At 69.9% G+C, this 57,671-nt stretch carries 46 protein-coding genes and 2 pseudogenes (2 of these 48 cut by a window edge); 32 read left to right on the plus strand and 16 right to left on the minus strand.

Annotated elements, in window-relative coordinates; all coding sequences use genetic code 11:
* Nucleotides 1-1,447, plus strand: partial view of a SpoIIE family protein phosphatase gene (locus tag PXH83_RS29675; RefSeq protein WP_420803263.1) — the 3' portion only. The gene continues 986 nt to the left of window position 1, outside the view; the window shows 1,447 of its 2,433 coding nt (coding positions 987-2,433); its start codon lies beyond the left edge, outside the window; the stop codon is at nt 1,445-1,447.
* Nucleotides 1,448-1,492: 45 nt separating this feature from the next.
* Here PXH83_RS29675 and PXH83_RS29680 read toward each other — a convergent pair whose 3' ends face one another.
* Nucleotides 1,493-1,885, minus strand: a complete 393-nt coding sequence (locus PXH83_RS29680) for a DUF2267 domain-containing protein (protein ID WP_274564512.1) — start codon at nt 1,883-1,885, stop codon at nt 1,493-1,495.
* Nucleotides 1,886-2,022: 137 nt separating this feature from the next.
* Between PXH83_RS29680 and PXH83_RS29685 the strand changes: the two genes are divergently transcribed.
* On the plus strand, nt 2,023-2,163 hold the full coding sequence (locus PXH83_RS29685) for a hypothetical protein (RefSeq protein ID WP_274564515.1): 141 nt from the start codon (nt 2,023-2,025) through the stop codon (nt 2,161-2,163).
* A gap of 51 nt (nt 2,164-2,214) precedes the next feature.
* On the opposite strand, the gene PXH83_RS29690 is transcribed toward PXH83_RS29685, so the two are convergent.
* Nucleotides 2,215-2,688 (minus strand): Hsp20/alpha crystallin family protein, encoded by a 474-nt coding sequence (locus PXH83_RS29690; protein ID WP_274564516.1) that lies wholly within the window; start codon nt 2,686-2,688, stop codon nt 2,215-2,217.
* 199 nt (nt 2,689-2,887) lie between these two features.
* On the opposite strand from PXH83_RS29690, the gene PXH83_RS29695 reads away from it, so the two are divergent.
* Nucleotides 2,888-4,945, plus strand: a complete 2,058-nt coding sequence (locus PXH83_RS29695; protein ID WP_274564517.1) for a SpoIIE family protein phosphatase — start codon at nt 2,888-2,890, stop codon at nt 4,943-4,945.
* Nucleotides 4,946-4,954: 9 nt separating this feature from the next.
* On the opposite strand, the gene PXH83_RS29700 is transcribed toward PXH83_RS29695, so the two are convergent.
* Nucleotides 4,955-7,651: a SpoIIE family protein phosphatase gene (locus PXH83_RS29700; protein ID WP_274564518.1), complete on the minus strand. Its 2,697-nt coding sequence runs from the start codon at nt 7,649-7,651 to the stop codon at nt 4,955-4,957.
* A 142-nt stretch (nt 7,652-7,793) separates the two neighbouring features.
* Entirely contained in the window at nt 7,794-8,369 is a 576-nt protein-coding gene (locus tag PXH83_RS29705) for a TetR/AcrR family transcriptional regulator (protein WP_274564519.1), read from the minus strand.
* Nucleotides 8,370-8,509: 140 nt separating this feature from the next.
* On the opposite strand from PXH83_RS29705, the pseudogene PXH83_RS29710 reads away from it, so the two are divergent.
* The 4 genes and pseudogenes from PXH83_RS29710 (at nt 8,510) to PXH83_RS29725 (ending at nt 11,244) form a co-directional block, all read left to right on the plus strand.
* A pseudogene (locus PXH83_RS29710) lies at nt 8,510-8,880 on the plus strand (hypothetical protein).
* Nucleotides 8,877-9,623, plus strand: a complete 747-nt coding sequence (locus PXH83_RS29715; protein WP_274564521.1) for an ABC transporter permease — start codon at nt 8,877-8,879, stop codon at nt 9,621-9,623. Before PXH83_RS29710 ends, PXH83_RS29715 begins: the two are co-directional and overlap by 4 nt.
* Nucleotides 9,595-10,353, plus strand: coding sequence for a PIG-L deacetylase family protein (locus tag PXH83_RS29720; RefSeq protein ID WP_274564522.1), 759 nt, complete (start codon nt 9,595-9,597; stop codon nt 10,351-10,353). Before PXH83_RS29715 ends, PXH83_RS29720 begins: the two co-directional genes overlap by 29 nt.
* Nucleotides 10,354-10,410: 57 nt before the next feature.
* On the plus strand, nt 10,411-11,244 hold the full coding sequence (locus PXH83_RS29725; protein WP_274564523.1) for an enoyl-CoA hydratase/isomerase family protein: 834 nt from the start codon (nt 10,411-10,413) through the stop codon (nt 11,242-11,244).
* 220 nt (nt 11,245-11,464) lie between these two features.
* On the opposite strand, the gene PXH83_RS29730 is transcribed toward PXH83_RS29725, so the two are convergent.
* Entirely contained in the window at nt 11,465-12,379 is a 915-nt protein-coding gene (locus tag PXH83_RS29730) for an SDR family oxidoreductase (RefSeq protein WP_274564524.1), read from the minus strand.
* A 168-nt stretch (nt 12,380-12,547) separates the two neighbouring features.
* Between PXH83_RS29730 and PXH83_RS29735 the strand changes: the two genes are divergently transcribed.
* The 13 genes and pseudogenes from PXH83_RS29735 to PXH83_RS29795 all read left to right on the plus strand — a co-directional run bounded on the left by PXH83_RS29735 (nt 12,548) and on the right by PXH83_RS29795 (nt 28,632).
* Nucleotides 12,548-15,217 carry a glycoside hydrolase family 84 protein gene (locus tag PXH83_RS29735; RefSeq protein ID WP_420803264.1) on the plus strand — a complete coding sequence of 890 codons (2,670 nt, stop codon included), beginning with the start codon at nt 12,548-12,550 and terminating at the stop codon, nt 15,215-15,217.
* A 308-nt stretch (nt 15,218-15,525) separates the two neighbouring features.
* Nucleotides 15,526-16,494 carry an NADPH:quinone oxidoreductase family protein gene (locus tag PXH83_RS29740; RefSeq protein WP_274564525.1) on the plus strand — a complete coding sequence of 323 codons (969 nt, stop codon included), beginning with the start codon at nt 15,526-15,528 and terminating at the stop codon, nt 16,492-16,494.
* The gene (locus tag PXH83_RS29745) at nt 16,491-17,720 is read left to right on the plus strand and encodes an acyl-CoA dehydrogenase family protein (RefSeq protein WP_274564526.1); all 1,230 of its coding nucleotides are present in this window, start codon (nt 16,491-16,493) and stop codon (nt 17,718-17,720) included. Before PXH83_RS29740 ends, PXH83_RS29745 begins: the two co-directional genes overlap by 4 nt.
* Nucleotides 17,717-18,823 (plus strand): acyl-CoA dehydrogenase family protein, encoded by a 1,107-nt coding sequence (locus PXH83_RS29750; RefSeq protein ID WP_274564528.1) that lies wholly within the window; start codon nt 17,717-17,719, stop codon nt 18,821-18,823. Before PXH83_RS29745 ends, PXH83_RS29750 begins: the two co-directional genes overlap by 4 nt.
* 89 nt (nt 18,824-18,912) lie before the next feature.
* Complete coding sequence (locus PXH83_RS29755; protein ID WP_274564530.1) at nt 18,913-20,508, plus strand: ABC transporter substrate-binding protein; 1,596 nt, start codon at nt 18,913-18,915, stop codon at nt 20,506-20,508.
* A 32-nt stretch (nt 20,509-20,540) separates the two neighbouring features.
* Nucleotides 20,541-21,506 carry an ABC transporter permease gene (locus PXH83_RS29760; protein WP_274564531.1) on the plus strand — a complete coding sequence of 322 codons (966 nt, stop codon included), beginning with the start codon at nt 20,541-20,543 and terminating at the stop codon, nt 21,504-21,506.
* Nucleotides 21,499-22,368 carry an ABC transporter permease gene (locus PXH83_RS29765; protein ID WP_274564533.1) on the plus strand — a complete coding sequence of 290 codons (870 nt, stop codon included), beginning with the start codon at nt 21,499-21,501 and terminating at the stop codon, nt 22,366-22,368. The genes PXH83_RS29760 and PXH83_RS29765 overlap by 8 nt, the downstream gene beginning before the upstream one ends.
* A gap of 206 nt (nt 22,369-22,574) precedes the next feature.
* A complete protein-coding gene (locus tag PXH83_RS29770) occupies nt 22,575-23,534 on the plus strand; it encodes an ABC transporter ATP-binding protein (RefSeq protein WP_274565210.1) in 960 nt (319 codons plus the stop codon).
* Entirely contained in the window at nt 23,527-24,186 is a 660-nt protein-coding gene (locus PXH83_RS29775; protein WP_274564534.1) for an ABC transporter ATP-binding protein, read from the plus strand. The genes PXH83_RS29770 and PXH83_RS29775 overlap by 8 nt, the downstream gene beginning before the upstream one ends.
* A gap of 136 nt (nt 24,187-24,322) precedes the next feature.
* On the plus strand, nt 24,323-25,186 hold the full coding sequence (locus tag PXH83_RS29780; protein ID WP_274564535.1) for a phosphatidylinositol-specific phospholipase C/glycerophosphodiester phosphodiesterase family protein: 864 nt from the start codon (nt 24,323-24,325) through the stop codon (nt 25,184-25,186).
* 119 nt (nt 25,187-25,305) lie between these two features.
* Nucleotides 25,306-25,500 (plus strand): hypothetical protein, encoded by a 195-nt coding sequence (locus tag PXH83_RS29785; protein WP_274564536.1) that lies wholly within the window; start codon nt 25,306-25,308, stop codon nt 25,498-25,500.
* 92 nt (nt 25,501-25,592) lie between these two features.
* A complete protein-coding gene (locus tag PXH83_RS29790) occupies nt 25,593-26,915 on the plus strand; it encodes a protein kinase domain-containing protein (protein ID WP_274564538.1) in 1,323 nt (440 codons plus the stop codon).
* A gap of 147 nt (nt 26,916-27,062) precedes the next feature.
* Nucleotides 27,063-28,632, plus strand: a pseudogene (locus PXH83_RS29795) (hypothetical protein).
* Between the two features lie 38 nt (nt 28,633-28,670).
* On the opposite strand, the gene PXH83_RS29800 reads toward PXH83_RS29795, so the two are convergent.
* The 3 genes from PXH83_RS29800 to PXH83_RS29810 form a co-directional block, all read right to left on the minus strand.
* The gene (locus PXH83_RS29800) at nt 28,671-29,180 is read right to left on the minus strand and encodes a mycothiol transferase (RefSeq protein ID WP_274564539.1); all 510 of its coding nucleotides are present in this window, start codon (nt 29,178-29,180) and stop codon (nt 28,671-28,673) included.
* A gap of 151 nt (nt 29,181-29,331) precedes the next feature.
* Nucleotides 29,332-30,237, minus strand: coding sequence for a 5'/3'-nucleotidase SurE (gene surE / locus PXH83_RS29805; RefSeq protein ID WP_274564540.1), 906 nt, complete (start codon nt 30,235-30,237; stop codon nt 29,332-29,334).
* A gap of 86 nt (nt 30,238-30,323) precedes the next feature.
* Nucleotides 30,324-31,571, minus strand: coding sequence for an MFS transporter (locus PXH83_RS29810; protein ID WP_274564541.1), 1,248 nt, complete (start codon nt 31,569-31,571; stop codon nt 30,324-30,326).
* A 336-nt stretch (nt 31,572-31,907) separates the two neighbouring features.
* On the opposite strand from PXH83_RS29810, the gene PXH83_RS29815 reads away from it, so the two are divergent.
* Nucleotides 31,908-33,461, plus strand: coding sequence for a carboxylesterase/lipase family protein (locus tag PXH83_RS29815; RefSeq protein WP_274564543.1), 1,554 nt, complete (start codon nt 31,908-31,910; stop codon nt 33,459-33,461).
* 90 nt (nt 33,462-33,551) lie between these two features.
* Nucleotides 33,552-34,559, plus strand: coding sequence for a LacI family DNA-binding transcriptional regulator (locus PXH83_RS29820; RefSeq protein WP_274564545.1), 1,008 nt, complete (start codon nt 33,552-33,554; stop codon nt 34,557-34,559).
* A gap of 114 nt (nt 34,560-34,673) precedes the next feature.
* Here PXH83_RS29820 and PXH83_RS29825 read toward each other — a convergent pair whose 3' ends face one another.
* On the minus strand, nt 34,674-35,615 hold the full coding sequence (locus PXH83_RS29825) for an alpha/beta hydrolase (RefSeq protein ID WP_274564554.1): 942 nt from the start codon (nt 35,613-35,615) through the stop codon (nt 34,674-34,676).
* Between the two features lie 203 nt (nt 35,616-35,818).
* On the opposite strand from PXH83_RS29825, the gene PXH83_RS29830 reads away from it, so the two are divergent.
* From PXH83_RS29830 to PXH83_RS29875, 10 genes are all read left to right on the plus strand, one after another.
* The gene (locus PXH83_RS29830; RefSeq protein ID WP_274564557.1) at nt 35,819-36,337 is read left to right on the plus strand and encodes an ATP-binding protein; all 519 of its coding nucleotides are present in this window, start codon (nt 35,819-35,821) and stop codon (nt 36,335-36,337) included.
* 151 nt (nt 36,338-36,488) lie between these two features.
* Nucleotides 36,489-38,117, plus strand: a complete 1,629-nt coding sequence (locus PXH83_RS29835) for an AMP-binding protein (protein ID WP_274564559.1) — start codon at nt 36,489-36,491, stop codon at nt 38,115-38,117.
* Nucleotides 38,118-38,193: 76 nt separating this feature from the next.
* The gene (locus PXH83_RS29840) at nt 38,194-38,700 is read left to right on the plus strand and encodes an acyl-CoA thioesterase (RefSeq protein WP_274564561.1); all 507 of its coding nucleotides are present in this window, start codon (nt 38,194-38,196) and stop codon (nt 38,698-38,700) included.
* An 80-nt stretch (nt 38,701-38,780) separates the two neighbouring features.
* Nucleotides 38,781-41,228, plus strand: coding sequence for a bifunctional salicylyl-CoA 5-hydroxylase/oxidoreductase (locus tag PXH83_RS29845; protein WP_274564563.1), 2,448 nt, complete (start codon nt 38,781-38,783; stop codon nt 41,226-41,228).
* A gap of 21 nt (nt 41,229-41,249) precedes the next feature.
* Nucleotides 41,250-42,239 carry a carbon-nitrogen hydrolase family protein gene (locus PXH83_RS29850; RefSeq protein ID WP_274564564.1) on the plus strand — a complete coding sequence of 330 codons (990 nt, stop codon included), beginning with the start codon at nt 41,250-41,252 and terminating at the stop codon, nt 42,237-42,239.
* The gene (locus tag PXH83_RS29855; protein ID WP_274564565.1) at nt 42,236-43,348 is read left to right on the plus strand and encodes a cupin domain-containing protein; all 1,113 of its coding nucleotides are present in this window, start codon (nt 42,236-42,238) and stop codon (nt 43,346-43,348) included. The genes PXH83_RS29850 and PXH83_RS29855 overlap by 4 nt, the downstream gene beginning before the upstream one ends.
* Before the next feature lie 112 nt (nt 43,349-43,460).
* A complete protein-coding gene (locus tag PXH83_RS29860; RefSeq protein ID WP_274564567.1) occupies nt 43,461-44,366 on the plus strand; it encodes a fumarylacetoacetate hydrolase family protein in 906 nt (301 codons plus the stop codon).
* Between the two features lie 122 nt (nt 44,367-44,488).
* Nucleotides 44,489-45,229, plus strand: a complete 741-nt coding sequence (locus tag PXH83_RS29865) for a maleate cis-trans isomerase family protein (RefSeq protein ID WP_338054760.1) — start codon at nt 44,489-44,491, stop codon at nt 45,227-45,229.
* 70 nt (nt 45,230-45,299) lie between these two features.
* Nucleotides 45,300-46,133: a PaaX family transcriptional regulator gene (locus PXH83_RS29870; protein WP_274564569.1), complete on the plus strand. Its 834-nt coding sequence runs from the start codon at nt 45,300-45,302 to the stop codon at nt 46,131-46,133.
* 176 nt (nt 46,134-46,309) lie between these two features.
* Nucleotides 46,310-46,888, plus strand: coding sequence for a YdeI/OmpD-associated family protein (locus PXH83_RS29875; RefSeq protein WP_274564570.1), 579 nt, complete (start codon nt 46,310-46,312; stop codon nt 46,886-46,888).
* A 100-nt stretch (nt 46,889-46,988) separates the two neighbouring features.
* Here PXH83_RS29875 and exaC read toward each other — a convergent pair whose 3' ends face one another.
* The 7 genes from exaC to PXH83_RS29910 all read right to left on the minus strand — a co-directional run.
* Nucleotides 46,989-48,512: an acetaldehyde dehydrogenase ExaC gene (gene exaC, locus PXH83_RS29880; RefSeq protein WP_274564571.1), complete on the minus strand. Its 1,524-nt coding sequence runs from the start codon at nt 48,510-48,512 to the stop codon at nt 46,989-46,991.
* 85 nt (nt 48,513-48,597) lie between these two features.
* Complete coding sequence (locus PXH83_RS29885) at nt 48,598-50,163, minus strand: GMC family oxidoreductase (RefSeq protein ID WP_274564572.1); 1,566 nt, start codon at nt 50,161-50,163, stop codon at nt 48,598-48,600.
* A 23-nt stretch (nt 50,164-50,186) separates the two neighbouring features.
* Nucleotides 50,187-51,773, minus strand: coding sequence for an APC family permease (locus PXH83_RS29890; protein ID WP_420803265.1), 1,587 nt, complete (start codon nt 51,771-51,773; stop codon nt 50,187-50,189).
* A gap of 16 nt (nt 51,774-51,789) precedes the next feature.
* Complete coding sequence (locus tag PXH83_RS29895; RefSeq protein WP_274564573.1) at nt 51,790-53,259, minus strand: aldehyde dehydrogenase family protein; 1,470 nt, start codon at nt 53,257-53,259, stop codon at nt 51,790-51,792.
* Between the two features lie 141 nt (nt 53,260-53,400).
* The gene (locus PXH83_RS29900) at nt 53,401-54,669 is read right to left on the minus strand and encodes a GAF domain-containing protein (protein ID WP_274564574.1); all 1,269 of its coding nucleotides are present in this window, start codon (nt 54,667-54,669) and stop codon (nt 53,401-53,403) included.
* A gap of 210 nt (nt 54,670-54,879) precedes the next feature.
* Nucleotides 54,880-56,817 (minus strand): ABC transporter ATP-binding protein, encoded by a 1,938-nt coding sequence (locus PXH83_RS29905; RefSeq protein ID WP_274565212.1) that lies wholly within the window; start codon nt 56,815-56,817, stop codon nt 54,880-54,882.
* 312 nt (nt 56,818-57,129) lie between these two features.
* On the minus strand, nt 57,130-57,671 hold the end of the coding sequence (locus PXH83_RS29910) for an SWIM zinc finger family protein (protein ID WP_274564575.1). The gene runs 805 nt beyond the window's last position; only the last 542 of its 1,347 coding nucleotides appear in the window; its start codon lies beyond the right edge, outside the window; the stop codon is at nt 57,130-57,132.

A 57,671-nucleotide genomic window follows, 5' to 3' on the forward strand; every position in this document is an offset into this window, starting at 1 on the left:
GGTCCTCGACCCGCCGGAGGCCGATGCCTGGCCGGAGCTCTGGCGGTCCGAATGGCGTTCCGAGTGGCCCGATGCGCCCGTCGGCGCCCTGCCCACGCTGAAGGCCGCGGTACGCGAGGGCCGCGCGAGCCTGTGGACGGCGGGCTCCGCCCTCGAACCGGGCCTCGCGGGCGTAGGCCCCGGCGGTCTCGCCGTGCTGCCGCTCCCCGCCGAAGGGCGAGTGGTCGGCGTGTGCCTGGTCGGGTGGGACGAGCCGCACGAGTTCGGCCCCGAGGAACGGTCCCTGCTCACCGCGACCGCCGGCCTGGTGGGGCAGGCCCTGGTGCGCGCCCGTTCGTTCGACGCCGAGCACGAGCTCGCCACGATGCTCCAGCGCAGCCTGCTTCCGCGCAAGCTTCCGCGGCTGCCCGGGGGAGTGGCCGTCGCCCGCTATCTGCCGGCGACGGTGGGCCTCGATGTGGGCGGCGACTGGTACGACGTGATCCCGCTCTCCGAAAACCATGTGGCGCTGGTCGTGGGGGACGTACAGGGGCACAGCGCCGGCGCCGCCACGATCATGGGCCAGATGCGTACGGCGATCAGGGCGTACGCCGTCGAGGGCCACCCGCCGGACGTGGTCGTCTCCCGCGCCAATCGCCTGCTCGTCGGCATGGAGACCGACCTCTTCGCCACCTGCTGCTACGTCGCCATCGACATGGAGGAGGGCAACGCCTGGTGCGTCCGGGCGGGGCACCTGCCGCCGTTGCTGCGCACCCCCGAAGGCGGCACCGAGGAGCTGGTGCTGGAAGGCGGGCCTCCGCTGGGTGTGCTCGCGGAGGCCGAGTTCCCGATGACCGCGGTCGCCCTGGCCCCCGGTGCGGTGCTGACCCTGCTGACGGACGGCCTGGTCGAGTCCTCCAGCCTCCACCTGGAGGAGGGCATGCGCCGCGTCTGCGACGTACTCTCCACCGCCGACCCGTCCGATGCCGGGCGGATGGCCGATGAACTGCTCGGCGGCGCCAACCGGCGCGACGACGACGTGGCTCTGCTGCTCCTGCGCTACGACGGAATTGGAGACCGGCCGCTCCGGGCCGCCTGGACGGTGTGGCGGCTCCCCGACGCCGTCGCGCACGCCCGCCGTTTCACTTCCCGCACCCTGCGCACCTGGAACGTGGCGGAGCAGCGCGACGCGGCCCTGCTCATCGTCTCCGAGCTGGTCACCAATGCCCTGGTACACACGAAGGGCCAGGTGCGCCTCGACCTCACACTCGCCGGCGGCCGCCTCCGGGTGGCAGTGAGCGACTCGTCGCCGCGTACGCCCGTCAAACCCGCGATAGTCGACTGGGACGCCACCGGCGGCCGCGGCATCCTGCTCGTCGAGGCGGTCTCGGCGTCCTACGGCTCGGTACCGCTGAGCGGCGGCAAACAGGTCTGGGCCGAAACCCCGCTGCCCCCGTCCGCCCCCTGACACCTGGATTGGCGGGTGGCGGCCGTGCGTCCAGTCTCAGCCGCTCTAGTCGCTGAGGTCGGGCTTTCCGAACAGGACGGCGTACCCCGAGGGAAGCTGGCTGATGACCTGGTTCAGCTCTCCCGGGGAGACGGCGTCGGCGAGGGTGCTCAGGACGGCGCTGGCATCCCACTGGGCGGTGCGGGTGTGTGCTCCAGTGCGCTCGCCGATCCGCCGGCAGAACTCCTCGACGCCGTAGGACTCGGCCCGCCGGTCGCCATTGATCTCCAGTGCCTCCTTCAGAGGCCCGGACAGCTGCGACGCGAGGTCCTTGACCTCACCAGGTGTGATGCGGTGGGCGAGAACCTGCAGTACGGCCGCGGTGACCTGCGCGGCCTCGTCCTGGTTGGCGTACTCGCCGCGCTCCCGTACGCGTGCCAGGAATTCGTCATACCTCATGGCTCTCCTCCTCACTCGTGTTCCTCCGCCCTGGGGGCGAGGGGATTGTGACCTGCGTCATTGGTGTACGGGGCGACATATGCACACCATGAGGGACGATCCCGTCAGGGATCCGCCCACAGCGAAGAGTGATCCCTATGACCAAGCAGCATGTGCACGTCCGCCTCAATCAAGGCATGGCAGTTTCGGACGAGGGCGAACTCGTGGAGCAGTTCGGCTGCCGGTGCGGAGAGTCCTGGACCAGGACGTACCAGGTCGAAGACCCGGAGACGGACTGAGGTCGGCGGCCCCCGGGCCCCGAACCCTGCGGCTCACCGGCCGGGCCCCGACTACGCCGTCTCGCCGCCTTCCTCGCGGTGTCCACCGATCGCGATCTTGCGGCGCTTTCCTTCCTCGGCCTTCGGGATGCGCACGGTGAGGATGCCGTCGGTGAGGTCGGCGTCGATGTTCTCGCTGTCGGCACCGCCCGGCAGGCTGGTGCGGTACGAGAACTTCCCGGTCCGGCGGCTCAGCACCTTGCCACGGTGTTCCTCGCCGAGTTCGCCGGTGATGGACAGCTCGTTGCCCTCAAGCTCGATGTCCACGTTCTCCGCGGGAATGCCCGGCAGTTCCGCCCGGACGATGTAAGCGTCCTCCGATTCCTCCTCCTCGGCCATCGGCAGCCACGCCGCCGTGCCGACAGGCGCCGCGGCCTGCTCCAGAAGCCTGCCCATCTCGCTCCACATGTTCTCGAATTCGCCGAAGGGGTCCATCGCTCCCCAGACGGGCCGACGCCGCTCCGGGGCGCTGCTTCCACGTCGCATCGGCAATGCCATGGCTGTCTCCCAACACTGCTGTCTCACGCCCATGTCTGTGTCAGGCGGGTAACCGGCCGCAGGGCAGCCAAAACAGAAATGCCGCTCTCATCCCGTCCGGCCCGGGATCCGGCGAAGCGCCCCGTACTGACGCCTCGGATAAGGTGTTTCTGTAGGAAATGCGCCCTCCCGGGGTTAGGTCGATGCGTTGGACACACACCAGTCGGCGGGCGAGGCGCCGGGGCAGCCCCCGGCGGTTGTCGGGTACGCGGGTGTGCTCCGCGAACTGCTTCCCATCGCGCTGTGGCGAGAAGACGCGGAAGGGCGCATCACGGAGTGGTCGCTTGCCGCCCGCGACCTGCTCGGCCATCAGCCCGAGGACGTCATCGGCCGCCGTGCCACACCCCTGCTGGTCCCCGACGCCAACCGGGAACTGGCCGATCAGCTGACCCGGCGGGTCCAGGCGGGCGAGACCGTGGTCGGGACCCTGCCCGTGCGGCATCGCGACGGCCACTACGTGACGATGGAGATGTGGATCGTCCCCGCCGCCGACCCGCAGGGACGGGCGGGCACGCTGCTGATCGCCGTCGAGACCTCCGAGGTCCTGCACATGCGGGACTCGCTGGCCGCCCTTGAGAGCCTCTTCACCCAGTCACCCATCGGCCTGGCCACGCTCGGCCCGGACCTGCGGTTCCTGCGGGTCAATGATGCCCTCGCCCGGATGAACGGTGTCTCCGCCGCCGAACACCTGGGCAAGCGCCTGACCGATGTGGTGCCCGGCGTCAACGCCACGGCGCTGGAGGCGATGATGCGGCAGGTCCTGGACCGCGGCACGCCCGTCGTCGACGCCCGCCGGACGGGCCGGACCGCCGCCGACCCCGATCGCGACCGGACCTGGTCCTGCTCCTACGCCCCGCTGCTCGACAGCGCCGGCCGCAGACTGGGACTGATCGCCTCCCTCATCGACATCACCGAAGGCCAGCAGGCGCAGATCGAGGCCGAAAGGGCCCGGCACCGCTTCGCCCTGCTCGCCGAGGCCGGCACCCGGATCGGTACCACCCTGGACCTGCGGCAGACCGCCGAGGAGGTGGTGCAGCTGCTCGTGCCGCAGCTCGCCGACTCGGCCGACGTACAACTGCTGGAAGAGGTCCTGGAACCGGACGAGGCCGCCGCGTCCACCCATGGCATCGTCCGCAGGATTGCGGCAGTCTTCCCCGATCCGTCCGCCCCCACGGCGAAACTGGCGCCGGGAATGACGATGCAGATCCCGCCCGCCTCGGTGTACGAGCGGGTCATCGCCGACGGTCTGCCCATGAACCTGTACCAGTCGGACGTCCCGGCGCTGATCACCGACCCCGGCGCCGGCAGACTGCGTGACTACCTCACGACCCTCGGCTCCGCGCGGCTGATCCCCCTGGTCGCGCGGGGGACGGTGCTCGGCGCGGTCGTGGTGACGCGGCTCCGTACCCGGGAGCCGTTCGACGAGCAGGACTGCGTACTCGTCGACGAGCTGGTCGCCCGTGCGGCGCTGAACATCGACAACGCGCGGATGTACACCAGGCAGCGTGAGGCGGCCCTCACCCTGCAGCGCAGCCTGACGAGCAGCCTTCTGCCCGATGTCACCGGACTCGAACTCACCGGGCGTTACCTCCCCGCGAGCGACCACGAAGTCGGGGGCGACTGGTTCGACGTCATCCCACTGCCGGAAGGCAGAACCGGCCTGGTCATCGGGGATGTGATGGGCCACGGAATCCATGCGGCGGCCGTCATGGGACAACTGCGCACCGCGGTACGTACGCTCGCCCGGCACGACATCCCCCCTGCCCGGATGCTGTGCTCCCTCGACGCCGTCGTCGCCGACTTGGGGGAGGACGAAATGGCGACCTGCGTCTACGCCGTCCACGACCCGGCAACCGCCCAGTGCGTCGTCGCCAGGGCCGGACACCCTCCGCCGGCCGTGGCCACGGCCGGCGGAGGGGTCACGTTCCTCGACGGCCCGCCGGGCGTGCCGCTGGGCACGGGAGGTCAGGACTTCCGGACCCAGCGGGTGCCGCTGCCCCCCGGCAGCCTGCTCGTCCTGTACACCGACGGCCTCATCGAATCCCGTGACAGCGACCTCGACGAAGGCATGGACCGGCTCGCGCAGGCACTCAGACACCGCGAACAGCCGCTGGAAGCTCTCTGTGACGGCATCCTCGAACACCTGCTGCCCAGCTCCGCGCAGGACGACGTGGCGGTGCTGCTGGCCCGCACCCTGCGGACGTGAACCCTCGCATCAGAGAGGTTCGATGTCGAAGAAGTCCAGGAGCTCGGTCTCCGAGGCTCCCGGGGAGCCCGGCAACGGCTGCTCGGCCCAGATGACCTTGCCCGCCGGTGTGTACCGCGTACCCCACCGCTGGCTGAGCTGCGCCACCAGGAAGAGCCCGCGTCCGCCCTCGTCCGTGGTGGCGGCGTAACGCAGATGCGGCGAGGTGCTGCTCCCGTCGGACACCTCACAGGTCAGTGTGCGGTCGCGCAGCAGCCGCATCCGGACCGGCGCGGAGCCGTAGCGGATGGCGTTGGTGATCAGCTCGCTGAGGATCAGCTCGGTGCCGAAGGCGAGAGCCGACAGGCCCCATTCATCCAGCTTCTCCACGACGACGGCCCGCATGGCACCGACCGCGCTCGGCTCGAACGGCACATCCCACTCGGTGACGCGGTCAGCGCCCAGTGCCCTCGTCCGCGCGATGAGCAGGGCCACGTCGTCCCGCGGGCGAGTCGGCAGCAGTACGTCGAGAACCGCCCGGCAGCTTTCCTGCGGAGGCCGGTCGGGATGGCTCAGAGCGGTGCGCAGCAACTCCAGTCCCTTGTCGATGTCACGGGTGCGGTCCTCGATCAGCCCGTCGGTGTAGAGCACCAGCTGGCTGCCCTCGCTCAGGTGCAGCTCCGCGGCCTCGAACGGCATACCGCCGAGCCCCAGCGGCGGTCCGGTCGGCAGCTGCAGGACCTCCACCGTCCCGTCGGGACTGACCACCAGGGGCGGCGGGTGTCCCGCCCGTGCCATGACGCAGCGCTGGGACACCGGGTCGTAGACGGCGTACAGACAGGTGGCGCCCAGCATGCCGTTGTCGGTGTCGCCGTTCTCGTCCTCGCTGTGATCGATGCGCTGCACAAGGTCGTCGAGACGGGCGAGCAGCTCGTCGGGCGGCAGGTCGAGGGACGAGAAGTTGTGCACGGCCGTGCGCAGCCGGCCCATGGTGGCCGCGGCATGCAGTCCGTGGCCGACCACATCACCGACGACGAGAGCGACCCGGCTGCCCGACAGCGGGATCACGTCGAACCAGTCGCCGCCCACCCCGGACTGCGCGGGCAGGTAGTGGTGCGCCACCTCGACGGCGCTCTCCTCGGGCAGGCCGCGCGGCAGCAGGCTGCGCTGGAGCGTCACGGCCACGGCGTGCTCGCGGGTGTAGCGGCGGGCGTTGTCGATGCTTACAGCGGCCCGCGCGACCAGTTCCTCGGCCAGGGACAGATCGTCGTCGTCGAAGGGTTCCTGCTTCTGCGAGCGCCAGAAGTTGACCACTCCCAGCACGACGCCGCGTGCCTTGAGAGGGGCCGTGATGAGGGAGTGGATGCCGTACTCGACAATGCGCTGCGCCCGTGGCGGGTCCTGGGCGAACCAGCCCGGCGCGTCCGCCAGGTCGGGTACCAGTTCGGCCTGGCCGCTGCCGAGGCCGCGGGCCTGCGGGGTGGAGGGGACGAAGTCGATCAGTTTGCCGCGCGGGTAGAGAGGGTGGTCGTCGCGGATCCCGCTGACTGCCGTACGGCGGATGTCGGCGCCGGTGACGGTGCCGGCCGGCTCGTCGCCGTGGAGCACCGGGTCCGCCAGATCGACGGTCACGAAGTCCGCGAACCGGGGTACGGCGACATCCGCCAGTTCCTCGGCCGTCCGCACCACGTCGAGCGTGGTTCCGATGCCGACACCGGCGTCGTACAGCAGCTTCAGCCGTCTGCGCGCCGCATCGGCCCGGCTGGTGAGGACGCGCATCTCGGTGGAGTCGCGGATGGTGACCGCGGCCCCCTCTGCGTGGCCGTGGGGCTTCGTCGGCCGCTGGTTCACCACCAGCAGCCGGTCCCCGGCCGCGAGGACCTCGTCCGTGGCCACCCGGCCGGACAGCAGGAGGCCGGCCATGTGCTGATCGAGCCCGGGCAGTTCCCGGATGTGCCGTCCCTCCGCGTCGGCCGGAAGGTCGAGCAGCCGCCTGGCCTCGTCGTTGGCGAGCATCAGCCTGCCCTCGCCGTCGGTGATCAGAACGCCCTCTCGTACGGCGTGCAGGACCGCGTCGTGGTGTTCGTACATACGGGTCATCTCAAGGGCTCCGAGCCCGTGGGTCTGGCGCCGCAACCGCCTGGTGACCAGTGCTGTGCCGATGGTGGCCACGGCCAGGCCGGCCGCGCTGACCCCGAGGATGACCGGGAGCTGCCGGTCGACCACACCGGTGACGTTCTTCACCGTGAGACCGGCCGACACCAGTGCCACGACCCGGCCGTCGGAGGTCACCGGGACGATGGCCTGTATCTCGCGGCCGAGTGGCCCTCGTACGCTCTCGGTGTGCACCCGGCCCGCCAGGGAGGGCTCGATCGTGCCGACGAACCGCTTGCCGATGCGGTCGGGCTGGGGGTGCGTGTAGCGGATTCCGCGGGTGTCCATCACCACGATGAAGTCGACGCCCGCGCGTTTGCGCGTCTCTTCCGTGAGCGGCTGGAGGAGCTTGGACGGATCGGGGGCCCTGAGCGCCTCGCGGAGCCCGAGCGAGTGGGCGAACGTCTCCGCGACTGCCACCGACCGGGTACGGGCCTCACGATCGCTGTCGTAGCGCGACTGGAGCACCAGGGCCAGCACGGCACCGGCGGCGAGCAGCACCACGACCGCCACCTGGAGGACGAAGACCTGTCCGGCGACGCTTCGGCGGCGCTTCCTGGCTAGTGAACGCACCAACGCGCCCGGCACGGGTTGAAACGATCGACCACGTTGTCATTTGTAGCACCGGTCGGCCGTCGGGGGGTGGGTGAGAACAGGACGGCCGCCTCGGCAGGGCGGTTCAGCAGCCGAGTCGGCGGGCGGATCGGCGGCCGGGCTACGGCGTCACGATGCGCTCGACCGCGGCCGCGACGAGTTGATCGCGCTCGGCCTCGGAGAACACCCCCGGCAGGGTGAGCTGTTCGACGATGAGCCAGTTGAACGCCAGGTACAGCAGCCGGACCGCGGTCGCGTCGCCGGGCAGGCCGGAAGCCTCGTGATAGGCCACGTTGGCGTCGACGTCGGCACGCACGCGCTCGGTCAGCACCGCGCGCAGCTCGGGGCGCCGGGTGGCCTCCAGGCGCAGTTCGAGCAGCGCCAGATAGCCGGTCCGGAAGGCACTGACCCGGCCCACCACCTCGCGCATGAGCAGCGCGTACGTCTCCCGGTCCGGTGCGCTTGCCCGCTGGCGCGCGATGGTCGCTTCGTCGGGCTGGAGCCGTTCGTAGACGCGGGCGCCCGCCTGGGTGAGCAGGTCGTCGCGGTTGGCGAAGTAGTTGGAGGCGGTTCCGGTGGGCACGGCGGCCTCGATGTCCACCGCCCGGAAGGTCAGACCTCGGGCACCCTCCTTGGCCAGTACTTCGATGGCGGCGTCGACGAGGGCCGCCCTTCGCTCGTCGTTCCTGCGCACCATGGGGGAGTACTCCGCTCGTTGCACTACGCATAGACCACTGCAAGCATAGTGCTTCAACGCCGGCGGGTGAGCACCCCGAACAGTGGAGTGCGAGCACCCCGAACAGTCCACCAATACGCGCGGCAGCCCCCGCCCCCGGGCTGCAATGGACGGGTGACCGCGCCCCGGACGACTGCCTCGCGCGCAATGAGTGGATCTGCGGCGAATACCTCTCGACGCGCAGCGAGATCCGCCTGGACGCGGTCGCGCAGCACCTCCAGCTGACCGTCGTCTCCGTCCTCCTGGGCCTTGTGCTCGCCGTGCCCCTCGCCATCGCCGCCCGCCGCAAGCGATGGGCGCGATCGTCGGCCACGGCGGCCTCGGAAACCTCATCTGCACCGGCATGAACACGTACTTCAAGGCCCAGGTCCTCACCGCGTCCGTCCTGTGCGTCGTCATCGCCGTCGCCGACATCCTGCTGCTCGGCGTGCAGCGGCTGCTCACCCCCTGGTTGCGGCAGGCGCGGGCGTGAACACCCTCTCCGAGGCCTGGGACTGGCTCACCAGCTCCGTCAACTGGTCGGGCGAGAGCGGCGTCTGGGCCCGGCTCGGCGAGCATCTCTTCCTCACCGTCGTCTGCCTGCTGATCAGCTGCCTGATCGCACTGCCCGTCGCACTCGTGCTCGGCCACCTGGGCAAGGGCGGCGCGCTCGCCGTCAACATCTCCAACGTCGGCCGCGCCGTGCCGACCTTCGCCGTCCTCGTGCTCCTGCTGCTCACTCCCATCGGCGAGTACGGCGACTGGCCGACGATCATCGCGCTGGTCCTCTTCGCCGTACCGCCGCTCCTTACCAACGCATACGTCGGCATGCGCGGCGTCGACCGCGACATCGTCCGGGCGGCCCGGGGGATAAGCATGACGGGCGGCCAGCTGCTGTGGCGCGTCGAGCTTCCGCTCGCGCTGCCGCTGATCCTCACCGGGGTGCGGATCGCCGCCGTGCAGCTGGTGGCGACCGCGACCATCGCGGCGCTGGTCGGCGGCGGCGCCGACCAGGGTGACCAGCTCGCCCTCCGCCACCTCGAAGGACAGGTCGTGGACGGCCGTGGTGCCGTCCGGGTAGACCTTGCTGACCTGCTCGAACCGGATCATGTACGCCACGCTGGAAGCGGCGGGGCCGGGCGCACACGGGCCGCGACTGTACGAGTCACCACACATGGGCCGTTTCGCTGCCTACTATCCTGCGCGCATGACGACCGAGCCGGCACAGCCGATTGAGCAGCTTCAACTTCAACCGATGCCCTCCGACTGGCAGCGCGCCCTGGCCGTGGTGGCGCACCCGGACGACCTCGAATACGGGTGCGCCGGAGCTATCGCGGGATGGACCGACGGCGGCCGCGAAGTGACGTATCTGCTCGCCACTCGCGGTGAGGCCGGGATCGACGGCCTGGAGCCCGCCAAGTGCGGGCCGCTGCGCGAGCAGGAGCAGCGGGCCAGTGCGGCGGTCGTCGGCGTGAGCGCGGTCGAGTTCCTCGACCACAAGGACGGCGTGATCGAGTACGGGATCGGGCTGCGCCGCGACATCGCCGCCGCCATCCGCAAGCACCGCCCCGAGCTCGTCATCACCCTCAACCACCGCGACACGTGGGGCGGCATCGCGTGGAACACCCCCGACCACCGGGCCGTCGGCCGCGCCGTTCTCGACGCGGCCGGGGACGCCGGGAACCGGTGGATCTTCCCCGAGCTCACCGAGCAGGGCCTCGCACCGTGGGACGGGGTGCGCTGGGTCGCGGTCGCGGGCTCCGCCACGCCCACGCACGCGGTGGACGCGACGCCGGGGCTTGAGCGAGGCGTGCAGTCCCTGCTCGAACACCGGGCCTACATCGAGGCGTTGACGGACGAGGACCCCGAGGCGTACTGCCGCGCTTTCCTGAGTCGCCATGCGCAGGCGGCGGCGCCGCGTTTCGGCGGAACGCCTGCTGTCACGTTCGAGGTCTTCAACCGCTGAGCCCCGGCCCGTACTCTTCCTGACGCATAGTCAGGAGTGGGGGAGGGGTGCGGTGCTGTGATCGACACCATTGGCACGGAGGTGGCCGAGGGTGAGGAGCGGATGCGCCTCGATGTCGAGCACGGCATCGGCGTCCTCACCCTCTGCCGGCCGGACAGGCTCAACGCCTGGAGCTGGGAGTCAACGCGTCAGCTCGGCCTCATGGCGGACCGTATCCGCTTCGACGACACGGTGAGAGTGGTGCTGCTGCGGGCGGAGGGGCGGGCCTTCTGCGCGGGTATCGACGTCACGGCGCCCGGTGGCGGGATCACGGGCCGCTCCGGGGCCGAGCGGACGCGTAACTACTACGAAGGCATCCGCTGGGCACACGAAAGATTCGCCGCCTTCGCCCGTCTCCCGCAGCCCGTCGTGGCGGCCGTGCAGGGGTACTGCCTGGGCTTCGGCTTCGAGCTGGCCCTCATGGCGGACTTGCGGATCGCCGCGGACGACGCGGTCTTCGCACTGCCCGAGGCGCAGCTCGGGGTCGCGGTCGACGCGGGCGGCGATCTGCGCATCGCGCGGGACGCGGGGGCGGGCTGGGCGAAGTACCTTGCGCTGACCGGGCGGCGTATTGACGCGGCGAAGGCGGAACGCCTGGGGCTCGTGCAGGAGGTCGTACCGGTGGGCGAACTGGCCGCCGCTGCGCGGGCGACGGCGGCGAGTATCGCGGCGAACGCGCCGCTCGCGGTCCAGGGCATCAAGCGTGCTGTCGACGCCTATGCGGACGCGGCGATGGCGGGGGCGCTGGAGCGGGCGGCGATGACGGCGGCGCTCACGCTGACCTCGGAGGATGCGCGGGAGGGGTACGCGGCGAAGGCGGCTCGCCGCAGCGCGGATTTCGGGGGGAGGTAGGGGTGGGTGGGCGGCCGGCCCTGCGGGGCGTTTCCCCTACCCGCCCTTTCCCGAAGCTGGGACTCCGCCCCAGACCCCGGTCCTCAAACGCCGGACGGCTGAACAGCCCGTCCGGCGTTTGAGGACACGACGCCCGAAGGGCGTCCCGGGGGTCTGGGGGCTTGCCCCCAGTTTCGGGAAAGGTGGCGGGTAGGGGAAACGCCCCGCAGGGCCACCCCCGCTACCCCCCACCCCCGAACGCACCCCTCCCCAACTGCTCCCGCACCGGCACCACCGGCGCGCTCACCACACTCCGCCGCTGCCAGTTCGCGCCGTCGACCACCAGCGTGTGGCCGGTGATGAACCTGGCGTACGGCGACGCGAGGAACGTTGCCGCCCAGCCCACCTCTCGCGGCTGCCCGACCCTCAGGGCCGGCTGCCGCGCATCCTTCTCCCGTACCCCGTCGAGCGGGCCGCGTATGGCCTCCGTCATGTCGTCGTGCGGGACGAGGCCCGGCACCAGGCCGTTGACCTGGATGCCGTACGGGCCCCACTCGACGGCCAGCGTCTCGACGAGGCTCTGTACGCCCGCCTTGGCAGCCGCGCTGTGCGCGAAGCCCGGGCCGCCCGTCCACGCGTACGAGGCACCCACACTGACGATCGAACCCGGCGTCCGGGCCGCGAGATGGCGGCGGGCGAACTCGCGCGTCATGAACCAGGTTCCGGTGAGCGTGATGTCCACGACCGAGCGCCACGCGTTCGGCGACATGTCCTCCGCGGGCACGGGGAAGTTGGCCGCCGCGTTGTTGACCAGGACGTCCGGCAGGCCGTACGCCGCCTCGGCCGCTTCGAAGACCTCGGTGATCCGCTCAGGGTCCCGGATGTCGCACACCGCGGCCAAGACCCGGCCGCCGCAGCCGATCGCGGCCAGTTCCTCCCGGGCAGGCAGCAGATGCTCCGCGCTGCGGCTCGCGATCACCAGATCCGCGCCGAGTCGCGCGAACTCCGCCGCGATCGCCTTGCCGAGCCCCGTCCCGCCGCCCGTCACCAGCACAGTGCTGCCCTCGTAGGTGCCGGGCGGCAGCGCGCTCGCGCCGGTCGGCGGAGGGCCGGGAAGACCGGAGGCCGCTCCGGCCGTCTTCTTCGGCTCTGTCATGGCCGCATCGATACAGCCATCCACCGCAAAGCTGAATGGCCAAGCGGAACTTATTGAAATGACGCATTGGCGTAGCGCGCCATTGACAGTCAGTCAGGTCCCTGGTGGATTCTGTGCGTTGTGATGCGCGAATGCCCACGGTGTTCAACGGGGACTCCTGGAGGAAGTGTGACGCTCCGCCTGCGCCGCCTCGCCATGCTCGCTACCGCTCTCTCGCTCGTACTCGGTGTTCCTGCCGTCGGGGCCGCCGCCGACCCGGCGGAAGACAGCGTCCGAAGATCCGACCCCGTGATAACCCCCACCCCGCAGGACCTCACGCAACGCGCGGACCAGGCCGTTCTCACGCGCGCCGTGACGCTCATCGCCGGCGCCGGGGCCGACACCGCGGCCCTCGCCGTCACCCGGCAGGCGCTGCTCGACGCCGGCGTGGACAGGGTCGTACACGGCGAACGTCCCGTCGAAGGCAGGCTCAGCGTGTACGTCGGCGGAGCGGCGGAGACCCCGCAGACCGCGGGCGCACTGGCCGCCCTCGGCATCGAAGGTCCCGGGGAACTTCCCGCCGAGGGCTACGTCCTGGGCATCGGCGAGCGCCGCATCGCACTCGCGGGCAAGGACGCCGTCGGTACGTACTACGCGGCGCAGTCGCTGCGCCAGGTACTGCCTCGACGCGACCGTCCCGGCGGAAAGGCCGAGGGCATCGAGGTCCGCGACTGGCCTGGCACCGCGACCCGCGGTGTCATCGAGGGCTTCTACGGCATCCCGTGGACCCACGCCGCACGCCTGGACCAGCTCGACTTCTACGGCGAGCAGAAGATGAACATCTACGTCTACTCGCCGAAGGACGACCCGTATCTCCGCGAGAGGTGGCGGGAGCCGTATCCCGCCGCCCAGCTCGCGAAGATGAAGGAGCTCGTCGACCGGGCCCGCGCCCGCCACGTCGAGTTCACCTACGCGCTGTCGCCCGGACTCTCCGTCTGCTACAGCTCCGAGGCCGACATCAAGGCGCTGACCGACAAGTTCCGGACAGTCTGGGACCTCGGCATCCGCACGTACGCCGTCCCGCTCGACGACATCAGCTACACCAAGTGGAACTGCCAGGCCGACCAGGACAGGTGGGGTACGGGAGCGGCCGCCGCGGGAGCCGCCCAGGCGTACCTCCTGAACCGGGTCAACCGGGACTTCATCGCCACCCACCCGGGCGCCGCGCCCCTCCAGATGGTGCCGACGGAGTACTACAACGTCACCCCGTCCCCGTACAAGAACGTCCTCGCGGAGCACCTCGACGAGGACGTGGTGGTCGAATGGACCGGTGTCGGCGTCATTGCGCCGGTGATCACGGTGTCGCAGGCGATGGCGGCGCGTGATGTGTTCGCGCACCCGATACTGCTCTGGGACAACTACCCGGTGAACGACTACGTCACCAACCGGCTGCTGCTCGGCCCGTACAACGGCCGGGAAACAGGGATGCCCGCGCAGCTCGGAGCAGGCATCACCGCGAACCCGATGAACCAGGCGTACGCCTCCAAGATCCCGCTGATGACGGTCGCCGACTACACGTGGAACGACGACGCCTACGACCCGCTCAGGTCCTGGCAGACGGCCATCTCCCAGTACGCGGACGGAGACGGGCGGACCGGGAAAGCCCTGCGGATCTTCTCCGACGTCAACTACAGCTCCCGCATCAATGCGCAACAGGCGCCTGACCTGGAGGCCCACATCGCCCGGTTCTGGCAGTCGGGAGACGAAGAGGAGCTGGACGAAGCGCTGGAGGACCTCCAGATGTCCCCCGACGTGCTGCGCGAGCGCATCTCCGAGCGGGAGTTCATCACCGACAGCGAGCCCTGGCTCGACGCTGCCGAGGCCTGGGGCGTCGCGACCCGCGCCGCGCTGCGGCTGGTCGGCGAGGCGCGCGACGGCGAGGGCGCCGACGCGTGGAAGCTGAGGCAGCGGCTGCCCGGGCTCGTCGCCACGGCGAAGTCCTTCACCTACACCGATCTGGACGGGCGCAGGATTCCGGTGGTCGTGGGTGACGGCGTGCTCGACAAGTTCATCGAGGACGCGGCCGCCGAGCACGACCGGCTGCTCGGCGTGACCGGCAGCATCAAGGGCCTCACCAGCCTGGGTACGTACCAGGGCAACGCGATCTCGCGGATGCTCGACGGCGACAACACGACGTACTTCTGGAGCAGCCGCGCGGTGAGGGCGGGTGACCATGTGACGGTCGACCTGCGCAAGGAGCGCGAGATCGGCAGGATCAGTCTCGCCATGGCCAAGCCGGGCAGCGTCAACGACTACCTGCGCCAAGGAGTGCTGGAGTACTCGTCCGACGGGACCAGCTGGGAGCAGCTCGGCGCCTTCTCCGGTACGCCGACCGTGGAGGCGACGGCTCCGGCCGGGACGAAGGCGCGCTATGTACGGGCGCGGGCGACGGCCGGCCAGACGAACTGGCTGGTGGTGCGGGAATTCGGCGTCGAGACGCTGGACGCGGCGGTGTCCGGTGGCCCGCCCGCTGCGACCGGCAGCAGCCTGCGGGCTGCGGCCGACGGGGACGTCGGGACCGCCTACCGGGCGGCGCGCGCACCCGAGCCCGGCGAGGCGCTCCAGGTGGCGCTGGGCGGGGTTCGGGCGGTGAAGTCCGTGACGGTGCTCCAGTCGGAGGGCGGGACGGCGCGGGCGGCGGTGCAGGTGCGGGGGGAGGATGGTGCGTGGCGTACGGTCGGCCAACTCCGCAGGTCATATGGGGAGTTCAGGGTTGGGGGAGCGCCGGTCTCTGATGTGCGGCTGCTCTGGGCGGCGGGTACGGGTGCGCCGGTGATCGCGGAGGTGGTTGTGCGGTAGGGGTGGCCTGCGGCGCTGTTCCCCTCCCCGCCTCTTTCCCGCTGTGACATTTTGCGGCTGCCGCCGCGTGGTGTGGGCAGGCCCCCAGGCCCCCGGACGCCCTTCTGGGGGTCCCCCCACGCCCGCAGGGCGTAGGGCGATTGAGGACCGGGGTCTGGGGCGGAGCCCCCCGCGGCGGCAGCCGCACATGTCACAGCCGGGAAGGGGCGGGGTGGGGAAAGACTCCCCGCCGGGTGTTCCCTTCGCGGCAAGCGACCGCTTAGTATGCGCCGAGCGGGTACGGCCTACGGTGTTGCGGAGGACCTCAGATGCAGGCATGGCGTGTGCACGAGAACGGTGAGCCGAGCGAGGTGATGCGGCTCGACGAGGTCGAGAAACCCACGCCTGGCGAAGGGCAGCTCCTCCTCAAGGTGCTGGCCGCCAACATCAACTTCCCCGACGCCCTGCTCTGCCGCGGCCAGTACCAGATCCGGCCGCCCCTCCCCTTCACCCCGGGCGTCGAGATCTGCGGCGAGACCGAGGACGGCCGCCGCGTGATCGCCAACCCGGCGCTGCCGCACGGCGGTTTCGCCGAGTACGTCGCCGTGGACGCGGCCACCGTGCTGCCCGCCCCGGATTCGCTGGACGACGCCGAGGCGGCCGCCCTGCACATCGGCTACCAGACGGGCTGGTTCGGGCTGCACCGCAGGGCGCACCTCAAGGCGGGCGAGACCCTGCTTGTGCACGCCGCCGCCGGCGGTGTCGGCAGCGCCGCCGTACAGCTCGGCAAGGCGGCGGGCGCCACCGTCATCGGTGTCGTCGGCGGCCCCGACAAGGCGCGCATCGCCCGCGAACTCGGCTGCGACCTGGTCATCGACCGCCGCAGCGAGGACATCGTCGCCAAGGTCAAGGAGGCCACCGGCGGGCGCGGCGCCGATGTCGTCTACGACCCCGTGGGCGGCGACGCGTACGCCAAGTCGGTGAAGTGCATCGCCTTCGAGGGCCGGATCGTGATCGTCGGCTTCGCGAGCGGAGCGATCCCCTCGCCCGGGCTCAACCACGCCCTGGTCAAGAACTACTCGATCGTCGGCCTGCACTGGGGCCTCTACAACACCAAGGATCCGGCCGCGATCCTCGCCTGCCACCAGGAGCTGACCAGGCTGGCCGCCGAAGGCGCCATCAAGCCGCTGGTCAGCGAGCGGGTGGCCATGAAGGACGCGGCGGACGCCGTCCAGCGCGTCGCCGACGGCACGACCACCGGACGCGTGGTCGTCGTACCGGAAGGGTTGGCCCGATGACGGACAAGCTCACCGACGCCGCCGAAGTGCGCCGCCTCACCAGGGAGTTGCTGGCCGCACACCCGCCGGCCACCACGGACCGTACGGACTTCCTCAAGGCCCGCTTCGACGCCGGACTCGCCTGGGTGCACTACCCCGAAGGACTCGGCGGACTCGGAGTGTCCCGCTCCCTCCAGGCCGTAGTGGACGCGGAGCTGGAAGCGGCGGGTGCTCCTGACAACGACCCGCGGCGCATCGGCATCGGCCTCGGCATGGCCGCGCCGACCATCCTGCGCTTCGGTACGGACGAGCAGAAGCAGAGCCTGCTGCGGCCGCTGTGGGTCGGCGAGGAGGTGTGGTGCCAGCTGTTCAGCGAGCCGGGAGCGGGCTCCGACCTCGCGGCGCTGGGAACACGGGCCGTACGGGACGGTGGGGGCACCTCCCGCTCGAGCGAAGCCGAGAGTGGGGGAAGCTGGGTCGTGAACGGGCAGAAAGTCTGGACGTCCAGCGCCCATGTGGCCCGCTGGGCCATCCTCATCGCCCGCACCGATCCCGACCTGCCCAAACACCAGGGCATCACGTACTTCCTGTGCGACATGACCGACCCCGGCGTCGAGGTCAGGCCGCTGCGCCAGATCACCGGCGAGGCCGAATTCAACGAGGTCTTCCTCACCGACGTACGCATCCCCGACAGCCGCCGCCTCGGCGCTGTCGGCGAGGGCTGGAAGGTCGCGCAGACCACCCTCATGAACGAGCGCGTCTCGATCGGCGGCTCCCGCATCCCGCGCGAGGGCGGCATGATCGGCCCCGTCGCGAAGACCTGGCGCGAACGCCCCGAACTGCGCACCCACGACCTGCACCAGCGCCTGCTCGACCTCTGGATCGAGGCGGAGGTCGCACGCCTCGCCGGTGAGCGGCTGCGCCAGCAGCTCGTGGCCGGACAGCCGGGCCCCGAGGGCTCCGGCATGAAGCTGGCCTTCGCCCGCCTCAACCAGGAGATCAGCGGCCTGGAGGTGGAACTGCGCGGCGAGGAAGGGCTGTTGTACGACGACTGGACCATGCGCCGCCCCGAACTCGTCGACTTCACCGGACGCGACGCCGGCTACCGATACCTGCGGTCGAAGGGCAACAGCATCGAGGGCGGTACGAGCGAGGTGCTGCTGAACATCGTCGCCGAACGCGTGCTCGGCCTCCCGACGGAGCCGCGCAGCGACAAGGACATCGCCTGGAAGGACCTGGCTCGATGAGCGATCTGCTGTACTCCGAGGCCGAGAACGACCTGCGCGCAGCCGTACGGTCCCTGCTCGCCGACCGCTGCGACGCTCCCGTCGTCCTCGCCCGCATCGAGTCGGACACCCCGTACGACCAGCGGTTGTGGGCCTCCCTCGCCACCGAAATGGGCCTGGCAGGGCTGCTTGTGCCCGAGAAGCTGGGCGGCCAGGGCGCCACGCACCGCGAGGCCGCGGTGGTGCTGGAGGAGCTGGGCCGCAGCGTCGCCCCGGCGCCGTACCTCACGAGCGCCGTCATCGCCGCCGAGACGCTGCTGGCCTGCGATACGCAGGACGCAGCCGTCGCGGAGCTGTTGGGCGCGCTGGCCGGCGGCCGTACGGTCGCGGTGCTCGCCGTCCCGCTGTCCGCCGCACCGGGCGCCGCGCCCTCCGGCGTGGTACAGGCGGACGGCAACGGCCTGCTCGTGGGACGTATCACCGGCGTCGCCGACGCGGGCGCCGCCACGGTGCTGCTCGTACCGGCGCAGGACGGTCTCTACGCGGTGGAGACGGGAGCGGACGGCGTGAGCGTGGACGCCCTCACTCCGCTGGACCTGACCCGGCCGCTCGCCGCCGTCACCCTCGAAGGGGCACGCGGCCGCCGGATCGCCGCCTCGGCCGAAGCTCCGGTACGCTGCGGGCTGCTCGCCGGGGCCGGACTGCTCGCGTCCGAGCAGCTGGGGATCGCGGAGTGGTGCCTGGAGGAGATCGTCCGTTACACGCGCGACCGCAAGCAGTTCAACCGCCCGGTCGGCTCGTTCCAGGCGCTCAAGCACCGTATGGCACAGCTGTGGCTGCAGGTTGTCTCGGCGCGGGCCGCCGCCCGTAACGCCGCCGACGCCCTGGCCACCGGCAGCACGGACGCGCCGCTCGCGGTCGCGCTCGCGCAGGCGTACTGCTCGCGGGTCGCGGTGCGCGCGGCCGAGGAGTGCGTACAGCTGCACGGCGGCATCGGGATGACGTGGGAGCACCCGGCGCACCTGTACCTCAAGCGGGCCAAGTCCGATGAGATCGTGCTGGGTTCGCCCGGGCGGCACAAAGAGGTCCTCGCCGACCTCGTTGACCTGCGAGGGCCTCGGTAAGGGGCACGTCCTGGAGCACCCCTCTACATGCTGTTTAATTGCGACCGATTCGCAATAACAGTTGATCTTTATTAGGGGTGTGGGGAGCCATGCTGTCCCGATCGATACGTGGGGCGGCCGCCGCGACGCTGGCCGGAACGCTGGCCATCACCGCGGCGGCCTGCTCGAAGCCGGGCGAGAGCGCCGGCGGACACGGGGCCGGGGATTCGGCGGTCGTCGGCATCGCGTACGAACCCGAGACGCTCAGCCCTCTCCTCGGCTACGGCAAGGACGGCAACTCCAAGATCTTCGACGGGCTGCTCACCTTCGACGAGGAGATGACGCTCAAGCCCGCGCTCGCCGCCGAACTGCCCGAAGTCGGCGACGACGGCCGGACATACACGTACACCCTGCGCGAGGGCGTGAAGTTCAGCGACGGCAAGCCCTTCACGTCCAAGGACGTGGTCTTCACCTACAAGACCATCCTCGACAAGAAGACCAACAACGCCTCGAAGACCGAGCTCGACGCGGTCAAGGACGTCCGGGCCGAGGGCGACCACAAGGTCGTCTTCACACTCAAGTACCCGTACGCGCCGTTCGCCGAGCGCACCGTTCTGCCGATCGCCCCCGAGCACGTCGCGGGCCGCCAGGACGTCAACAGCGGCGCGTTCACCACCGAGCCGGTCGGCACCGGACCGTACATCCTCACCGGCTGGTCCAAGGGCGAGAAGCTCAGCTTCAAGGCCAACCCCCGCTACTGGGGCGGCGAGCCGAAGGTGAAGAAGTTCACCATGGCGATCATCAAGGACGACGACGTGCGCGCCACGCGGCTGCGCGCCGGCGACCTCGACGGGGCCATCCTGCCGCCCAACCTGGCCAAGACCTTCAAGGACGACGGCGGCAGGACCACGTACGCCGCCAGGTCCTTCGACTACCGCACCGTGACGCTGCCGACGCACAACAAGGTCGCGGGCGACACGGACGTACGGCGGGCCCTCGACGTCGCCGTCGACCGTCAGGCCATGGTCGACCGGATCCTCGAAGGGGCGGGCAAGCCGGCGTACGGTCCCGTCCCGACCGACAGCCCCTGGTTCGCCAAGGGCACCGAGCGCACGCACGACCTCGCCAGGGCGAAGAAGATCCTCGACGAGGCGGGCTGGAAGGCGGGCGCCGACGGCATCCGCGTCAAGGACGGCGTACGCGCCGAGTTCCCGCTCTGGTACCTGTCCGGCGACAAGCTCCGCCAGGACCACGCCCTCGCCTACGCGTCCGACGCGAAGAAGGCCGGCATCGACATCAAGACCCAGGCCGGCACCTGGGAGGTCATCATGCCGCGCATGAAGCACGACGCGGTCCTCGCGGGCGGCGGAGCGCCCGGCGACCCGGACTTCGACCAGTACGCACTGCTCCAGTCGTCCCTCGCGGGCGACGCCTTCAACAACATGGCCCGGTACGACAACCCGGCCGTCGACAAGGCGCTCGACGACGGCCGCAGAAGCGGTGAGAAGGCCGACCGCAAGGCCGCGTACGACACCGTCCAGCGCGAGCTCGTGAAGAACCCGGGCTATACCTTCCTCACCCACATCGACCACCTGTACGTCGTCGACGACAAGTGGTCCGGGCTGACGACGCAGACCGAGCCGCACGACCACGGCCTGGCCTCCGGCCCGTGGTGGAACGTCGAGGACTGGACGCCGAAGAAGTGACACACCCGAGCCGGAAGCTCCCCTGGGGGCCGATGGCGAGGATGACGGGGCGGCGGATCCTGTTCGCCGCCCCCGTCCTGCTGGTGGTGACCTTCGGCGTCTTCGCCGTCGCCGCCGCCTCGCCCTTCGACCCCGTCAAGGCATACGCGGGCACCGCGGGCCTCACCGCCTCGCAGGAGAACCTCGACCAGCTCCGCGCCAACCTCGGCGTGGACCAGCCGCTCGTCGGACGCTGGTGGCACTGGCTGACCTCGGCGGTCACCGGAGACCTCGGCGACTCGGTTGTGATGCGCCGGCCGGTCGCCGACGTCATCGCCGAACGCCTCGGCTGGTCCGTCCTCCTGGCCGTCACCGCGTTCGTCGTCGCGATCCTGCTCGGTACGGCGCTGGGCGTGCCGGCAGCGCGCAGGCAGGGCGGCCGGCTGGACCGGGCGGCGAGCTCGGCGGCGTACACCCTGGAAGCGGCGCCCGCGTTCTGGCTGGGCCTGCTGGCCATGTGGCTGTTCGCCCTGAAGCTGGGCGTACTGCCGGCCGGCGGACTCACCGACACCGCCAGCGACGTCATCACCTTCGGCCAGGTCGCCTCGCACCTGGTGCTGCCCGCGGCCGTCCTCGGGGTCTCCCAACTGCCCTGGTTCTTCCTGTACGTCCGCCAGGGCGTTGCCGACGCGCTGGAAGAGGACCCGGTGCGCGGGGCGCGTGCACGCGGCCTCAGCGAACGCACGGTCCTGCTCGGCCACGCCCTGCGCTCCGGAATGCTGCCGATGCTCACACTCGTCGGCTCGCGTGTGCCCGAACTCATCACGGGCGCGCTGCTCGTCGAGACGGTCTTCAGCTGGCCGGGCATAGCAGCCGCGACGGTGCAGGCGGCCACCGCCGTCGACTTCCCCCTGCTGGCAGCGCTGACCGTGCTGGCCACGGTGGCGGTGCTCGCCGGAAACCTCCTCTCCGACGTGCTGTACGGACTGGCGGACCCGCGGGTGGGCTTCGATGGCTGAGCTCACCGCATGGCGCTCCCACGGCCGCACCCGCCGCTCGACCCGCACGATCCGCGTCCGTACGTCTGCGCTGATCATGGCGGCGGTGGTCCTCGCGGTCCTTGTCGTACCGCCACTGGCCGACCTCGACCAGCAGGCCATCGACTTGTCGATGAAGCTCCAGCCGCCGTCTCCGGCCCACCCGTTCGGTACGGACGACGTCGGCCGCGACCTGCTGCTGCGCTGCGTCTACGGACTGCGCGTCTCACTCCTCGTCGGCCTGGTCGCGGCGCTGGCCGCCACCTTCATCGGAACGGCCGTCGGCGCGGCGGCAGCGGTGTTCGGCGGCTGGACGGACCGGGTGGTGATGCGGCTGGTCGACACCTTCTCGTCCGTCCCGCACCTGCTGCTCGGCATCTTCATCGTCGCGATGTTCCGACCGGGGGTGTGGCCGGTGATCGTGTCGGTGGCCCTCACCCACTGGCTGTCGACGGCCCGCATCGTCCGCTCGGAAGTCCTGTCGCTGCGCTCGCGTCCGTACATCGACGCGGCGGTGTCCGGGGGCGCGTCGCGGTGGCGGGTGACCGTCCGCCACCTGCTGCCGGGCGTACTGCCGCAGGCGGGACTTGCGGCGGTGCTGATGATTCCGCACGCGATGTGGCACGAGTCGGCGCTGTCCTTCCTGGGCCTCGGCCTGCCGACGCACCAGGCGAGCCTCGGCAACCTGGTCCAGTCGGCACGCGGTTCGCTGCTGGCGGGCGACTGGTGGCCGACGCTCTTCCCCGGCCTACTCCTGATCATCCCGACCCTGGCAATAGCAGGCCTGGCCGGAGCCTGGCGGGAACGACTCAACCCCCGCCGCCGATCGGAGCTGATGCTGTGAGTACCCGACACAACGCGTCCCCCCGGGACCAGGCCCCGTCCCCGGCGGAGAGCGCCCAGCGAGACGACGCCACCGCCGCCGACCCACGAACCACAGCCACGGCCTGCCCCGGCGAGGCCGCGGCGTGGCCGCAGCGCGGCACGGCGACGCCGCCCGCCAGAGGGGATTCCGCGTCGGCCGTCGGCGGTGATCGTCGTGGCGCAGCCATGGGGGGACCCGCCCTGGCCGTGCGCGGGCTTTCCGTGCGTTTTCGGATGCGGGGCGGCGCGCACATTGCCGCCGTCACCGGGGCGAGCTTCGATCTCGCGGCCGGGGAGTGTCTCGCCCTCGTCGGTGAGAGCGGGTGCGGCAAGTCCGTGCTTGCCTCCGCGCTGCTCGGGCTTCTCCCCGGCAACGCGCAGACCGCAGGATCCGCCGTCCTCGGCGACGCAGACCTGGACCTCCTCACCGCTGACGAGCGCACCCTCGTGCGCACCGTACGGGGGCGTCGTATCGGGCTCGTGCCGCAGAGTCCCGCCGCGCACCTCACGCCCGTACGGACCGTCGGGGCGCAGCTGGAAGAGACGCTCCGCGAGCTCACCGGGACGCGCAGGCGAGACCTGCGCAAGGCTGCGCGTGCGGCGGCCGGGCGGGCCGCGTTTCCCGTCGACCACCTCGACCGCTACCCGCACGAGCTGTCCGGCGGGCTCGCGCAGCGCGCCGCGACCGCCCTCGCGCTCGTCGGCGACGCACCGCTGCTGCTCGCCGACGAGCCGACCACCGGCCTCGACCGGGAGCTCGTCGACCGGACCGTCGACGAGCTCCGCCGCCACGTCGACGACGGCCACGCGCTCCTGATGATCACCCACGATCTCGCGGCAGCGGAGCGCATCGCCGAACGCGTCGCCGTCATGTACGCCGGGCGGATCGTCGAACTTGCCGACGCAGCAAGCTTTTTCGGTGCTCCCGGGCCGCGGCATCCCTACGCCCGAGGGTTGCTGGACGCCCTGCCCGAGCGTTCCTTCACGCCGATCCCGGGTATGCCGCCCGAGCTCGGTGACCTGCCCGCCGGATGCGCGTTCGCCGCCCGCTGTACGTACGCCTCCGAGGCATGCGCCGCACAGCCGGAATTCGCGGACGGCATCGCCTGCCACCACCCGCCGGCCGAGGAGCCTGCCCGTGCTTGAGCTCGATGCGATCACCGCCGGTTACGAGCGCGGGGCGCCGGTCGTGCGGGACGCACGGCTGACCGTCGAGCCGGGCGAGGCCGTCGGCCTGCTCGGGCCGAGCGGCTGCGGCAAGTCGACGCTCGCCAGGGTCGCCGCCCTGCTGCACCGGCCCGACGCGGGCACCGTCACCCTGGACGGCCGCGCCGTTACAGGCTGGCGCCACCGGGCCCCGCGCGAACAGCGCACCGCCATTGGCGTCGTCTTCCAGCAGCCACGGATGTCCGCCGACCCCCGGCTGCGGCTGCGCGACCTGATCGCGGAACCACTGCGCGCGACAGGGCGGCGTAACGAAGCGGCAGAGAGGGTGGAGGAGTTGGCCGTCGCCGTCGGCCTCGGCGACGAACTGCTGGGCCGTCGCCCGCACGAAGTCAGCGACGGCCAGCTGCAACGCGCCTGCCTGGCCCGCGCGCTGGTGCTGCGCCCGCGCTGGCTCGTCTGCGACGAGATGACCGCGATGCTGGACGCGTCGACGACGGCCGCGCTGGTCGCGGTGGTCGAGGCGTACCGGCGCGAACGCGGCGCCGGCCTGCTGGCCGTCGGCCACGACCGCGTGCTCCTGGAGCGCTGGTGCGACCGCACTCTCCGGTGGGAGGACGTCGCCGCAGCCTGAGCGTGTCGCAGCGTAGCTTGAACCCGGGGCAACGGATGGCCGAACTCTTGTCAGGGGCCTGCCCATTGAGCCCGTACGGAGCGGATACTCGCCGGAGCCCTGCACCGCCCCCCGTACGCTCCGGAGGCACCGCACCATGGCCGTCCCCGCGCCCACCCGCCGCAGAGTCGTCACCACCTTCGCAGCCTCCCTTGCGGGAGCCGTCGCCGTACCCGCGTCCGCGCAGGCAGCCGAGAAGAAGCCCGGCTCGAAGCCTTTGCGCCGCGCCCACGCCCACAACGACTACGAGCACGAACGGCCCCTGCTCGACGCTCTCTCGCACGGCTTCACCAGCGTGGAGGCCGACATCTACCTGGTCGACGGGCAGCTCCTCGTCGCCCACGATCCGGTCGACCTCGATCCCACCCGCACGCTCGAATCGCTCTATCTGGCCCCCCTTATAGCCAGGATCAGGGCAAACCACGGCTCCGTATATGCTGGTTACCGCCGCCCCGTACAGCTGCTCATCGACATCAAGAACGAGGGCGCCGCAACCTACCTCGAACTGCATCGCCAACTGCGCCGCTACCGCCGCATGCTCAGTACGTACGTCCACGGCCACGTACGCCCCAGCGCGGTAACCCCCGTCATCTCCGGCGACCGCTCCGCCCGCGCCCCGATGGAGGCGCAGCGCGTCCGGTACGCGTTCTACGACGGGCGTCTCGACGACCTCGGCACGGCGGCCCCCGCCTCCTTCGTCCCGCTCATCAGCAGCAACTGGACGCAGAGCTTCAGCTGGCTCGGCACCGGCCCCTTCCCGGCAGCCGAGCGGGCAAAACTGCACGCCATCGTCTCCGCCGCCCACAAGCACGGCCAACGCGTCCGCTTCTGGGCCACTCCCGACCTGGCGGGGCCTTCGCGCGACGCCGTCTGGACCGAGCTGCTCGCCGCGGGCGTGGACCACATCAACACCGACGACCTCGCCGGCCTTGAGCGCTTTCTCCGCACCTACGACGCGTAGCGGGAACTACAGGCAGTCAACACCCGTACGGCGGACAGGGTTTCCGCCCGGATGGCCCCTCCGTTACGCCACACTGGCGGCCGAATGCCGCAATTCAGGCGCGGCGGAGGAGGTTGACCATGGCCATTTCGATCTCACTGGTGCTGCTCCTGCTCATCCTCGCGGTTATCTTCCTGCGCAGTGGGGGACTGAAGTTGTCACACGCGCTGGTCTGTGCCCTGCTCGGCTTCTTCCTGGCGGGTACGAGCATGGGCCCGACCATCCAGAACGGCGTCGCCGCCACCGCCGATGTCGTCGCAGGCCTCAAGCCCTGACCCAGTGAAGTGATGGGGGGCAGACACGCGGCGGGCCTTCTCCTACGATCGGCGAGCAATGATCACGGGGGATACGCGGGGAGGGGACGCCGTTGTACGACCTGGGCGAAGGCGCCGAACTGGGCGCCGGCAGATACCGTTTGCAGGCCACGCTGGGTTCCGGTGGCATGGCCACGGTCTACCGCGCGCACGACGACGCCCTGGGCAGGACGGTCGCGGTCAAGGTCATGCGGCCCGAGCTGGCCCGGGACCCGGCGTTCCGGCAGCGGTTCCGGCGGGAGGCCAGGCTCGTCGCCGGGCTCAACCATCCCCATGTGGTGTCCGTGCACGACATCGGCGAACACCACGTGCCGGGCACCCAGGAGTCGTTGCTGTACCTCGTCATGGAGTACGTCGACGGCGAGTCGCTGCTCGACCGGCTCGCCCGGGGCCCGCTGCCCACCGAGGACGCACTGCGCTGCGCCGTCGACATCCTGGAGGGGCTGGGGGCCAGCCACGCGCAGGGGATAGTGCACAGGGACGTGAAACCGGCCAACGTGATGATCACGTCGAGCGGTTGGTGCAAGGTCCTGGACTTCGGGATCGCGTGGGCGGCCGAGGGCTCACCGAATCTGACCGCCGAAGGGCGCTTCGTCGGTTCGCCGCCGTACATGGCGCCGGAGCAGGTGGTCGGCGAGGCGACGGACGGGCGTACGGACGTGTACGCCGTCGGCATCGTCCTCTTCGAACTCCTCAGCGGGCGCACCCCCTTCGGTGACGCCCCCGTACAGACTCTGCTGGCCAGGCAGCTTCAGCAGGCACCGCCCACCCTGGCCGAGGTGGGCGTACGCGTCCCGCGCGCCGTACAGGACGTCATCATGCGCGCGCTCGCGAAGGACCCGCGCGACCGGTTCGACGATGCCCACCTGATGAGCTCGGCCATCGGCCGGATTCTCGAACGCGGCGGCGCGCGGACACACGCGGCGACGGCGGACGTACGCCGCAGGGTCGCCGCCCGAGTGGCGGAACCGCCCCGGCCCGTACGGCCGTCGCCCCTGCCACCCCCTCCGGTGGCCCAACGGGCCCGGGCGGCGGGCTCACCGCACCTGATACCCGAGCCGTCGGACGGGCCGTACGTTCCGTACAGCCGGAAGGCTTCCCGCTTCGGCTTCTGGGCCGGGCTGGCCGGCATCCCGCTGTTCTCCCTCCTCTACCACCTGGTGGAGGAGGGGGTGTCCAGACCTCCCGTCGTGGCCCTCGCTCTGACCTCCGCCGTCGCCGCTCTGGTGGGTCTGATCTGCTCGGCCCGCGCCCTGTCGCACCCGGGCTGCGGGTCCGGTTGCAGGCACGGCATGGCCGGTTGGGGTGTGTTCCTGAATCTGATGGCCGCGGCCATCTGGTTCGCGTGGCTGCTGGGGATGGCGGGCCAGACCTGATGACCGTCGGCCACGGATCCGTGTCGGACGGCCCTGCGTTGCACGACGATCAAGCGCTCATGAAGCACGTGGCATCACCATGGACACTTCAGGGACTCGGCTCTAGCGTCGGGCGGCGGCGCGACCCCGCCCCGCCCAAGGAGCCCGATGTCCCGCAGAGCGTACGCCCGCGCGCTGGCCCTCGCCCTCACCCTCGTCGTGCCCACTGCCATGCCGACGACCGTCGCGCGGGTGGAGGGAATCCCCAAGGCGCCGGGCCACCGGCTGGTCAGCTCGTACGAGGGTGAACCGGCGACCGCACAACCGGTCCTCGGCGACGCCCCGCCCCAGCACCCCTTCCTGGCCCCCAACGGCCGCAGCGGCATGCACGCGGACGCGGCGGGCAGCGGCACCCACCCCTACTCCGGCCCCCTCGGGCGCGACCCGCAGGTCACCAACAAGAAGATGGCGGCGGTGGGCGGCGAGTGCGCGACCGCGACGTTCGACGCGGCGGGCCGCCTGATCACCGTCTGCGGAACCATTAAGGGCTTCAGGCTCAAGCTGCTCGACCCGCGTACGCTCGCCACCCTCGCCGAGTACAAGCTCCCGCAGCGCTCGTCGACCGTGGACGCCATCACACGCCTCGACTTGGGGAAGATCTTCAAGGACACCTCCGGCGGCGTACTTCTACCTCGACCACCAGGACCGGGTGGTGCTCGCCGACTCCCGCCAGCACATTCGGCGCATCGCGCACCGGCAGGCTGCCGACGGTAAGTGGGACTTCGTCGTCGAGGACGACTGGGACCTCACGGCACACGTGCCGCACGACTGCGTGACCTGGGCGAACCTCTTCCCGAGCGGTACGTGCGACCCCGTGACGTCCGTGATGCCGGACTGGCAGGGGCGTATCTGGTGGGTGACCAGGCTCGGCCGCGTAGGCACGGTCGACCCGGAGACTTCCCGGATCCGTTCGATCCGCCTGTCTGGAGAGGAGATCCAGAACTCCTTCTCGGTCGCCGAGGACGGCGTCTCGATCGTCTCCGACCACGCCCTCTACAGCTTCCGCGCGGACACCGACGGCACGCCGCGCGTGCAGTGGCGCCAGACGTACGACCGGGGCACGGGCACCAAACCCGGCTCGGTCAATCGGGGTTCGGGCACCACGCCCGACCTCTTCGGTGACGGCTATGTGGCGATCACCGACAACGCCGACGACCGGATGAACGTCCTCGTCTACCGGCGCGGAGCAGACGTACCGGCGGACGAACGGCTCGTCTGCAAGATGCCGGTCTTCGCCGCCGGAAAGTCCACCACCGACAACTCCCTCATCAGCTGGGGCAACAGCCTCGTAGTGGAGAACAACTACGGCTACGAGAACCCGAGCTCCCTGCTCTTCGGCCGCAGCGTAACGGGCGGCGCGACACGCATCGACGTACGCGACGACGGAAGCGGCTGCGACACCGTGTGGGAGAGCGACGTACGGTCGCCGTCCACCGTCCCCAAGCTCTCCACCGCCAACGGCCTGCTCTACTTCTACGCCAAGAGACCGAACTGGCTCGGCATCGACGCCTGGTACCTGACCGCCGTCGACTTCCGTACGGGCAGGTTCCGCTGGAAGCAACTCACCGGCACAGGACCGGCGTACGACAACAACTGGGCCCCGGTCACCATCGGCCCGGACGGCACCGCCTATGTCGGCGTCTTCAACGGCATAGTGGCGGTGCGCGACCGGGCCTGATGGCAGGCGGTCACGGGGAGGCCGCCCTCTTGCTTCGCCTAGCGGCGCTGCAGCACGCCCCGGACGAAGGCCGCCTGGCCGGCGTGCTGCAGGTCGTCGCTCAGCACACTGACCAGCCGGACCCCCAGGGTGACCGGTGGATCCCAGCCCTCGTCGACGACACGGTCCAGGTCAGCGGCGGCGAGTCCGCGGACGAACGTCATGGTCTGCTCAAGCACGGCGTCCGAGTACTCCAGCAGCAACCCACCCGAGTCGACCTGGACGGCTCCGACCTGCCGGGCGGTGTGGCCGTACCCGGTCGACCCTGCGGGGAGGGGCAGATCGAACCGTGCTTCCCAGCCCTGTGCGTCCCACACCTGCTCCAGCTCCGCAACCTCGGCCACTTGGGCGTCCTGGATCCGGGCCAGATGCCACACGAGCCACGCGATCGAATTCGCCTTCGCATCGATGCGCGCATTGAGCTCCTCGGCAGAGAGCCCTTCAACGGCATCGTGAACCACCTCCCCGATGCGTCCGAATCCGTCGGCCAGTAGCTCCGTAGCCTTCATGCACGATCCCCAGCTCAGTCCGTGAACACCGCCGCCCGGCAGTCGCCGTCGACCCCACCATGCAAGGCGCCCCGGCCCGCGCTGCGGATATCGCAGCCGACACGCTGTTGTGCCTTTCCGCAGCAGCTCATGACCGCCGCTACGGGCCGTCCTACGGTCGCAGCCCGGTGAGCAGCGCGGCGGTTCCGGCGAAGTCGACCGGGCCGGTGTTCCAGTTGGCGGACATGGGGCTGATGGAGATCCTGTCGGCACTCACGGCCTCCACGTCACCACCCTTGGCAGCCGGCCGCGGGGTGAACCGGACATCCACCTTCCAGGTGCCGTCACCGGAGTCGGTGAAGTCCGGCTCAAGTACCGTCTGGGGGTCCTGGAAGGTCGTGGAAACGCCTTCGGCGGTTCCGGTGCCGTCCGCACCGACGACCGGGTGATTGACGTTCAGGCCGACACCCTTGGGCAGCAGCCGTCCGGACTTCGCCCGGGACCGCAGCTGGTCGATGAGCTTGACCGTGAAATCGACGGTGGGGCGCATGGCGTTGATGGTGGAGACGGGGTCGGGCGCGGCGAAGCCGCCGGTACTCAGCGCGATGGCAGGCACGCCGTACTCAAGGGCGGCGACGGCACCGCCGACCGTCCCGGAGTGGGTCGCCAGACCGGCGATGTTCGGACCGAAATTGGTACCGGAGACCACCAGATCCGGAGCGTGGTCTTCGAACACCTCGGAGAGGCCGAAGGCCACCGAGTCGCCCGGCGTGCCGTCCACGGCCCACACCTTCGGTTCGGGGTGCTTGACCGTCACAGTGGGGCCACTGAGCATCTTCGTCCCCGTGCCGCTCTGGTTGGTCAGCGGGGCGACGATGGTGACGTCGTGCCCGGCGGCGGTCAGCCGCTGGAACGCCGTACGGATGCCGGGCGCGTTGTAGCCGTCGTCATTGGTGAGCAGGATTCGCAGCGGACCGGCCGGTACGGACTGCGGCGTGGCAACTGCGGGCGCAGTCCCGGCAAGGGCGGGCGTACACAGCAGCAGGGCAGCCAGCGGCAGAACGCGATGACGTCTCACAATGTGCTCCTTCGAGAAGGTGGGAGGGGGAACCGGCGGGCGTACGAGCCTTGACGCGCGCCGGGGGAGGGGGAGAGCAGGACAGGTCAGCGCACGCTGCGGATCGGGAGGATGGCCAGGGCTCCGACCAGGGAGAGCGCGCCGCCGACGAGGAACAGCGCGGTGTACCCGCCCAGGGCGGTGACGATCGCGGAGGCGACGAACGGGGCGATGATCTGCGGGCCCGCGTTGGCGATGTTGAGTACGCCCATGTCGCGGGCGGCGTCCTCGGCCCGGGGGAGCACCAGGGTGACCAGTGCGGTGTCCACCGCCATGAAGCAGCCGAAAGCCAGGCCGTTGAGCGCGCTGAATACGAGCATCCCGGTCCAGGTGGGGCTGATGACGGGGACGGCCATGACCAGTCCGGCGAGCGCGGCCGAGACGCCGACGAACACCTTCCGTCGGTCCAGACGGTCGGACAGCATTCCGCCGACCACCGTCGATACGGCCATCGCGGCCATCGACACCGGGGTGAGGATCGCCATCGCCGCGGCCGCGTTCATCCCGGCGGGCAGTGCGATGTGGTCGTCCAGGATGTACAGCTGATAGCCGACGACGGAGAAGTAGCCGAGGACCATCAGGGCCCGGCCGATGAACGCCCACCGGAAGTCGTGATGGGACAGGGCGGAAAGGAACGCGGCGAACTGCTCGCGCCGGGGGACGGCCGGAGCGGGAGCCGGGCGTGGAACGTCGCGACAGAAGGTCGTCAGCAAGGCGGCCGCCCCTGCCACGATCGCGCCGAACACCAGGTAGCCCATGGTCAGTTGATCCGCGGTCTGCGATGCGATCAGCACACCGACGGTGCCGCCGATCGGAAGCGCAAGGCCGACGAGAGCGGAAGCGGTACCGCGACGGGCGGCCGGGATCCGGTCCGGCACCACCGCGGTCACGGCGGCCTGGTAGACGTTCATCGTGGCCTGCACCAGGCACCAGCCGATGCCCACGAGCAGCGCGGTGTGCACATTGCCCAGGAACGCCAGCCCCGCCAGCGAGGCCAGGGCGCCGCCAATGATCCACGGGTTCCGTCGGCCGGTCCGGTCCGACAAGGCGCCGGCGATCGGGTTGAAGGCGGTCGCGAAGACCGCGCTCACACCGCCGACCACGCCCAGAACGGCGACTTTGTTCGCGGGGTCGATCGCCGCGATCTGGGTGGGCAGCAGCACTGCGCCGACACCCATATAGACGGCCAGCATGGAGGCGTTGGCCACCAGGAGCAGCAGCATGAGCCCCCGCTGCTTGGGGTCCTTAGTCGCGGCGTGCGGGCCGCGCGGCCGGATCAGTTTGAGGGAGGACATGTCGACTCCTCGGGGGACGGAGCGGAGAGGTGAGGGGCCGCGGGACGTGGGGTCGCGGCGGCTGCGCCGATCGGAATCGGCGGGCAGGGGGATGGGGCGAGAGCGGTCGGTTACACGTGTTACCACCGCGGTGAAGCCCTGTGTAGCACTCATGGCGGCCACGCGCCAGACTTCAATACGAACCAGCAGGCGGATCGTGACGACGGAGGCCGGCGGTAAGGGGTCGGTAGCCGGTCGCGCATTACGTGCTATTGACGGTCGCAAATGACGCGACATACCGTCGGTGGCTGACCATCTGCGACAGGGCACGAGCCCGGCTGACCGAGAGGGAAACTCATGGGTAATGCCCAGAACCAGGCTTCACCCGTTGTGGAACTGCCTGCCGGCCTGCTGCAAGGCATCACCGAACGCGGCGTCACCGTCTTCAGAGGGGTGCCCTATGCCGAGCCCCCCGTCGGCGCCCTCAGATGGCGCCCGGCGCAGCTGCACACCGGCTGGAGCGGAATGCGGGATGCGACCGCCGACGGTCCCAGTGCGCCACAGATGTACATGGAAGGCGGCGACCCCGTACTCGGAGGCCACGGCTCGCCGCCGTTCGACGACGACTGTCTGACACTCAACGTGTGGACCCCGTCGGCCGACGACGCGCCCCGGCCGGTGCTGGTCTGGATCCACGGTGGCGGATTCGTCTCGGGTTCCGGCTCGCTGCCCAACTACTCCGGCGAGACCTTCGCGCGCAACGGAGATCTCGTGGTCGTCAGCATCAACTACCGCATCGGGCCGCTCGGTTACCTCTACTTCGGTACAGAAGGCGGCGGTGAGGAAGAGGGCGGCGAGGTGCAGCCGGGGAACTTCTGGCTCACTGATCAGGTTGCCGCGCTGCGGTGGGTGCACGACAACATCGCGCACTTCGGCGGAGACCCCGACTGTGTCACCGTCGCAGGCCAGTCGGGCGGCGCGGTGTCCATTGCGGCGCTGACGGCGCATCCCGAGGCCCAGGGCCTCTTCCGGCGCGTCATTCTGCAGAGCCCGCCCTTCGGCCTGCATATCCCCACTCCTGCTGAATATCTGCCGCGCACCGCCGCGTATCTGCGGATCGCAGGAGTGAAGGACGTCGACGAACTGCGCGGCCTGCCGTGGCCCCGGCTCGTCGAGGCGGCCGGAGGGCTGTTCGGGGAGACCATGCGGTGGGGCTATTGGCCGACGCCATTCCTGCCCGTGCGCGACGATGTGACGCTGAGTCGCCACCCCGCCGAAACGCTGCTCCACGGCGCGGCCACCGACCTCGACGTGATGATCGGCTGGACCCGGGAGGAGGCCAATTTCGGGTTCGCCCTCGACGAGGGATACGACAAGGCGACCAAGGCTCAGGTGATCGAAAGAATCGCGGAGACCTTCCCGGAGAATGCGGCCGACGTGTACGCCTCGTACGCGCGAGCCCGGCCCGGCGCCCGGCCGGTGGACGTACTCATGGACCTGATCTCCGACGAGCTCTTCCGTGTTCCCTGCGTGGAGCTGGCCGAGGCGAGGGCGGAGCTGGGGCGCCCGGTGTGGGCGTACCAGTTCGACTTCCCGACCCCCGCGCACCAGGGGCGGCTCGCCGCCGCGCACTGCCTGGAACTGCCCTTCGTCTTCGACAACTTCGACAAGTGGTCACACGCGCCCTTCCTGGCCGGGATCGATCCGGCGGTCCGCGACGGCCTGGCGCACGCCATGCACCGGGCGTGGATCGCGTTCGTACGCACCGGAGATCCCAATCACCCGGACCTGCCCGCCTGGGGCCGTTACGAAAGGCCGTCCCGCACGACCATGCGGTTCGACTCCGTCACTGCCGCTGTCGGCGATCCGGCCGGAGATTCGCGCCGACTGCATCGGCGGGCGATGCGGTAGGACACCTGGTGCGATTACGCCTGCGCTGTTACGCGTGTAACCTTGAGAGGGAAGCCGGTCAGTCGACCGTCGGAATCGATCAAGGACATCATGGCCAGAGACACGACCGCCGCGGCGACCGTCACCAGCGCGGATGTGGCCCGCCTGGCGGGGGTGTCCCGCGCCACGGTGTCCTTCGTCCTCAACGACACGCAGGCGCACCGGGTCAGCGATGCCACCCGCGCCCGTGTGCTGGACGCGGCCAGACAGCTCGGGTACGTACCGCACGCGGCCGCCCGTTCCCTGCGCGCGGGACGCAGCAATCTGGTGCTGATGCCCACCTCGGTCTCGGCGATCGGCCGACTGGTCAGCAACTGGGTGGACGACCTGCACAGCGAACTCGACCGCCAGGGCTATACCGCGGTGCTCCATGCCGGCCGGTTCCCCGACGCGGTCACCGCCGCCCGGGCCTGGGCAGAACTGCGGCCGGCGGCCGTGCTGGCCATGGACGGCGACCGCTTCACCGCGCAAGCGGCCGACCTGCTGCGCCGGGCCGGTGTGCGCGGCCTCCTCGCCTTCGCCGCCCGGCCTGTCGCAGGCGCCCACACGGTCGCCTTCGACCACAGCAGCATCGGTGCGGTGGCCGTCGAGCACCTCGTCGCCCGCGGGCGACGCAGGATCGGGGTGGTCATGCCGCAGGAGCGAGGCCTCGACGCGTTCGCCGGGCCACGGCTGGCGGGCGCGGAGGGTGTCGCCGCGCGCCATATGGCAACGGTCACCGCGGTGGACCTGGCATACACCCGGGAGTCCGCCACGGAGCTGGCCCGGCGCTGGCGGAACCTGGACCTGGACGCCGTATTCGCCTACAACGACGAGTACGCCGCTCTGTTGATGCGCGCGCTGCAGAACGAAGGCATTGCCGTACCGGACGATGTGGCCGTCGTCGGATCGGACGACCTCGTGCCTTCCGCCCTGGAGCAGCCCGCGCTCACCACCGTACGGCTGGAGCTGCCGTCGCCCGCGCTCATCGCCGACACCGTGCACGAGCTGATCGAGCGGGGTACGGCGCCCGCCCTCGACGGCGTGGAAGCCGTCCTCGTCCACCGGAAATCCTCCTGAGCGCATGAGCGGGCCTGGTCTCAGGCGCGGGAGATGCCGCTCTCTCGCGCCTGAGATGGGCCAGGCGCCTCTGCGGTGAGCGCCTTTCAGCCTCAGCTGGCCCTCAGTTGGTCCTCAGCCGGTCAGATGGCGGGCGAGGAAGGCCGTGCTCGCGGTGACGATCGGCGTGATGTCGGCGGCGCCGAGGAAGATGTGATCCGCGCCGTCCACGGGCTGGAGGGTGACGTCACCGCCGGCGCCCTTGAGCGCGCCGGCGAGCACCTCGCTCTGGCTGTAGGGCACGAGGGCGTCCTGCGTTCCGTGGACGAGGAGGAACGGCGGGGGAGTCCGGCCGTTCTGCGCGTACGTGACGGGGCTGGCGGCGCGTGCCAGCTCCGGCCACTGGTCGGCGGATCCGCCCAGCAGCGCGCTGAACGGATTGGGGTACTCCGTACCGGCCGGGGACGGCGGCATGGGATGCGCAAGCAGTGAGTTCAGTTCGGAAACTCCGTACCAGTCGACGACGGCCCGGACGTCGCTGGGCTCGTCGTGCACTCCTGTACTGCCCTCCAGGGCCTCGCCGTTCGGGCTGTCGGGGCAGGTGAGCCCCGCTAGCGCGGCCAGGTGGCCGCCGGCCGACTCGCCCCAGACGCCGATACGGCTCGTGTCGATGCCGAAGGTGTCGGCGAATCGCCGGATGTAGCGGATCGCCGCCTTCACGTCGTGCAGCTGCGCCGGGAACGGAGCCTCCAGGCTGTGCCGGTAGTCGATGCTGACGAGGGCGAGACCGGCTCCGAGGACGGAATCGTGCAGCAGCTCGACCGGAACGGTGGGCGGAGGATAGCGCCGGTCGCCCTCCAGCCAGCCCCCGCCGTGGATCCATATGACGGCCGGAACCGGTCCGTCGCCCGCGGGCAGGTGTACGTCGAGCAGACGGGGCCGGTATCCGGGAGTGGTCGCGTAGGTGACCCCATGGAAGCGGCGGATGCCGTCCTCGCCCACCACGGGAGGAACAGGGGCGAGGTAGGGGGGTGGCGGCCACCCTGTGTCGAGCTCGGCCGGAAGGGATTGAGTCATGTCCGCCTCTTTCCAATCAGATTGACCACAGTGACCACATTGACCACATTGACCACGGGACGGTGCCGCTGAGGAGGCCGTACGCACGCCGCGGGGTTTTGAGGGCCTCGGGATGTTTGTCCGAAATGCCTTGTGCTTGCCCGAGGGGGCACCTAGGATGTTACACGTGTAACAACCGCCCCCGCGACACTTGAGCAGGCCAAATGCAGCCACTTGCCGGCCTGGCTCTTCCGCTGATTACACGAGCTGTCTCCGCCGTCGGCGTCGTCGCCTTCCCTCCGGAGTCCGTCATGGTCACCGTCACCGCTCGACCAGTCCCTGTCCGGTCCTCTGTCCACTGGGCCCCGAAGCCGACCACGGCCACCGTTCCGCGCATCCGGACGTGCGTGCGTGCCGTTCTCGAAGGCTGGCGCATATCCCCCACCGTCGCCGACGCCCTGCTGTTGGTCGTCAGCGAACTTGTCACCAATGCCGTCCAGTACGCCGACGCTGTCACCGATCGCCTGCGCGTCACCGTGACGTTCGGTGGTGGATGGCTGCAGCTCGAAGTCGCCGACGGCGATCCGGCCCTGCCGGGCGCGGGGGCGGAAGTTGATCCCGATTCGGAGAGCGGTCGCGGGCTGATGATCGTCCATCTGCTGGTTGCCGAGATGTGCGGCGAGGTCGCTGCGCTGCCGTGTGGTCGCGGCAAGGCGGTCCGGGTGCGTATCCCTGCCTCCTGATCAGGCCTTTCGCTCGGCGGCTGCCGACGCGCCTCGCCGGCTCTCCGGGTGGCGTCGCTCAGATCTCGATGTGGCGCACTATTGACGGTCGTCAGATTATCGAGATACTTGCTCCACTCTCCCCGCTGCCCCGAGATTGAGGTGCCGCCCCATGGAGCTGTCCCCTTCCGCGCACGCCGATTCCTTCTGCCGCGATCGGCTTCCGCCTTTCCCTCTCTGGCCCGAACTCCACTTCGACCTGCCGGAGTTGCAGTATCCGGCCCGGCTCAACTGCGCCCAGCGACTGCTCGACGACGCCGTCGCGCGCTGGGGAGCCGACCGTCCGTGTCTGCTGACCCCCTCCTCCGGGCGGTGGTCCTACGGAGAACTCCTGCGCCGCGCCAACCAAGTGGCCCAGGTCCTCACCGAGGACTTCGGCCTGCTTCCCGGAAACCGTGTCCTGCTGCGCGGCCCGAACAACCCGTGGCTCGTCGCAACCTGGCTCGGGGTGCTCAAGGCCGGCGGGGTCGTCGTCACGACCATGCCGCTGCTGCGTGCCGCTGAAATCGCGGAACTGCACTACATCAGCCGGCCCTCGGTCGCCGTGTGCGACCACCGCTATCTCGACGAACTGGACGCCGCGGACACGCCCGGTCTCGCGGTGCTTGCGTACGGCGGCCCCGGCGAGCACGACCTGACCCGGCGCAGTGCGGCCAAGGACGGCGAGTTCACCAACGTCGACACGGCCGCCGACGATGTGGCACTGATCGCCTTCACCTCCGGTACGACGGGGCGGCCCAAGGCGACAATGCATTTCCACCGGGACGTGCTGGCCAATGCGGACACGTTCTCGCGTCATGTCCTCAAACCTCAGCATGATGACGTGTTCACCGGCACACCGCCCCTGGCCTTCACCTTCGGCCTCGGCGGACTGGTCGTCTTCCCACTCCATGTGGGTGCTGCGACCTTGCTCATCGAGCAGGCCGCCCCGCGTCAACTGGCGGACCTCGTGGCGGAACACGGCGTCACCGTGCTGTTCACCGCCCCCACCGCCTACCGCGCGATCATGGCCGCCGGAGTGGTGGACCGACTGGCGGGACTGCGCCGGTGCGTATCCGCCGGAGAAGCACTGCCCGCGGCCGTGTGGGAGGAGTTCCACGCCGCCACCGGACTGCGCATCATCGACGGCATCGGTGCCACCGAGATGCTCCATGTGTTCATCTCCGCGGCCGACGACGACATACGTCCCGGATCCACGGGCAGGCCAGTCCCCGGCTACCGGGCGGTGGTGGTGAACGGGGAAGGCGATCCCGTGCCCGACGGGCAGCCCGGCCTCCTTGCCGTCACCGGCCCCACGGGCTGCCGCTATCTGTCGGACCCCCGCCAGACGACGTACGTCAAGGACGGCTGGAACCTCACCGGTGACACGTATATACGCGACGCCGAGGGCTACTTCTGGTATGTCGCCCGCAGTGACGACATGATCGTCTCCTCCGGCTACAACATCGCCGGTCCCGAGGTCGAGAAGGCACTGGCGTCCCACCCTCATGTCGAGGAGTGCGCCGTCGTGGGCGCACCGGACGACCGGCGCGGAATGCTCGTCAAGGCGTATGTGGTCTTGCGACCCGGCGTTACCGACGACGACGTGACCGTCAAGGAACTGCAGAACCACGTCAAGCAGACCATCGCGCCGTACAAGTACCCGCGCGCCGTCGACTTCGTCACCGAACTGCCGCGCACCAGCAACGGAAAGCTCCAGCGCGGCGAACTGCGCAAGCAAGCCCGGACGACGGCCGATTAGTACGCGGCCCTGCCCCTACGGCCCGGCCTTCCGCACTCGCCACCGCTCGCTCCCACGCCCCACGAAAGGCACCACCATGGAGAAAGGCACCACCATGGACACTTCCGGCCCGCAGTCGGCAGCTTCCCCGGCGAACAGCCGAGCTGAGGTCACGCCGCAGAACCTGCCCAGCGTCGTCATCGAGCGCCGCGTCGAGTGGATCGACACCGATGCGGCCGGGCACTACCACCACTCCACCGTGGTGCGCTGGGTCGAGTCGGCAGAGGCTGTCCTCCTGCGGCGCCTGGGGCTGGCCCATCTCTTCGGCAGCACGCCCCGCGTCCGGTTCGAGGCCGATTACCGCGCGCGGCTGTGGTTCGGCGAGACCGTCCGCACCGAGCTGCGTGTCACCAAGGTGGGGACCAGCTCCCTCCATTACGCCTTCACCGTCCGGGGCGAGAGCGAGGAGGCTGCCGCCACCGGGCGCATGGTCATCGCACACGCGGCCGCCCGCGCCACCGGGTCCGTGCCCTGGCCCGACGACGTACGTGAGGTCCTCACCAAGGCGGGGCCGCAGACGTCAGAGCTCCTCACCAGCGGCTGACCCCTGCCGGTATCTCGCTATCTTGACGGTCGTAGAATTTACGGCATATCTTGTTCCTGGAACCACATGAGGAGGACGCCGTGCGCGTAGCAGTCATCGGAGGAGGGCCCGGCGGGCTGTACTTCGCGGCCCTGGCCAAGCAGCTCTCCCCGCGATGGGACGTCACCGTCTGGGAGCGCAACGCGGCGGACGACACCTTCGGATTCGGGGTCGTGTTCTCCGACGAGACACTCGACGGCATTGCGCAGGCCGACCCGGAGATCTTCGAAGCGATGTCCGCGGACTTCGCCCGCTGGAGCGACATCGACGTCCGTTACAAGGGTCGTCTGCTCACCTCCGGCGGCCATGGGTTCGCCGCGCTGGGGCGCAAACACCTGCTCCAGATCCTTCAACAGCGGTGCGCCGCCCTGGATGTGGACGTCCGATTCCGCACCCAGGCACCGCCGGTGGGTGAACTCACCGACACGTACGACCTGGTGGTCGCCTGCGACGGAGTGCGGTCGGCCACGCGTGACGCGTACGCCGGCACGTTCGGACCCGATCTCGACGAGCGGCACTGCCGCTACATGTGGCTCGGTACGGACAAAGTCTTCGAGGCCTTCACCTTCATCGTCGACGAACACGACTTCGGCACCCTGCAGGTGCACGCCTATCCGTTCGACACCACGCGCAGCACCTTTATCGTCGAGATCGACGAGGAGGCCTGGCGTCGCGCGGGCTTCGAGACGTACGCCGCCCGGGACCACCCCGCCGGCACCAGCGACGAGGACAGCATCCGGCTGTGCGAGGAACTGCTCGCTCCGCACCTCGACGGACACCGTCTGATCCCCAACAACTCCAAGTGGATCCGCTTCACGACCGTACGCAACCGGACCTGGCGCCACGGCAATGTGGTGCTGCTCGGGGACGCCGCCCACACCGCCCACTTCTCCATCGGCTCCGGCACCAAGCTCGCCATGGAGGACTCACTGGCCCTGGTCGCCTGCCTGCATGAACACCCCGACGTGCCCACGGCGCTCGCCGCGTACGAAGCGGAGCGCAGGCCGGTCGTCGAATCCACCCAGCGCGCGGCCCAGGCCAGCCTGGAGTGGTTCGAGAACATCGACCGTTATACCGGGCAGGACCCTCACCAGTTCGCGTTCAACCTGCTGACCCGCAGCCGCCGCGTCACCTACGACAATCTGCGCGTACGGGACGAGGAGTTCACCACCGCCGTCGACTCCTGGCACACGGCGGAGCACGCCCGGGCCGCGTCCGTCGTCGGCTCCACCGGCGCCACCCATTCCACGGTCTCCGCCGTTCCGCCGATGTTCCGCCCCTTCCAGCTGGGCGGCCTGCGTCTGTACAACCGCGTCGTTGTGCCGCCGACCGCCCTGTACACCGCACGCGACGGCGTCCCGGGTGACTTCGAACTCGTCCATCTGAGCACCCGGGCCCTGGGCGGCTCCGGCCTCGTATTCGCCGGAATGACGGCGGTGAGCCCCGAGGGGCGTGCCACACCCGGATGCCCCGGCCTGTACACCGACGAACAAGAGGCCTCCTGGCGGCGGATCACCGACTTCGTCCACCGTCAGTCGGGTGCCTGCCTGGGGATCCAGCTCACCCACGCCGGCCGCCGCGCGGCCACCACCACACCCCGCGCGGACGGCACAAGCACCCCCCTGGGCGCGGCTGGTTGGCCACTGGTCGCCTGCTCGCCCGTCGCCTGGGAGCAGGCCAGTACGGTCCCGCGCGAAGCCACCCGCGCGGACATGGACCGCATCACCTACGACTTCGTCTCCGCAGCCGAGCGCGCCCATCGCGCCGGATTCGACGCCCTTGAACTGCAGTACGGCCACGGCCACTTGATATCCGGCTTCCTCTCGCCACTGACCAACCGGCGCACCGACTCCTACGGTGGAACTCTCGCGGGCCGACTGCGTTTCCCGCTCGACGTCCTACGGGCGGTACGCGCCGTCTGGCCCGTCGGCAAGGCGCTGATCGTCCGTATCTCCGCGGCCGACTGGGCCGAGGGGGGCACGAGCGAAGCGGACGCGGTCGCCATCTCGCGGGCCCTGGCCGAAGCGGGAGCGGACGCCGTGGACATCTCCACCGGTGAGGTCGTCGCCCACGAGCGGCCCCGGTACGGGCGCAGCTATCAGACGCCCTACGCCGATCTGGTGCGCAACGCCACGAACATTCCCACCATCGCCGTCGGTGCCATCTCCAGCTACGACGACGTCAACTCGATCATCCTCGCCGGCCGGGCCGATCTGTGCGCCGTCGGCCGCGCCCAGCTCCACGACCCGCTGTGGACCCTGCACGCGGCGGCAGCCCAGAACTACACGGGACCGGGCGCCCCCTGGCCTCCGTCCTGGAGGGCAGGCAGCAAACGGCCCCCCGGCGCCCGCAGCGACCGCGTCCCACCCCGACTCCAGCTGCTCCGTGAACCTTCCGCCCCTGTCCACCAGCGTTGGCAGCCGCACACCGACGCCACGGCACCTGTCGCCGCACCCGCCACCGCATCCGCGTCGGCAACCGTCCGCTGACCTGGAGGAACCGGAGATCCGATGGAGAACCTGCCCCGCTTCACCGCTGCGGCCGTCCAGGCGTCCCCCGTCTATCTGGACGCCGCAGCAACCGTCGAAAAGGCCGTCGCACTCATCCACGAGGCATCGGCCAACGGCGCCGAACTTGTCGTCTTCCCCGAGGCGTTCGTCCCCGGCTACCCGTACTGGAACTGGACCATGAACCCGGTCCAGGGCTCACCCTGGTACGAACGCCTCTACCGCTCCTCGATCGACGTCCCCGGCCCGCACGTGGACGCGCTGCGCGCCGCGGCACGCCAGTACGGCGTCGTCCTCGTCATCGGTGTCAACGAGCGGGGTCCGCACAGTCTCGGCGTCCTCTACAACACCCTGCTCACCATCGGCCCGGACGGCGAACTTCTTGGCATACACCGCAAGTTGGTGCCCACATGGGCCGAGAAACTCACCTGGACCGGAGGTGACGGGAGCTCCCTCAAGGTCCACCCCACCCCCATCGGGCCGCTCGGCGCCCTGGCCTGCGGCGAGAACACGAACACCCTTGCCCGCTTCACCCTCCTCGCACAGGGCGAGCTCGTCCACGCCTCCTGCTACATCGCGTTGCCTGTCGCTCCCGAGGACTACGACATGGCCGACGCCATCGCGGTCCGTACCGCCGCCCACAGTTTCGAGGGCAAGGTCTTCTCTGTCGTGTCCTGTTCGACGATCTCCCCGGAGATCGTGGACACCATCGCGGGTGACGACGAGGACGTACGGCGCATGCTCGCCCGGCCCCGCAGCGCACTCTCCGGGATCTTCGGCCCGGACGGCCGCCCCGTCACCGAACCGCTCATCGACGACGACGGCATCGTGTACGCCGAAATCGACCTGGCCAAGTGCATCCAGCCCAAGCAGATGCACGACATCGTCGGCCACTACAACCGCTTCGACATCTTCCAGCTCCACGTCGACACCCGGCCGCGCACCCCGGTGACCTTCTCGACCGACGCGCCGCCCACGAAGGAGGAAGCATGACCACCGAGAACGACGACACCATGCTGGGACGGGCGCGTGTGTCCGACACCCCCGAACTGACCGCCTACTACGGCGAACTCGCCGAACTGCAGGCCGGCGCGCTGTGGACCGTCGCCAACGACATCGAGCCCTGGTACCCGCAGCCCAAGTCCGTCCCCGTCCTGTGGCGCTACGACGAACTGCGTCCGCTGGTCCACAAGGCGCTCGACCTGGTCAAGGCCGACGACGCCGGCCGACGTGTCGTCATGCTCGTCAACCCCGGCCGCAAGGACGTCAGCGCCGCCGCCGGACTCCTCTACACCGGGCTGCAGATCATGGGCCCCGGCGAGGCCATGACCGCCCACCGTCACCAAGCGGCCGCCCTGCGCTTCGTCCACGAAGGCACCGGCGCGTGGACCGTCGTGGACGGACAGAAGCTCAAGGTGGGCGCCGGCGACTTCGCCATCACTCCCAACGGAACCTGGCACGAACACGGCAACGACTCGGCCGACGCGCCCGTCATCTGGCAGGACGGGCTCGACATTCCCCTGGTCAACGCCCTGGACGCCGGCTTCTACGAGGTCCACCCCGACCTGTACCAGACACCCGGGAAGGTCATCAATTCGTCGGTCCTCACCTACGGCGCGAACCTTCTGCCGTACGGCGTGGACAAGTGGACCCGGCCGTACTCGCCACTGCTGGCCTTCCCGTGGGAGCAGACCTACGAGGCCCTGCGCAACCTGGCCACGGCCACGGAGGGATCTCCGTACGACGGTGTGATCGCGGAGTACACCAACCCGGTCACCGGCGGCTCGGTCATGCCCACCATGGGCGCCCACATGCAGCTCCTGCGACCCGGCCAGGCCACCCGCGCCCACCGTCACACCGGCTCGGTCATCTACACCGCGGCCAAGGGGCGCGGCGTCTCGGTGATCGCCGGACAGCGCTTCGAGTGGAAGCAGGGCGACATCTTCTGCGTCCCCTCCTGGGCCTGGCACGAGCATCGCAACCTCGACCAGTCCGAGGACGCCTGCCTGTTCTCCTTCAACGATTTCCCGGTCATGCACTCGCTCGGCTTCTACCGCGAAGAGGCCTACGCAGACAACGGCGGGCACCAGCCCACCGCCTGAACCGCGCCGCCGTACCGGAACCGCCGGCCCTGACACCGGTACCGGTACGGCGGCGCATCGACCCCGCACCACCTCCACTGCTCTCTTCCACCGCGCCCACAAGGAGCCACCGATGCGACTGGTGACCTACACGCTCGACGACACGACCGACCGCCTCGGCGCCCGGATCGAGGATCACGTGCTCGACCTGGCCACCCTGGCCGACCGGGCCGGCGTACAACTTCCCGCGGACCTGCTCTCGTTCATCCGGGCCGGCAGCGCAGCTCAGGACGCTGCGCGGCAGCTGATCGACGGCGACCCCGCCGGATGGCCTGCCGAGGCCGTCCACCGGATCGATGACGTCTCCCTCCGCGCCCCCCTGCGCCCCGGCAAGATCGTCGGAGTCGGCCTCAACTACGTCGAGCATGTCGAGGAGTCCAGCCGCAGCCTGGACACGGACAAGGAACTGCCCACCCGTCCCGTCCTGTTCAGCAAGCCGGCAACGGCAGTCACCGGCCACGGGCAGCCGATCCTGCACAACGGGGACCTGACCGGCCGGCTGGACTGGGAGTGCGAACTTGCCGTCGTCATCGGACGCACCGCCTTCCGCGTGAGCGAGGAGGATGCCTTCGAGTACGTCTTCGGCTACAGCATCGTCAACGACATCAGCGCCCGTGACCAGCGACGCTCCGGCCAGTGGTTCTTCTCCAAGGGCCAGGATTCGTACGCCCCCTTCGGCCCGTGCGTCGTCACCGCGGACGATGTGCCCGACCCCATGGCCCTGGATCTCTCGCTGCGCGTCAACGGGGTGACCAAGCAGAAGTCCAACACCCGCCACATGCTCTTCCCCATTGCCCGCCTCATCGCCGACATCAGCTCCGGTGTGACCCTGGAGCCCGGCGACGTCATCGCCACCGGTTCTCCCTCGGGCGTCGGCGCCGGCATGGTCCCGCCGGAGTTCCTCGTCCCCGGCGACACGGTCGAAGCCACCGTCGAGGGCATCGGCACCCTCACCAACCCGGTGATCGACGCCCGCTGAACCGCCTGGGCATCGGCCCGTTGTCCCCATATCTCCGTGCCCCCGTATCCCCGTCTCAAGGAGCCCCTGTGTCGCACCGCACGTATCGCATCGGCCAGATCGTGCCGAGTTCCAACGTCACCATGGAGACCGAAGTTCCGGCCATCCTGCGTGCCCGGCACACCGTCGCGCCCGAACGCTTCACCTTCCACTCCAGCCGCATGCGCATGACCCACGTGACACCCGAACAGCTCAAGGCGATGGACGCCGACTCCGACCGCTGCGCCGTCGAGCTCTCCGATGCCCATGTCGACGTACTCGGCTACGCCTGCCTCGTCGCCATCATGAGCATGGGCCTGGGCTACCACCGCACATCCGAGGAGCGCCTCCACCGCCGTACCGTCGAGAACGAGGCACCCGCGCCGGTCGTCACCAGCGCCGGCGCCCTGGTCCACGGGCTCCACACCCTCGGCGCGAAGAAGATCGCCCTGATCGCCCCGTACATGCGGCCCCTCACCAGGACCGTCGTCGAATATCTCACCCACGAGGGGATCGAGGTGCTCGACTACCGGGCACTGGAGATCCCCAACAATCTCGACGTCGCCGCGCACGACCCCGCCAAACTGCCCGGACTCGCACGCGCCCTGGAGCACGCCGACGCCGACGCGGTCGTGCTCTCCGCCTGCGTGCAGATGCCGTCCCTGGGCGCCGTCGAGGAAGCCGAGCAACTCCTGGGCAAGCCCGTGGTGTCCGCGGCGGTCTGCACCGCGCATCAGATGCTGCGCGCACTCGACCTCCCGGCCGTCGCCCCCGGAGCGGGCCACCTGCTGTCCGGTGCGTACGCCGATGCGCCCCTGGCCACGCCGGCGGCAAGCGCGGGATGAGCAGCAGCCGACCACACGGCGCCGCACGGCCGCTGGATAGGATCGCCACCGCACACGACGGAAGGCGATCATGTCGGACAGCCCCACCCGGCCCAGCTCATTGATCAATACAGTCTATGGAGCGTTCCTGCGCCGCCTAGGCGGATGGATCTCCATCGCCGACTTGATCACCCTGATGTCCGAACTGGACGTGGACAGCCAGGCGGTGCGTTCCGCGATGTCACGGCTGAAGAAGAAGGGGATTCTGGAGCCCGAGCGACGGGGCGCCACCGGCTACCGGCTCAGCCCGGCCGTCTACCCCGTATTCGACGAGGGCGACCGGCGCATCTTCGGAAGCCTGGAGCCCGCGGACCTGACCGACGGCTGGGCGATGGCCGTCTTCTCCGTGCCGGAGTCCGAGCGCTCCTACCGCTACCAGCTGCGCACCCGGCTCACCTGGCTCGGTTTCGGGAACATGGCCCCCGGCGTCTGGCTGGCGCCCGGCCGGCTGCTCGACGACGCCCGCAGCATGCTCGTCCGCCTCGGACTCAGCGACTACGTGCACCTGTTCGCCGCGGAGTACGCCGCGTTCAGCGACCTGCGCTCCACTGTCAGCACCTGGTGGGACTTCCCGGCGATCCAGGCGCAATACGCCGAGTTCACCGACGCGTACGGTCCGGTCGCCGAGCGGCTGTCGCGGCAGGGCGACCTCGACACCACGGAGGCATTCCGCCATTACGTGCCGATGCTGACGCAGTGGCGCCGCCTTCCGTATCTCGACCCCGGTCTGCCCACCGAACTACTGCCGGGGGACTGGAACGCGGTTGCCGCGCGCCAGGTGTTCCAGGAGCTGCATCACGTACTCGCCGAACCGAGCCTGCGACACGTACAGAACGTGACTGGCCTAGAGGTCCCCGAACCGTAGCCCACAAGGCCGCCTGGACAGGGCCGGTCAGCTGGACCGGGCGGCGCTGCCACCGCGCCCGGGAACGGAAGAGGGATTGCGACAACTGGGTGGACTGCGCCCGGCAGAACGCCTCGCTCAGCTCGACCCGGTGGCCGTCCAGTGGCGCCGGCCAGGAGGCCGATAGCCTGATTCGCATGGACGAGATCGACGGGGTGGAGATCATCGCCTTCGCGGATGCCGAGGCGTTCGCGAGCTGGCTGGCCGAGCACCACACACGCCGCGAGGGTGTGTGGATCAAGGTGGCCAAGAAGAAGTCCGGCATTCCGACGGTCACCAGCGACGAGCTGGTCGACATCGGGCTGTGCTACGGCTGGATCTCCGGGCAGCGGCGGTCACTCGACGACCAGTACTACCTGCAGAAGTACGTGCCACGTCGCCCCAAGAGCCTGTGGTCACAGGTGAATGTGGACAAGGTCGCGATGCTGACGGCCACGGGGCGCATGCGCGAGCCCGGGCTGGCCGAGGTGCGCAGGGCGCAGGAGGACGGGCGATGGGCGCGGGCCTACGAGTCCCAGAAGACGGCGACGGTACCGGCCGACCTCGCGGCGGCGCTCGATGCGAACCCTGAGGCCAAGAAGACGTTCGAGGTGCTCGACAGAACCGCCCGCTACCAGGTGATCCTGCCGTTGCTCCAGGCACTCACTCCGGAGTCCAGGCAGGTTCGGCTCGAAAGAGCGCTGCACATGCTGGTGAGCGGTGAATGGCCGGGATAAGCCGGTCCTCGCGGGCTCGGCGATGCCTGTCCGTCATGGCCGTGCCGCGGGCGCCCGGCCGAGCAGTTTCGCCGGCCAGGCGCCCGCCCTCACCGTGCCCCTAGAAGAAGCCGAGCTTCTTCGGCGAGTAGGACACCAGAATGTTTTTCGTCTGCTGATAGTGCTCCAGCATCATCTTGTGGTTCTCGCGGCCGATGCCCGACTGCTTGTAGCCGCCGAACGCCGCGTGCGCCGGGTACGCGTGGTAGCAGTTCGTCCAGACGCGGCCCGCCTGGATGGAACGGCCCGCCCGGTACGCCGTGTTGATGTCCCGCGTCCAGACGCCCGCACCGAGCCCGTACAGCGTGTCGTTCGCCGTCTTGATCGCGTCTTCGAAGTCGGCGAAGGAGGTGACCGCGACGACCGGGCCGAAGATCTCCTCCTGGAAGACCCGCATCCGGTTGTCGCCCTCGAAGATCGTGGGCTGGACGTAGTAGCCACCTGCCATGTCGCCGTCGTACTCCAGCCTCTGACCACCCGTCCGGATCTTGGCGCCCTCCTGCTGGCCGATGTCCAGGTACGAAAGGATCTTCTGGAGCTGGTCGTTGGAGGCCTGAGCGCCGATCATCGTGTCGGTGTCCAGGGGGTGGCCCGGCGTGATCAGTTCGGTCCGGGCTGTCGCCGCTTCCAGGAAATCGCCGTAGTTGCCGCGCTGGATCAGCGCACGCGACGGGCAGGTGCACACCTCGCCCTGGTTCAGCGCGAACATCGTGAAGCCTTCGAGCGCCTTGTCGCGCAGGTCGTCGTCGACGCTCCAGATGTCGTCGAAGAAGATGTTCGGGCTCTTGCCGCCCAGCTCCAGTGTCACCGGCTTGAGGTTCTCGGAGGCGTACTGCATGATCAGCCGCCCGGTCGTGGTCTCACCGGTGAAGGAGATCTTCGCGACGCGGGGACTGGACGCGAGGGGCTTCCCGGCCTCCTCGCCGAAGCCGTTGACGATGTTGACGACACCGGGCGGAAGCAGATCGGCGACCAGGCTCATCCAGTAGTGGACGGAGGCGGGGGTCTGCTCGGCAGGCTTCAGGACGACTGCGTTTCCGGTGGCGAGTGCCGGGGCCAGCTTCCAAGTGGCCATGAGAATGGGGAAGTTCCAGGGGATGATCTGGGCGACGACTCCGAGCGGCTCGTGGAAGTGGTACGCGACGGTGTCGTCGTCGACCTCGCTGAGCGACCCCTCCTGCGCCCTGAGCGCACCCGCGAAGTAGCGGAAGTGGTCGATGGCGAGGGGGATGTCGGCGGCCAGGGTCTCCCGTACGGGCTTGCCGTTCTCCCAGGACTCGGCGACCGCGAGCTCCTCCAGATGGGTCTCCATCCGGTCGGCGATCTTCAGCAGGATGTTCGCGCGGTCGGCCGCCGCCGTACGCCCCCAGCCCGGCGCGGCGGCGTGCGCCGCGTCCAGGGCGCGCTCCACGTCCTCCGCGGTGCCACGGGCGATCTCGGTGAACGGGCGGCCGTTGACGGGGCTCGGGTTCTCGAAGTACTGGCCGCGGGCCGGCGGGACGTACTCGCCGCCGATCCAGTGGTCGTAGCGGGACTCGTACGAGACGATCGCACCCTCGGTGCCGGGCGCTGCGTAACGGGTCATCTCCGTGGCCTCCCTCTGGCGCCGCCCGCCGTTGGGCGGCACTCGGCGCGAGGGTATGGACCCGGACGTTGCGACCAGGTTGCGGCTACGTTGCCTTGATCATGTCGGCGCACTTCTCGCCGATCATCATCGTGGTGATGCACGGGTTGACCGTCGTGAGGAAGGGCATGACGGACGCGTCGGCCACCCGCAGTCCCGTGACGCCCTTGACCCGCAGTTGCGGATCGAGCGGCGAGTCGTGGTCGGCCGCCGCGCCCATGCGCACGGTGCCCGCCGGGTGGTAGACGGTGTTGTGCGTCTGCCGGATGTACGAGAACAGCTCCTCGTCGGTCTTCGCGTCCGGGCCCGGAGCGAGCTCGGGGCCGGTCCAGTCGGCCATCGGAGCCCGTGCGGCGATCTCGCGGGCGAGCCGCAGCCCGTACGTCATTACCCGGATGTCGTGCTCGTGCGTGAAGTAGCGGGGGTCGACCTTCGGCTTGTCCCGGAAGTCGCGGGTGCGCAGCCGGACCGTGCCCATGGATCGTGCCCGGGTGATGTTCGGCGTGAGGCAGAAGGCGTTGTCGGCGGTCGGATAGCCGCGTCGGTAAGTGTTCAGGTCGAAGGGAACCGAACCGTAGTGGAACATCAAGTCCGGCCGGTCGAGGCCCGGTTCGGTGTCCACGAAGATGCCGATTTCCCACCACTGGCTGGACGCCGTGACCATGGGCTGCTTCGCCTCCCACATGATCACGCCCTCCGGGTGGTCCTGGAGGTTGGAGCCGACCCCGGGGGAGTCCACCCGTACCTCGACGCCGGAGTCCCACAGATGCCCGGCCGGTCCGATACCGGACAGCATCAGCAGCTTCGGAGAGTCGATGGCCCCGCACGAGACGATGACTTCGCGCCGCGCCGTGACCGCCCCGCTGTGAATGGTGTCGGGCTCCAGATACTCGACGCCCGTGCAACGCCGTCCGCTGTCGTCGAACAGGAGCCGCTTGGCCTGCAGCCCCGTGCGTACCTCAAGGTTCGGCCGCTTGCCGAGAATCGGGTGCAGATACGCGACCGACGAGGACGAACGGGTGCCGTCCGGAAGCGAATTGATCTGGAACCAGTGCGCACCGCGCACCACCGTCTTGCCGGTGTTGAACGGCCTGCTGGGGATCTCCGACGCCGCGCACGCCGCCAGCAGCGCTCTGCCGCACGGGTCGTTCGGCGGTACGGTACGGATGGTCACCGGGCCCGAGCGGCCGTGGTGGTCGCCGGGCGCGTCATTGGTCTCCAGGCGCTGGTAGAGCGGGAAACAGTCCGCCGCGCTCCACCCCGTACAGCCCAGCGCGGCCCACTCGTCCAGATCCTCGGCCGGTGCCCAGAAGGCGATGCACGAGTTGTGCGAGGAACAGCCGCCGAGCACCTTGGCTCGGGCGTGCCGCATGAAGCTGTTGCCGTTCTCCTGCGGCTCCACCGGGTAGTCCCAGTCGTAACCGGACTCCAGCAGGGCCATCCACCGGTCGAGCCGGAGGATGTTGTCGTCGCCGACGTCCGAAGGGCCTGCCTCAAGTACGCAGACGCTGACGTCCGGGTCCTCGGTCAGCCGCGCGGCGACGACCGCGCCGGCCGTACCGCCGCCGACCACCACATAGTCGAAGGCGGCCAGCGGGCTCTCAGCGGACATTGCGTCTCCTGGATCAGAGGTGTTCAGGGGGCGGCGGACGGGGGCGTCGGCACCGGTTCCACGGCCTCGAAGCGGTGCTCGGCCAGGACTCCCGTCTTGTGCCGCTGTACGAACCAGTAGTAGGCGAAGCCGCCCAGCGCGACGATGCCGATGAAGAGGAACGCGCCCCAGCGCAGATACCAGTGCTGGTCGCCCGTCGCGTTGTAGACCTCGGCGCGCGGCCAGGCGAGGTTGATCGACATGGCGGCGCCCCACAGCACGGCGAGGATGTTGACGGGCAGCCCGAACCTGCCGAGCGAGAAGTTGCCTTCGATGGGCTTCCAGTCGCCGCGCAACCGCTTGATCAGCAGGGGGACGGTGACCATCAGATAGGCCACGTAGATCATGATGATCGCGATGCTCGTGATCACAGAGAAGATCTGCGGCTGGTTGATGTTGATCACCAGGATGACGACGGCCACCACACCGATCAGGACGGCCGGTACGACGGGCGTGTGGAAGCGGGGGCTGACCCGGGCGAGCGCCGAGCCCGCGGGCAGGTTGTTGTCGCGCGCCATGGCGAACATCAGCCGGATGCCGGCGGCCTGTACGGCCAGTACGCAGACGGTGATCGCGATGACCACGCTCCACAGGAAGATCTCGCCGATCGTCGAGCCGAGCGTTTCGAGCACCACGTACTGCAGACCGCCCGTGCCCAGCTCCTCCGCCGCCAGATCGGGTACGGCCATGAGGGCGAAGAGCAGGATGAATCCGCCGATGAGGAACGACGCGACAAGCGCCCGCAGGATGGCGCGGGGCGCGTTGCGGCCCGGGTTGTGCGACTCCTCGCCCAGCGAGGACGCCGTGTCGAAGCCGTACATGACGTACGCGGAGGCCAGCGACGCGGTCAGGAAGGCGCCGAAATAGCCGAGGCTCTGGCCGCTGCCGAGCCCGTACGTCTCGGTCACCGCGGTGGTGGGGCCGCGGGTGATGTGCGCGGCGAGGAAGATGATCAGGGCGACGGCGGCGATCAGCTCGATGAACACACCGGCGGAGTTGATCCGTGCCATGAGCTTGACGCCGAAGGCGTTGACGACGGTCGAGAAGAGGATGAGTACCGTGCCGAGGAGTACGGCATTGGCCGCCGCGTCGGACCTGCCGGTGCCGTCGCCGACGAACTGGAACCAGTCGTCGATCTGCGGCAGCGTGATCTGGTAGGCGAGCGCCACGGCCGACAGCGTGACCATGGTGGCCGTCATCATCATCCAGCCGCCGAGCCAGCCGATGTGCGGGCCGCCCATGCTCTTGGCCCAGTTGTAGACCGAGCCGGCGACGGGGTAGCGGGCGGCCAGCTCGCAGAAGCACAGGGCCACCATCAGCTGACCGGTGAAGACCATCGGCCAGGACCACCAGTAGGCGGGACCGCCGAGCGATACGCCGAAGTAGAAGAGCTGGAAGGTACCGGTCAGGATCGAGATGTAGCTGACGCCTGCGGCAAAGGTGTGGAAGTTGCCGAGGGTGCGCACCAGTTCAGGGCGGTATCCGAGCTCGCCCAGCGCGTCGTCGTCGTGTTCGGTCTGGGTCTTCTCGGGGGGTGCGGGATCCGCGCCCCTGCCCGTTTCCGTACTCACTCGAACCACCCCTGTCTCACTCGAACCACCTCTGCGGCTTCGGCGAGAGATTGCGCCAGATGTGCTTGGCCTCCTGATACTCGGCAAGTCCGGCCGGGCCCAGTTCACGGCCGAAGCCGGACTGCTTCATTCCGCCCCACTCTGCCTGGGGAACGTACGGATGGAAGTCATTGATCCATACGGTGCCGGCGCGCACCCGGGAAGCCACCCGCTGCGCCCGGGCCGCATCACCCGACCAGACGGCTCCGGTCAGCCCATAGGCGGTGTCGTTGGCGAGCGCGACCGCCTCCTCCTCGTCACGGAACATCTCGACGGTGAGTACTGGACCGAACGACTCGTCAGCCACCACGGACATGCCCGGCGTGCACTCGTCCAGCACGGTGGGCAGGTAGTAGAAGCCGCCCTGCAGGGCCGGGTCGTCGGGCCGCTTGCCGCCGCAGCGCAGTACGGCGCCGTCGGCCAGTCCGGCCGCCACGTACGCCTCGATCTTGTCGCGGTGCGCCGCGGAGATCAGCGGCCCGGTGCGGGCATTCTCGTCGAACGGGCCACCGAGCCGGATCGCCCTGGCCCGGGCCACCACCTCGTCGACGAACGCGTCGTGCAGTTCGTTCTGGACCAGGAGCCGTGCCCCGGCCGAGCAGACCTGCCCGGAGTGCAGGAACACCGCCATCACGGCGTGGTCGACCGCTGCCTCGAAATCGGCGTCGGCGAAGACGATGTTGGGGTTCTTGCCGCCCAGTTCGAGGGCGATCTTTTTCACGGTGGGGGCGGCCGCTGCCATGATGCGGCGCCCTGTGACGAGTCCGCCGGTGAACGACACAAGGTCGACCCGAGGGTCCGCGGTGAGCGGCGCACCCGCTGTCGGGCCGGCGCCCAGCACGAGGTTGGCGACCCCGTCGGGCAGTCCTGCCTCGGTCAGCAGGCGCATCAGGATGATGGCGGTGTGCGGGGTCAGCTCGCTGGGCTTGAGGACGAAGGTGTTGCCCGCGCCGAGCGCCGGAGCGACCTTCCAGGCCGTCTGCAGGAGCGGATAGTTCCATGGAGTGATCAGGGCGCATACGCCGACCGGTTCATGGACCACTCTGCTGTCCACATCGGGATTGCCGGTGTCGACGATCCGGTCGTTGCCGCCCGACGCCGTGAGGTTGCCGAAGTAGCGGAAGCAGGCCGCGATGTCGTCCATGTCGTACTCGCTCTCGACGAGCCGCTTCCCTGTGTCCAGGGATTCGGCCCGGGCGAGCGTCGGCCTGTCGCGTTCCAGCAGGTCGGCGACGCGCAGTAGCAGCCGGCCGCGCTCGGCGGCCGGAGTGCGTGGCCAGGGCCCGCTGTCGAAGGCGTCACGGGCGGCGGCAATGGCAGCGGCGGCGTCCTTGGGGCCGGCCTCGTCGACGGTTGCCACCAGGGTGCCGTCAGCGGGGCAGCGGATCTCACGAACCTGCCCGCCGAGGGCGGCGGTCCACTTGCCACCGATGAACAGCTCCGGCATGGGGGCTCCTCCGGGTTCGGATGGGCGGCACCTGTGGTGCGGTGTGGTGCTCCATCAACAGACACTGTGGTGGTCCATGAACAGACACTAAGGAGACCGGGCTGTGTCCGCAGCGTGGGAGCCGTCATCCGGGGCGGACGGTCACCGGCCCTGTGCCCGGTCACGCTGCCAGGTGTCGAGTTCCTGTACACGAGTGAGCGCGGCCGGCCGCTGATCCTCGGGAAGTACGGAGGCGAGCGTCTGCCAGACCGCCAGATCGTCCTCTCCCCAGGGGCTGTACGCCCAGTCACCGAGCAGCCCCGGATCCGCGCGGGCGATCACTGCGGCCCGCAGCTGGTCCGCCAGACGCCTGCGCAGACGTACGACCTCGGGGGCCTGCGAGACGGGCAGCAGTGGGCCCACGTACCCGCTCATGGCCGCCGTCGTGGCGCCGGACGCGAGGCGTCGTGCGACGGTGTCGAAGTCCGTGTCGACAGGAGTGGCGAGCCGGTACGGCCGGGAGAGGAGCAGCGCCGGGCCGAGCAGGCGGCGCAGCCGGGACAGCTCTGCGCGCAGGGTGACGGGGGTGACCGACTCGTCTTCGTACAGGGCGATGAGCAGCTCGTCGCCGGTGAGGCCTTCGGGGTGACGGGCGAGCAGCACCAGGATCTCGCTGTGGCGGCGGCTGAGACGCAATTTGCGGCCGTCGACCACGAGCAGGGCCTCGTCCCTGCCCAGCGCGCAGAGCTGCACGGGGGAGGAGCGCGGGGGCGGCGAGAGGAGTGCGAGCTGTGACTCGGCCGCACGGGCGACTGCCTGGACGAACGCCAGGCTGTGCGGATGCGCGAGCCCGTCCCCACCGGTGATGTCGACGGCTCCGAGGAGACGTCCGGTGCGCGGATCGTGGACGGGGGCCGCGGCACAGGTCCAGGGCTGTACGGGCCTGCTGAAGTGTTCGGCGGCGAAGACCTGCACGGGCCGGTCGAGGGCAACGGCCGTACCGGGTGCGTTCGTTCCCATCGCGGACTCGGACCAGCGGGCACCGGGAACGAAGTTCAGCCGCCCGGCACGGCGCCGGGTTCCGGGGTGCCCCTCGACCCACAAGAGGCGGCACTGCGCGTCGCACACCGCGAGCAGATGCTCGCCGTCGCTCGCGAAGGTGCCCATCAGCTCCCGGAACAGCGGCATCACCCTGGCCAGCGGATGTTCGTGCCTGTACGAGCCGAGGTCCGCGTCGGTCAGCTCGATACGGGCGGTGGACTCGGGGCTGACACGTGCCCGCGCGGACCGCCGCCACGACTCCCCGACCACGGACCGTACGGGCCGCTCAAGCCGCCCCGCGCTGGTGAACACCTCATGCGCCCTGCGCAGTTCACCAAGCCGCTCAACCGGGTCCGCCCCGGCCTCCAGAGCCACCCATGCATCGGTCACTTCGGCCTCCCGAACCATCGTGTCGGAGGCCCGGTGCGGCGGCAAGGACGCCTGCTGTGCGGGTGGCGTCTTCCTTCCCGCCCGCGCCCCGGGATCTCTGTCCCGGGGCACACCGTGCTCCTGCGGTCAGCACCGGTGAGTATCGGCCGTCAGTAGCGGTAGCGATCGGCCGTCAGTACCGGTGGGGACCGGCCCACCCGGTGGGCAGGGTCAGCGGTCCTGGGACAGGGCGTACAACTCGCCGAGGAGGCTGCCGTCCGTGTTCACCAGCTCCTCGAATGTGCCCTCCTCCCGGATGCGGCCTTCGTCGAGGACGATGATCCGGTCCGCCATCTTCACGTTGTCGAGGCGGTGGGTGACCACGACAGTGATGCGGTCCTGCGCGATGTCCCGGAGCGTACGGAAGATCATGTGCTCGCCCCTCGCGTCCATCTCGCTGGTGGGCTCGTCCAGGATGAGAAGGCCCGGCTTGCGATAGAGGGCGCGGGCACAGGCGAGGCGTTGCCACTGCCCGCCGGACAGTTCCTGCCCGCCCCACACCGAGCGGGCCAGCAGTGTTTCCAGTTCGTCGGGCAGGTCACGGATGACGTCCGCCATGCCGACCTGCTCGGCGGCCCTCCAGACCTGCTCGTCGCCGAACTCACGTGGCTGACCGAGAGTGATGTTCTCCCTGGCTGCCAAGGGCCAGTGGCCGTTCTTCTGAGGCACGAGCCCGACGTGCTGCCACACGGATTCGGCATCGGCGGTGGCGAGATCGGTGTCGTCCCAGTACACGCCGCCGGAAGTGGCCAGGGTCAGTCCGGTCAGCAGCCGCACCAGGGTCGACTTGCCGGCGCCGTTCTCGCCGACGAGGGCGACCACTTCACCGCGCTTGAGGGTGAGCGAGAGCTTGTGCAGGGCAGGAGCTGCCTTGTTGGGGTAGCTGAACTCGACCTCGTCGAGGCGGACGGTGCGGGGCGCCCGGACCGTGGCGGCGCCGCGGCGGGTGGTCATCGTCCGTACCTCGGCCAGGAAATCGTGGTAGTCGCTGAGGTAGAGGCCGTGGTGGAACATGACGGCGCCGTACCGAATGATCGAGTTGAGGGCGCGGCCGGCGGTCTGGGACGCGACGATCGCCGTTCCGGCGATGGCCAGGACCATGTGGCCGGACAGCACGAGCACGGCGAGGGAGGCCCACATGCCGAGCGTGAAGATGCCGGACAGGGCTGCGGCGACGGCCGTGATCCGCAGGTACGGCCCCGCTCCCTCCAGCTCCTTGCCCTCCACCCGGTCGCACATCGTGCGGTACCAGAAGTAGAGGTAGGGGCGCATGGTGTTGGCGCGCAGCTCGTCGGCGAGTTCCGAGGTGGTCAGCCACCACCGCATCATGCCGCGCACATTGCGCGCGGAGATCGTACGGTCGTGGACGCGGTAGTCGATGCGCGCGGCGATCACACCGCCCAGGCCGCGAGGAAGGACGGAGAGCAGCAGCACACCGACCAGCAGAGGGTGGAGCACCGCGAGGACGGACGCGGCGGAAACGAGCTGCACGAACCCGTTCGTGAGGGTCTTGGCGTCATCGGCGAGATCGACGGCGCGCAGTGCCCCGATCTCGGCCGCCTGGCTGCGGTCCTTGAAACCCTCTTGGTCGTAGGCGGACAACTCGGCTCGCATGTGGAGGTCGAGGATGGTCATGTCGGCTGCTGAGGCGACTTGCGGGTTGAGCCGGCGCGTGGCCCAGTCGGCCATGATCCAGGCCCCTGAACCCGTGGCCAGGGCGAGGCCCGCCAGCACCAGGGCCGGCGAGGCCGCCGATAACGCCGTCCGGGCGTCGTCCGTTCCGAACAGGTGCTGCATGGCCCTGGCGACGGCGGCGAGCATGACGGCCGTACCGATCCCGGACAGCAGCTGACAGGCCAGGATGGTGATCACCATGCGCCGGTCCACGGACCAGGCGAGCCGGGCGGTCTGGCCGAGTGCGGCGGGAATCCGCCGAGCCATCTCCCGCAGGGTGGCATCCTCCATGGCGCGGCGGTGCTTGCGTCCGTTGTAGTCCAGCTCAGGAGGAGCCGACGGGCGCGGACGTTCCTGCCTGGCGGGTGGAACCGCCGCTGCCGGGCCGGACACCGACTCCGACTTGGGGTCCGACTCCCACTCCGCAGCCGTCATCGACGCCGCTCCGACGGAATCGGTACGCCGACCGCTTGCGGGCCACTTCATGCCGACCACCTCGCGTCAACAGGGCGCACGGCAACTGCGGTCGCCACAGGTGGGTTCTCGAACGCAGGGTGAAGCACGATGCGAGCGGGCGCGGAATTCAAGGTTCCTCCTGTGGTGACGTTGAGGGATCCAGCGCCCGGAGAACTCACCTGATCAAGAAGCCGTCACGGGGGAAGGCGGGCGAACCGTCGCGCGAAAGTCCGAATGAACGTCGACAGGAAAGGGCGCGCTTCCGAAAGCTGCCGTGATGCGGCGTTCGATTCACCCGGGAGGGGGCTCGTCACCCCTGCGGGGGATTGCTGTGGAGCCGACCGTCTCCTGTCCGTCGCTCCGCAGGGCGACGGCGAGCGCCACCGCCGGATCCTGGTCGGCGGGACCGACCGGAGTCCACCGGCCGCGCTCCTTGCGGTACGGCCACCAGCACCCGTCGCGTCCGTACCGCAGCTGAGCGTCCGAGAGCCGAGCGTGCGAGCCGGTCACCGTCCACCGGTTGCGCTGGGCACGGAACTGCGGGCGTTCCTCCTCGTCCCACGCTTCCGTCAGCCGCGAACGGGCACGGGCCAGTGCCTCCCGGTCCGGGGACCAGTCCTCCTCCAGTACGGCGAGCGCGGCACGCCCTCCGTACCCCCACGCCCGTACAGCGAGGGCGAGTTCGGCCCGCTCCCGGCCGGAGCCCGACGCGAGGCGGGCGGCGATGACTGGACCTGGCGCCCCGGCTGCCAGCCGTACAGCGTCCTGATCAGCTGTCAGCTCCTCGTCGACGGGGTGCTGCTCATGCCCGGCCGACAGCGCCTCGGCCAGCA

The organism is Streptomyces spiramyceticus (assembly GCF_028807635.1).
GTDB classification, from domain to species: domain Bacteria; phylum Actinomycetota; class Actinomycetes; order Streptomycetales; family Streptomycetaceae; genus Streptomyces; species Streptomyces spiramyceticus.

What these genes read in the sequence shown, in the direction of transcription:
- PXH83_RS29680 (WP_274564512.1), bottom strand. Translation starts at nt 1,885, where the DNA reads ATGAGGTATGACGAATTCCTGGCACGCGTACGGGAGCGCGGCGAGTAC.
- PXH83_RS29685 (WP_274564515.1), top strand. Translation starts at nt 2,023, where the DNA reads ATGACCAAGCAGCATGTGCACGTCCGCCTCAATCAAGGCATGGCAGTT.
- PXH83_RS29690 (WP_274564516.1), bottom strand. Translation starts at nt 2,688, where the DNA reads ATGCGACGTGGAAGCAGCGCCCCGGAGCGGCGTCGGCCCGTCTGGGGA.
- PXH83_RS29705 (WP_274564519.1), bottom strand. Translation starts at nt 8,369, where the DNA reads ATGGTGCGCAGGAACGACGAGCGAAGGGCGGCCCTCGTCGACGCCGCC.
- PXH83_RS29720 (WP_274564522.1), top strand. Translation starts at nt 9,595, where the DNA reads ATGACGACCGAGCCGGCACAGCCGATTGAGCAGCTTCAACTTCAACCG.
- PXH83_RS29730 (WP_274564524.1), bottom strand. Translation starts at nt 12,379, where the DNA reads ATGACAGAGCCGAAGAAGACGGCCGGAGCGGCCTCCGGTCTTCCCGGC.
- PXH83_RS29740 (WP_274564525.1), top strand. Translation starts at nt 15,526, where the DNA reads ATGCAGGCATGGCGTGTGCACGAGAACGGTGAGCCGAGCGAGGTGATG.
- PXH83_RS29745 (WP_274564526.1), top strand. Translation starts at nt 16,491, where the DNA reads ATGACGGACAAGCTCACCGACGCCGCCGAAGTGCGCCGCCTCACCAGG.
- PXH83_RS29750 (WP_274564528.1), top strand. Translation starts at nt 17,717, where the DNA reads ATGAGCGATCTGCTGTACTCCGAGGCCGAGAACGACCTGCGCGCAGCC.
- PXH83_RS29755 (WP_274564530.1), top strand. Translation starts at nt 18,913, where the DNA reads ATGCTGTCCCGATCGATACGTGGGGCGGCCGCCGCGACGCTGGCCGGA.
- PXH83_RS29760 (WP_274564531.1), top strand. Translation starts at nt 20,541, where the DNA reads ATGGCGAGGATGACGGGGCGGCGGATCCTGTTCGCCGCCCCCGTCCTG.
- PXH83_RS29765 (WP_274564533.1), top strand. Translation starts at nt 21,499, where the DNA reads ATGGCTGAGCTCACCGCATGGCGCTCCCACGGCCGCACCCGCCGCTCG.
- PXH83_RS29770 (WP_274565210.1), top strand. Translation starts at nt 22,575, where the DNA reads ATGGGGGGACCCGCCCTGGCCGTGCGCGGGCTTTCCGTGCGTTTTCGG.
- PXH83_RS29780 (WP_274564535.1), top strand. Translation starts at nt 24,323, where the DNA reads ATGGCCGTCCCCGCGCCCACCCGCCGCAGAGTCGTCACCACCTTCGCA.
- PXH83_RS29785 (WP_274564536.1), top strand. Translation starts at nt 25,306, where the DNA reads ATGGCCATTTCGATCTCACTGGTGCTGCTCCTGCTCATCCTCGCGGTT.
- PXH83_RS29800 (WP_274564539.1), bottom strand. Translation starts at nt 29,180, where the DNA reads ATGAAGGCTACGGAGCTACTGGCCGACGGATTCGGACGCATCGGGGAG.
- PXH83_RS29810 (WP_274564541.1), bottom strand. Translation starts at nt 31,571, where the DNA reads ATGTCCTCCCTCAAACTGATCCGGCCGCGCGGCCCGCACGCCGCGACT.
- PXH83_RS29815 (WP_274564543.1), top strand. Translation starts at nt 31,908, where the DNA reads ATGGGTAATGCCCAGAACCAGGCTTCACCCGTTGTGGAACTGCCTGCC.
- PXH83_RS29820 (WP_274564545.1), top strand. Translation starts at nt 33,552, where the DNA reads ATGGCCAGAGACACGACCGCCGCGGCGACCGTCACCAGCGCGGATGTG.
- PXH83_RS29825 (WP_274564554.1), bottom strand. Translation starts at nt 35,615, where the DNA reads ATGACTCAATCCCTTCCGGCCGAGCTCGACACAGGGTGGCCGCCACCC.
- PXH83_RS29830 (WP_274564557.1), top strand. Translation starts at nt 35,819, where the DNA reads ATGCAGCCACTTGCCGGCCTGGCTCTTCCGCTGATTACACGAGCTGTC.
- PXH83_RS29835 (WP_274564559.1), top strand. Translation starts at nt 36,489, where the DNA reads ATGGAGCTGTCCCCTTCCGCGCACGCCGATTCCTTCTGCCGCGATCGG.
- PXH83_RS29840 (WP_274564561.1), top strand. Translation starts at nt 38,194, where the DNA reads ATGGAGAAAGGCACCACCATGGACACTTCCGGCCCGCAGTCGGCAGCT.
- PXH83_RS29850 (WP_274564564.1), top strand. Translation starts at nt 41,250, where the DNA reads ATGGAGAACCTGCCCCGCTTCACCGCTGCGGCCGTCCAGGCGTCCCCC.
- PXH83_RS29855 (WP_274564565.1), top strand. Translation starts at nt 42,236, where the DNA reads ATGACCACCGAGAACGACGACACCATGCTGGGACGGGCGCGTGTGTCC.
- PXH83_RS29860 (WP_274564567.1), top strand. Translation starts at nt 43,461, where the DNA reads ATGCGACTGGTGACCTACACGCTCGACGACACGACCGACCGCCTCGGC.
- PXH83_RS29865 (WP_338054760.1), top strand. Translation starts at nt 44,489, where the DNA reads ATGGAGACCGAAGTTCCGGCCATCCTGCGTGCCCGGCACACCGTCGCG.
- PXH83_RS29870 (WP_274564569.1), top strand. Translation starts at nt 45,300, where the DNA reads ATGTCGGACAGCCCCACCCGGCCCAGCTCATTGATCAATACAGTCTAT.
- PXH83_RS29875 (WP_274564570.1), top strand. Translation starts at nt 46,310, where the DNA reads ATGGACGAGATCGACGGGGTGGAGATCATCGCCTTCGCGGATGCCGAG.
- exaC (WP_274564571.1), bottom strand. Translation starts at nt 48,512, where the DNA reads ATGACCCGTTACGCAGCGCCCGGCACCGAGGGTGCGATCGTCTCGTAC.
- PXH83_RS29885 (WP_274564572.1), bottom strand. Translation starts at nt 50,163, where the DNA reads ATGTCCGCTGAGAGCCCGCTGGCCGCCTTCGACTATGTGGTGGTCGGC.
- PXH83_RS29895 (WP_274564573.1), bottom strand. Translation starts at nt 53,259, where the DNA reads ATGCCGGAGCTGTTCATCGGTGGCAAGTGGACCGCCGCCCTCGGCGGG.
- PXH83_RS29905 (WP_274565212.1), bottom strand. Translation starts at nt 56,817, where the DNA reads ATGACGGCTGCGGAGTGGGAGTCGGACCCCAAGTCGGAGTCGGTGTCC.